Below are 57390 nucleotides of genomic sequence, written 5' to 3'. Positions count from 1 at the left end.
CGGACATATGATTCTGGTTCACATGGTCCCAGCCATGATAATACAGATTCGTATCCGGGTCCTGCAGAAATTCCTCGTGGCCGTGATACTGCTTCAGGCCGTCGTCGAAGTATTCCTTATTGTCCAGCAAATGACCGATTCTAAGCAGGTAATACCCGGCCATAAACATCGTATCCACCCACGCCTGCTGCGGAAACACATCATGCAGCGAATTGACCGTATGCTGGAAAATGCCATCCGCGAACCGCTCCGCCTTGTGGGCCAAAAATTCGGCCATTTCCTTGGCAATATTCAGATACGTCTCGTCATTGGTCGCCTGATACAGCGTCAGCAGGCAGTGTCCAATGGACACCCCGTTCACCGACAGCTTCGGCAGACCGTCCTCGATATTTTCATCCACCCAAGCCTTCAGCTTGTGCAGGTATTCCTCCTTCCCCGTGGCATCATATGCTTCGCACACCCCGTAAAATGCCACCCCGCCGGGCCAGTCCCAGCTGAAATCCATATTAAAGGTTCTTTCTACCACCCGATCAATGACCTGTCTTACATGCTCCTCTTCAAAAACAAGTGCCGGCATTTCCAACAGCTCCTTCCGTTCATTAATCTGCATCAGTGTATAACTCCCTGTTATCTCAAATACATCAGCAAAGGCTGAAGACGAAGCTCGCGCACGGCCTCTGCCACCAGCACCGCAATCCTGGCCGCACCCGTCTCCTGAAAATGGGTGTTATCCTCTGTCCCGGCGGGAAAATTCAAATATTCCCCCGGCAGCGTCCACATAAACAGCTCCTTGCTGCCCTCCGGCCCGGCTTGCTCCAGCAGGGCGCGTGTTTTCTCCGCCAGATCGATCAGCGGCACGCCGCATTCCCCGGCCAATTCCCGCACGGCAGGTATGTACTCCCCATGCGTGTCCAGCAGACGTCCCTCTTCGTCAAAATATCTCCGCTGCACCGGTGTAATCAGAATCGGGTGAGCCTGCACCGCCCGGGCAGCATCAATATATCTGCGCAAATATTCCTTATACGTCGTATGCGCATCCGTGCTCCGCTGCGGATCGGCCTTCTCATCGTTATGCCCGAACTGGATCAGCAGAAAATCGCCCGCCTTCAAGCGGGTCAGCAGCGCATCCAGCCGGCCTTCTTCAATAAAGCTGCGCGAGCTCCTGCCTGAAACCGCGTGATTGTCCACACATACATCATGCTTGAACAGAGCGGGCAGCATCTGTCCCCAGCCTGCGTACGGATAACCGGAAGCAGGCTGATCCGTGACGGTGGAGTCGCCCGCCAGAAAGAGGGTCAGCGTCTGTGGAGCGGGCACGATTTCCAGCGCATTCACACGCGGCGCCTTGCCCAAAAAGGCCAGCCGCAGCATGCCCCCATATACCGGAACGGAGAAGCGATGCTCCACGAACTGCCCTGCAACCGTCCGGACGGGCGGAAGCATGCGTTTGCTGCCCCCCGCTTTGACCACCGTATGCGTATCTGCCAGCTCATCTCCGGCCAGCAGGGTCACCATATAGGTGCCATCTGGCAGATCAACACGGAAAACGGCGCCAAGAGGGATACAGAAGCTGGCCCGGAGACGTGTCCCCACCGCATCCCCTTCGGGGGCGGCCATACTGCCAGCCTCAGCTGTCATTCCCCAGTCATCCTGCAAACGCCGGTCTCGTCCGTAAACGCTTCCACCGGCTTCAAAGCCATACCCTTTATCTGCATTATACCTGCAGTCAGGCGTAACAGACCTATAACCCTCTGCCGCATCACCCGGCCCGAAGTCGAACCTCCAGCCTTCCGCCAGGCTTAGCTCCTGATCCCTATCCGCCTGCTTCCCAACCTGCTGCGCCTGCCCGCTGTCCAATGTCGGCAGGCCTGCCGCTTCCGCATTTTTCATTTCTGCTCTCCTTTCTTCACCCATATTCCTTCCAGGTTCAGCCGTTTACCTATTACCCCTTCAACCCGCTGGTGCTCATTCCTTCAACAATCTGCTTTTGGAATAAGAAAAATACGACAATGACCGGAACCAGACTCACGATGGACATGGCGAACATCCCGCCCCAGTTGGAGGCCGCTTCACTGTCGAGGAACATTTTCAGCGCCATGGATACCGTATATTTTTCCGGAGAGTTCAGATAGAGCACCGGTCCCAGCAGATCCTCCCATCTCCAGTAGAAGGAAAAGATAGCCGCTGTGGCAAGCGATGATTTCAGCAGAGGCAAAATAATTTGCGCATACAGCCGGAATTTGCCGCATCCGTCAATTGTGGCCGCCTCATCCAGTTCGCTTGGAATCGTGCGGATAAACTGGATCATCAGGAAGATGAAGAACGGCATCCCGAAAAAGGCGGGCACGACGATGGGCAGGATCGTATTCAGCCAGCCCAGCTTGGAAAAGATGACATACTGCGGCACAAGCACCACGTCATGCGGCAGCATCAGCGTCACCATCATGAGCGCAAACCAGAAGTTTCGCCCCCGGAAGCGTAGACGGGCAAAACCGAATGCGATCAGTGAAGAGGATATGACCGCCCCGATGGTCGAAATGACAACAAGCACAAGCGAGTTATAAATATACTTGCCGAAGCTGTAACCGGAGACACCCTGCCAGCCAATCGGGTAATTCTCCCACTTCCATTCTGCGGGCCACAGCGTGCCTGCCGTAACGAAAATGGTGCGGCTTTCCTTGAACGAACTGAACAGCATCCAGATCACCGGATAGAGCATCGCTATGGCCAGCGCGGCTACAAGCACATGGTAAAGAGGCCATTTGACCGTTTTCCAGACCATAATTCAGCGCCCCCTTTCCGTTTCGTAGAACACCCAATATTTAGAGGTTATGAACAGGACCGCCGTCAAAATCCCGATGATGATCAGCATCACCCACGCCATGGCGGAGGCATAACCCATGTTGTTAAACATGAACGCCTGGCGGAACAGATACAGCGAATAAAGCATCGTCCCGTCCAGCGGACCGCCTTCGCCTTTGGAAATGATATATGCCGGCACAAAGGTCATGAAAGCGCTGATCGTCTGCATGATCAGGTTGAAGAGTATGATCGGGCTGAGCAAGGGCAGTGTGATGCTGAAAAATTTGCGCACCGGACTGGCGCCGTCCACACTGGAGGCCTCGTACATCTCGTGAGGAATGTTTTTCAGTCCTGCCAGAAAAATAAGCATGGAGGACCCGAACTGCCATACAGACAGCGCGATCAGCATGACCAGGGCGGCGTCAGGATCCCCGAACCAGCGCACAGGACCTGCACCGAACAGCCCCAGCAGCTTGTTGATAATACCCTCGTTGCTGAAAATATTACGCCACATAATGGACACGGCCACGCTGCCCCCGATAATGGAAGGCAGATAATACATGGTCCGATAGGCCCCTACCATACGGGATTTTGTATTCAGAATCATGGCGATGAACAAAGCAAATATCAGTCTTAAAGGCACCCCGAGGAATACGTAAGTAAAAGTAACTCTAATAGAAGTCCAATATTTCGGATCGCCTGTAAACATTTTTTCGTAATTGCCCAGCCCTATCCAACGGGGCGAAGTGAACAGATTGTAGCTCGTAAAGGAAAGATACAGTGAAATGAGCATGGGAATGAACGTAAAAGCCAGAAAGCCGATGATGAACGGGCTAATAAAAGCATACCCTGTCAAATCTGCCCTGAGCATAGACTTGCGCGTCAAAAGCATCAACCTCCTTAAATGCGTCCGGCTCCCCGCGAGAGCCGGGCACACGGTATATCACGTTGTTTCGTACGGCGCATAAGGGACAGGCAGCGGACGTCTGTCCCCAAAGCCTGCCCTTCATGCGGAGCCGTGCTGTTGTTTATCCGTCAGACTACATATTGTTGGCCAGGATGCCATTCGCATCGGCGCGGAACTTGGCTGCCGCATCCTCAGGCGTCATTTGACCGAAACTGACCTGTTCCACATAGTCCGCCAGGGCTGCGATCACTTCAGGTGAACCAACCGGAGGCGGAGGGCTCATCGGCGAAGCCTTCGGCTCCATAGCGGCGACAAAGTCAAATACCTGCTGTGTCGGTTCACTCAGCTCAGATGCGATCGCTTCCTTGATCTTGCTGGAGATCGGCACGCCCCGCTCCCCCTTGATCAGCTTGTTGGCTTCCACATCATTGATGAAGAATTCGATAAACTTGGCCGCCTCTTCCTTCACTTTGGAGCTTGAGGCAATGGACCAGTACATCGAGGGCTGCATGTAGATTCCTTTTTCCATATCCGGACCGAACATCGGAGCCAGTTCCATCGGTTTGTCGGCTACCTGCTGCAATGCCACATATTGATTGGACCACTGCCATTCGCCGATGCCTTTGCCCTTTACAATCTGGTTCTCTTCCAGAATGCCTTTGGTCTGGCTAGTAATTTCCGGTGATGGTGTGCCGCCGTTCTTAATGTTCTCAGCCATCGCACCGAAGAAATCTACGAACAGCTTGTCGTCATCGTATCCCAGCGCGTTGCCTTCCGCATTGTACAGCGACAGGCCTTTGGTACGGAGGAAGTAATTGAAGAAAATATCCGGCTGCATGCCGCTATCGAAATATACACCTTTTGCCCCTGCCTGTTTGTTCAGCTCTTTGTACTGATCCCAGGTCCAGTTCTCCGGAATTTCCAGCCCGGTCTCCTTCAACTTGGCAGGATCATAATGATATCCCAACACATTGACCCCGGTAGGAATTCCATACTGCTTGCCTTCAACGATCCCCGTTTGCAAAACGTTTTCAGCCACATCTCCAAGCTGAATCGATTGGTTTACATAAGGCCCCAGATCCTCAAGCTGCCCGTTTTTCGCATACTGGGTGATATAAGACACGTCCATCTGGATGATGTCAGGCAGTTGATTGGCCGCCGCCTGTGGCGCGAGCTTTTTCCAGTAGTCGTCGAACAAGGCGTATTCCACGTCGATTTTCACGTTTGGATGCTTTTGCTTGTACAAATCGATAACCTTCTGCGTGTACTCATTGCGCTTATCCGACCCCCACCAGGCAATGCGCAGTGTAACCTGTCCATCACCTGAACTTTGCCCGGAATTATTGCCGCTTCCTCCCCCGCCACCGCAGGCTGCAGTCAGCATGAGCATGAGAACCATGACCGCCAAGAGACTCTTTTTCTTCATGTAGCTCTCCCCTTTTCGCCATAATTGTGGAGCCCAACCGATGTATCCCATAGTTATTTGTTAACGCTTTCATTTGCTCCTGGATGTATTGTCTCAAATCGTCCCGCTGTTTTGAATACACAAATCCGGCCTCGAACCTTCAAAAAACAGAGGGGCCTGCTCACACCCTGAGCCTGCCCCTCTGTATTCTAATCATGAGCTTTAATATACTCGGACGGTGTCATGCCGGTCCACTTCTTGAACACCTGGCTGAAATACTGCGCATTGCCGCCAAACCCGAACATTTCAGCCAGCTCGAACACCTTCACATCTCCGCTGCTGCGGATGTACTCGGCTGCCCGTTCAATCCGGAAGCGGTTCACGTAGTGTGAGAAGGTTTCTCCCGTGACTTTTTTGAATATTTTGCCGAGATAATCGGAATTCATATACAGCATCTGGCTGGCGACGCCGTTGAGCGAAAGTTCGGAATTGGCATAGTTCTCCTCGATAATGAGGAGCATCTTCTCCACCGTGGAGGATTGGCGGTAAATATTCCGCTTGTAGTACATGGACGTTAATCGCTCCACCGCGTCTTTCACAAAAGCCTGCAAAGCGGGCAGCGTCCCGATCTCCGCCAGCTCCGCCATTCGCGCCGTAAATAGCGGACGTTCCTCCTGCGGACAGACGCGGATCATCGCAGCGTACAGCTGCAGCACATAGGAACGGGTGACTGTGATTTCATACCTCTGCTGTGCCATGATGGTGAACAGGCGCTGCACCTCGGCCGCCGCTTCCTCGACATTGCCCGCCTTGACCAGCAGGCAAAATTTGTCTTCATCCATTTCAAAGTCCGCGTTCTCCCTGGCCTCCGCCGGGGCGATATCCTCCTTGGTAATCAGGCTGCCTTTGCCCGTATAAAAACGGTGATTCATGCAATGCAGCGTCTCCCTATACAATCGCCTTGCATGCAGCATCCGGTCGCCTTCGCTGACCGCAGCCGTCACCTCCAGCTTGTAAAACCTGCTGAATGTGGCCCTGACCGTCTCAATATCCCTGATGAGCCCTGCCGAGTCGCCCGGATTCTCCACGACAATTAGCAGCTGACCTTCAATCGTTGTGCTGAAAAGCACGTTCTGCAGCAGATCAGAGGCAATATTCTGCAGCGCAAACAAATGCTCAGGCTCATGCGCTTCCTCCAGCCGCAGCAGCAGCATTCTGACATCCTGCCCGCGCAGCTCAAGGCCGAACAACTGCTGGTAATATTCGAGTTCACGGCTGCCATAGGTTTTGTTGGTGACAAGCTCCCTGAGAAACTGCTCTTTGACGTGAGGCAGCATTTTGCGGAAATCCTGCTTCATGCGATTGACGAAGGTTTCCCGCTCATGCTGTTCCTTTCGCTCTGTCAGCAGCTCCGCCAGCGCCTCCTGAATTTGCTGCTCATTGCATGGCTTCAGCAGATAATGTTTCACACCGTACTGCATTGCCCGGCAGGCATAATCAAAATCCTTGTAGCCGGACAGCATGATAAACCGGATATCCGGGAATTGCTCATGTGTCTTGGCGACAAGACCGATGCCGTCCAGGCCGGGCATGGAAATATCGCTGATCACAATATCGGGCTGAACTGTACGGATCTGGTCAAAGGCCTCGATGCCGTTGCGGGCCGTTCCGACCAGCCGGGTGCCGGCGCCGCTCCAGTCCACAACCTGTGAAATGCCGTCCAGAATGACTCGCTCATCATCAACCAGCAGCACTTTGTACAAGCTTTTCTCCCCCTTCGAGTAAAGGAATCCTTATCGTGACCGTCGTTCCTTCATCCGGCCCGCTGTCCAGCTCTAGCCCCCATTGCGGTCCAAAGGTCAGTTGGATCCGTTCCTGAATATTGTTCAGACCGATGCCCTGTCCGCGTGTGCGGATCTGTCCGCTGCGCAGCCTGGCAAGGAATTCGCCGCTCATGCCGGGACCGTCATCCTGCACCCTGACGAGCAGCACGCCATTTTCCTCATACGCAGTAATTGTAATGGTGCATGGATCAATATTCGGCTCAAGCGCATAGTGAATGGCATTCTCCACCAGGGGCTGCAGTGTCAGCTTGGGGATAAGGGCTTTATCCAGCCCTTCCGCAATATCCAGGTTGAACCGGAGACGTTCTTCAAACCGGGTCGTTTGGATCGTGACATAACTGCGGACAATGTCCAGCTCCTTTGCAAGCGGGATCAGCTGCTCCCGGAAGCTTACGGCGCTGCGCAGCAGAAAGCCGAGCGCCTCCACCATTTCCGATATTTTATGCTGCTTGTTCACCTTGGCCAGCCAATTGACCGATTCAAGTGTGTTGTATAAAAAATGAGGGTTGATCTGTGCCTGAAGCGCTTTCAATTCTGTTTCACGCAGCAGCAGCTGTTTGGCATAATTCTCGTTAATCAACTCGCGGATACGCCTGATCATCTTCCTGTAGGTCCGGTGCAGCAGCCGCACTTCGCCGTGAGAGGTTGAAGGAATCAGTCCGAGGGCTTCTTCCTCAAGCCTGTCCAGGTCGCCTTTCTCGATATTGCGCATTTGCCCGATCAGCTGGTGAATCGGCCTCGTAATGCTGCCTGACAGCCTTGCGGCCAAAGCCAGTGCAATAAGAAGCAATAGAATAAAAATGACGGTAATCAACTGCTTAATGATTGAGATACTGCGAAACATATCGTCAAACGGGGTTGTATGCAGGTAAGTCCAATCTGTGTAGGAAGAGCGTGCCTGTGCTGTAAAATACGTTCCTTCCGCATAAGTGCCGATTCCGTACGGCTGCTCCCTCCCCAGCTCGGCTTTGAGCTCATCCGGGTGAAGCAGGGGTTTTTCCGGGTAAATGATTTGTGTCCCGTCCGTGATGATGAGCTGACCGGTATCCTCATCATGCACACGGTCGTTGACGATCCGGTCAATCCGGATGCGCACAACCAAAGTCCCCAGACCTTCCAGAGAAAAAGAGGAGTCCGTGAAGGATTTGATCTGCCGGACCGCGAACAGCGAAGATTGCCCGCTGGCATACCAGGTGTTGGAGCCGCTTTTTCCCTCCGCCAGCCTGATCAGGTCTGACTGCAGCCCTTCGGACATATCCTCCCGATTGCCTGCGGACATGACATAACGCTGATTGTCGATGAGCATCATGGAATATACATATTTCTCCGATCCTGCGAACGCAATCAGCCGGTTCGTTATCTTCTTGCGCAGCACCAGCTTCTCATAAGGAGACGTCTCTCTCTTCAGCTGCCGGAGATATTCCTGCAGAGGCTCATCGGACACCACCTTGAAGGTGAGCTGCTCCATGTCCTTGAGCTGATTTTCTATCCCGATGGAGGACATATTGAGCACTTCAGACGTCTTGAGATACATTTGTTCATCATAAATCCGAAACACATAACCCAACACCGCCGCAAAAATAATAAAGCTGACGAGCATCAGCATCGAAATGAGCAGCATCATCTTGCGATGAATCCCAGCATGTATGAAAGCGTTTTTAAATATATGCGCCATCATATCTCCTCCTTCACGTTTCGTGCGGTGCGGGGATAGGAGCTCCGGATAACTTGATAAATCCTGATCTTAAAAAAATACCCCATGCCCTGGACTTCGGCAAGAGGTATTTTCACAAAATGTACCATATCTTTCATTTTTGTTCCCGCTCATCCGCGGGCTTCGAGCGCTGCGCTCGTTTCATGTAATCATCGTAGCGGCCGTCCAGTTCCTTGGCCATGCTGCGGTACTTCAGCGTATGCTCAACAATCGGGTCAAGCCGGGTCTGAATGCGGACTTCGTACTTGGGCGAGAGATTCGCACGTTCCCGCTCTTTCTCATCCTCCGTTTGCATCTCGCCTTCCGTCAGCATATCGCGCAGTCTGCGTTCAAGCTCCTCCGGGTGTTCCATAACTTCATTCCTCCTTCTGCCGTACCATGCGGCCGTGAATTCAGTATGAGCAGTTATTGCCGCAGCCATGTATCCGCCAGGCCGGATTACTCCTGCCCGGTTGCACCCGCTTCCTTCAGGACGGCAGCCAGCTCCTGATGGATCGCGCCATTGCTGGCGATCACATGCCGAACGCCGAGGTCATAAGGCCGGCCAAGCGTATCGGTGACGGTGCCGCCCGCTTCCTGCACCAGCAGCGCGCCCGCGGCCAGATCCCAGGCGTTCAGGCCGACCTCCGTATACGCGCTGAGTCTTCCCGCCGCCACATAAGCCAAATGCAGTGCGGCGGACCCAACAGCGCGCAGGCTTCTGACCTGCGGAGCCAAGGCCTGGACAGCCCGCATGTTGACAGGCATGGCAAAGCCAGGGTCCGGCGGAAAGCCGATAGCCACCAGACTGTCAGAGAGGCGGTCTTCACCGGATACGGTCATGGGATTGCCATGAACATAGACGCCCTTGCCTTTCTCGGCCACAAACATCTCATCCCGCGAAGGGTCATAAATAACGCCCACGATGACCTCGCCCTTATGTGCAAGGGCGATGGATACGGAATAGAAGGGAAGTCCGTGCACAAAATTGGTAGTCCCGTCCACCGGATCGACAATCCAGAGATACTCCTCTTCAAGCGCGGCGGCAAGCGCTTTGGCAGACGCCTCTGCTCCAGGCTTCACACCTTCTTCACCAAGGATGGCATGATCCGGAAAATGGGTCAGGATCAGCCGGCGAATCATCTGCTCGGCCCCTTTATCCACCTCGGTTACAAGATCCTGCGGCGAATGCTTCGTGCTCAGCTGCTTGACCGTGCCCAGCCTGCTCTTGATCCATTCTCCCGCCTTGGAAGCGGCGTTGACCGCCACTGCGGTATAGCTTTTGCTTGATACGACATAGGGAACCTTTTCTTCACCATTCTCCATCAAAACGCTCACTCTACTTTCTATATCATTCTATCGAGCAATACTCTGATGCTTTAACAGGATACGCCATGCCCGATGCAAAGTTTCGCCTAAATCCGAATCCGATGTTCTGCGTCTATGGTTCAATGTCGACGGCTGCGCCACCCGCCATGGTAACGCCGTCCCCTTCATGCCTGGATAGCTCTCTCACCAGATTAAAGAGCGCTTCGTCCTTGCGCTTGGCCTCAATCATGACATCCAGGCAGGGGGTTGAACCGGCGACAGCCCGTAAAAACTCCAGCACCGGTCCGGGCTCCACGTCATCGGCATGTCCCCGCGGGTCACGCTCGCTTTTGGGGCTGGAGATGTGAATTTTGGGAGGCAGCGGCTGGTCAGCGGGAGATCCCGCCTGGGCAAGAGGAGATCTCCATGTCTTCTGAATAGCCGGCCACAGCTCCCACGGCCGTTCTCCGTCATTGTTCACCCATTGATGATGGAGATCGAGCACCATCGGCAGCCCTGTATGCCTGCATACCTCCAGCGTTTCGACCGCATTAAAGGTTTTATCGTCGTTCTCGAGGGTGAGCCGTTCCTGCAAAGCCCGCTCCAGTCCGGCAAAATGCTCCTCAAATCGCGCTGCTGAAGCACGCTTGTCCCCATATGCACCGCCAATATGAATGTTGTTCTTCGCCGCAGAGCCAAGCCCCATGGCATCCAGCATTCTGCCGTGATGTTGAAGATCGCGGACCGAGCTGGCCAGCACCTCCGGGCGTGGGGTACTCAGAACGGTAAAATGATCCGGATGAAATGATACCCTCATATGATGAGCCTTAACATAATCCCCCACCTCGGCGAATGCCGCACGGAGGGCCGTGAACGGGTCCCAGTCCTGCAGATCGGCATGCGTAGCCAGCGGGATCAGCTTGGAGGAAAACCGGTATACCTCAATGCCATTCGCCCTGTTATGCCTTAGCAGCCTGAGCGTGTTATGCAGATTCTCTTCCGCAATGCGCTCCAGCTTGCGGATGGCAGCTTCCCTGTCCGCAAGCTTGTTAAAACTCGTCAATGTCATCGTTCTCGACGGCGAGGCATTTTTAATCACCATGGACATCGCCACATATCCGAACCGGACCCTCATGCTGCTTCCTCCCGCTGTAGCTTTTAGCCGTGACTGGCTTCCTTACCAATCTTACCCGGAAAAAGCTTCAGCGATTCAACCCGTCAGGAGGATGCCTGCTCCCCGAAAAACATTTCATAAGCCAGGGCAGTCTGTACCCGCGACTCTTCTTCGTTCAGCTTGCGGACGAGCACCATCTCAACCTCCGTGACTTCCTCTCCCTGAAAATTGATCTCCGCGATGCAGCCCATAATTTTGACGATCGCCACCGCCGTATTATCCGGGCTGTACGCAATCACCTTCTGGCCGGTCGGAAATACGCGCAGACCGCTTTTCACCATTTTGCCGCGGCCGTATTCCAGCAGTTCGTACAGCTCCTGCTCGCTTTTAAACTTGCATACAGAATTAAATTCAGTCTGGAAGCCCATGGGCGGCACCTCTTTTCCATAAAATGAACCTCTAAAAATAATTCAGGAAGCGGAAAAAGGGAGCCTACACTCCCTTCATCCGGCATATTCCTGCAGTTAAACGTTCTCGTAATTCAGTTCCGCTCTGCGTTCATAACGCTCCAGCCCCAGGCTGATCATCCGGTCCAGAAGCTCCGCGTAGGACAGCCCGGTCTCTCGCCACAAAAGCGGGTACATACTGTACGGCGTGAAGCCCGGCATCGTATTGACCTCATTGATCAGAATCTTGCCGTCAGACCTGCGCAGGAAAAAGTCGGCGCGGGTTATTCCGCAGCCTTCAATGGCGCGGTAAGCAAGCAGTGCCGCCTCGCGGAGCTGCTCCGCCTTCTCCGCGTCGATCGGCGCGGGAATCAGCATCTCGGACTGGCCGTCCGTATATTTGGCCGTATAATCGTAATACTCCGCCGAAGATACGATCTCGCCCGGCACTGACGCGACCGGCTCTTCGTTGCCGAGCACGCTGACCTCGATCTCGCGCGCATCGACAAACTCCTCGACGATCACCTTCAAGTCGTAGCGGAACGCATATTCAACGGCCTGCTCCAGCTCTTCTCTGTTGCGCGCTTTGGAAATGCCGACGCTGGAGCCCAGGTTCGCAGGCTTAACAAAGCTCGGATAACCCAGTTGATCCTCCATTTCCTGCACGAGACCGTGGCGGCCGTTTTTCCATTGTGCATGGCTGAAATAACAGTATTTCACCTGCGGAAGCCCCGCCTGGGCAAACAGCTTCTTCATGACGCCTTTATCCATCCCGGCAGCCGAAGCAAGGACACCAGCGCCCACATAAGGCATATCAGCCATCTCAAACAGCCCCTGGATCGTCCCGTCTTCGCCAAAGGTGCCGTGCAGCAGCGGAAACATGATATCCGGTCCCGCCGGCCCGCCGTAAAGTCTGGAGAATAGGGAATCCATGGCCGCCTTCGTGCCGCCAAAGGCACTCTCCAGCTTAAGCTCCCCGACCTCCGCAAACGGCCCGTCCATCTCCTCTCCCTTTCTCCACTCGCCCTGCTTCGTAATATAAAAAGGAATAATTTTATATTTACTGAAGTCAAATGCATTCATAACGGCAAATGCGGTCTGCAGCGAGACCTCGTGTTCGCCCGACTTCCCCCCGTATACCAAGCCTACGGTCAAAACCTTCTCAACCATGTGTACCTCCGCTTTCCTTCTTCAACTTTAAAACAGGCCGATAATGGGCCAGCTGGTTAAAACTGGTCCGCTATATGGTAGAAGCGATAGACCGTATTCTCCGTCCACGCATAGGAATCCCGATAATCCCAGTATCGGTGGCGCGCGCTAACCGTTTGGGCATTCACGAGCGGCATGCCGCCCGCATCAAAAGCCGTCACAATCGTGCTGTGCTGAAATCTGCCCGTTCCGTCCCAGTCATACAGAATCACATCTCCAAGCGTCAGCTGATCGGGCCTTGCTACTTCACTGGCGGTAAGCCCCCATGTACTGGAACGCAGATACAGTCCCAGACTGTTCGCCACGGCCCAGCTGTAGCTCCACAATTCGCGTCCGTTCGCCATTCCTTTATACCACCAGCCCGATTCTCTTTTACCAGTATAGTGGATCGGCGCTCCCCCTGCAAAGAGACATTGGGAGACAAAATTGGTACAATTCACTTCAAAATTTTCAAACTCGGGGTTGGCTCCGTTCCACCACCGGTCCGCGTAGGCGGCAGCTTCCTCGCGGCGGTATCTGCTCGGTCTTGCCGCAGTGCCAAAGCCGAGCACATTGTGATTGAGCAGCGGCATGTTCTCGGCGTGAACGTACACCGCAGGCTCAAACGGCGCTTCCGCGCCGGACAGCCGCCGCTCACCGTCCGCTCTCTCAACCTGCCTGACCTTCCATTCCGTTCCTTCCCGTCCGAAGGTCAGGCGCTCGCGCTCCACCCGCTCCTCCCGGTGAGTCATGCCGGCCTTGTCATAAAAAAGGCGGACATAGAGAAGGACGTCGGCCACAACCTCCGCATCCGTCTCCCGGATCATGCGCTCCGGCTTGACCCGCGTCTCGGCGTGAAGCGGAGTGGTGCCGCGTTCCTGATGCCAATCCTTCATTCTGGCCATGCGCTCTCCTCTCTTCATCAGAAAGTGCAGGTCCGTAACCACATTCTCCTCCTTGAGCGGACCGTATTCGACCTCGCATCTGTTGAACTGGTTGACATATGTGAATAATGCCTGCTTCCAATCCGGGTGCAGCATGCCCTCTCCTCCTTTTCTGACCTGGCTCGCCCGACACACGGGACAATATTCCTATACTATCTGTATGAAGGCAGAAGGAATCCTATGAAAGGGGGGTTTAAAACCCTTTACGAACAGGCATGAAAACGGTATACTTATAACAAAAGCACTGATTTTGAAATAGAGTTTCATCAAGTGAAACAACTCTGCTGAGGAGGTACTTTAATGTCAGGAAAAGACCAGTTTTCAATTGCCCGCAGCCTGGATGTCAACGGCAAGTCTTACCGTTACTACAGCCTGAAGGCTCTGGAAGAGCAAGGTGAGGCGGGGGTAGCAAAGCTTCCTTTCTCCATCAAGGTATTGCTGGAAGCCGCGCTGCGCCAGTTCGACGGACGCGCCATTACGGAAGAGCATGTCAAGCAGCTGACGAAGTGGGCGGAAGATCGTGACGCCAATAAAGAAATTCCATTCATCCCTGCACGCATCGTGCTGCAGGATTTCACCGGGGTTCCGGTTGTCGTCGATTTGGCGGCCATGCGGGACACCGTGAAGAAAGCCGGCGGAGATCCGAAGCAAATCAACCCGCTCGTTCCGGTTGACCTGGTTATCGACCACTCCGTTATGGTCGATGCCTTCGGTTCCAAGGATGCGCTGGATTACAACATCAGCGTTGAGTTTGAGCGCAACGAGGAGCGCTACCGCTTCCTGCGCTGGGCACAGACGGCATTCGATAATTTCCGCGCCGTTCCTCCTTCCACCGGTATCGTGCATCAGGTGAACCTGGAGTATCTGGCTTCCGTGGCCGCGACCAAAACCGTGGACGGCGAGACGGTTGTGTTCCCGGATTCCCTGGTCGGAACAGACTCCCATACCACCATGATCAACGGTCTTGGCGTTGTAGGCTGGGGTGTCGGCGGTATCGAAGCTGAAGCGGGTATGCTTGGCCAGCCGCTCTATTTCGTAACGCCTGATGTCATTGGCTTCAAGCTGACAGGCAGCCTTGCGGAAGGCTCCACCGCAACAGACCTTGCGCTTACCGTTACGGAAATGCTGCGCAAGAAGGGCGTAGTCGGCAAATTCGTGGAATTTTACGGACCTGGCCTGGCGAACATCAGCCTCGCAGACCGCGCGACAGTTGCCAACATGGCTCCGGAATACGGCGCAACGATCGGCTTCTTCCCTGTAGACGCTGAGACTCTGGCTTATCTGCGCAGCACCGGCCGCAGCGATGAGCAGGTTGCGCTTGTTGAAGAGTATTACAAAGCTCAAGGCATGTTCCGTACGGCGGACACTCCTGATCCGGTGTTCAGCGACACGATCGAGCTGGATCTCGCGTCCGTGGTGCCGAGCCTTGCCGGACCAAAACGTCCGCAGGACCGGATTGAGCTTACTCATATGAAAGAAAACTTTAACGGCGTCATTCGCACGCCGGTTGATAAAGGCGGTTACGGCCTGAGCGACGAGAAAATCGCGCAGAAGGTTCCCGTTACGCATAAAGACGGCTCCACAAGCGAGCTGGCTACAGGCGCGGTTGTCATTGCAGCCATCACCAGCTGCACCAACACCTCCAACCCGAGCGTTATGCTGGGCGCAGGCCTGCTTGCCAAGAAAGCCGTACAGCGCGGCCTCACGAAGCCTGGCTATGTGAAGAGCAGCTTGACTCCAGGATCGCTTGTCGTCACCGAGTATCTGCAAAAGGCCGGTCTGATCGAGCCGCTTGAGGCGCTTGGTTTCCACGTAGCAGGCTACGGCTGCGCAACATGTATCGGCAACTCCGGTCCGCTGCCTGATGAAGTCAGCCAGGCTATCGCCGATAACGATATGACGGTTGCAGCCGTTCTGTCCGGCAACCGGAACTTCGAAGGGCGTGTCCATGCACAGGTTAAAGCCAACTATCTGGCTTCTCCTCCGCTGGTTGTCGCATACGCTCTGGCAGGAACGGTCAACATCGACCTGCAGAACGATCCGATCGGTTATGACCAGGAGAACCAGCCGGTGTACCTGAAGGATATCTGGCCATCCTCCGAGGAAATCAAGGAAGCGATCAGCCTGTCCCTCAGCCCGGATATGTTCCGCAAGAAATATGAGAATGTGTTTACAGCCAATGAGAAATGGAACGCGATTGACGTTCCGGAAGGCGAGCTGTATGAGTGGGATTCGAACTCCACCTACATCCAGAACCCTCCATTCTTCGAAGGGCTGCAGGACGGCGTGAAGGATATTCAGGAAATCCGCAACGCACGCGTGCTCGCGCTGCTGGGCGATTCCGTAACGACTGACCATATTTCCCCGGCGGGCAATATCGCCGTGAACAGCCCGGCAGGCAAATACCTGACGGAGCATGGCGTGGAGCGCAAGGACTTCAACTCCTACGGTTCCCGCCGCGGCAACCACGAGGTCATGATGCGCGGCACGTTCGCGAATATCCGTATCCGCAACCAGGTAGCTCCTGGCACGGAAGGCGGAGTGACCAAATATCTGCCTACGGATGAAGTCATTTCGATCTACGACGCTTCCATGAAATATCAGGAAGCAGGACAGAATCTGGTGGTCATTGCCGGCAAGGAATACGGCACAGGCAGCTCCCGCGACTGGGCAGCCAAAGGTACCTTCCTGCTTGGTGTGAAGGCCGTCATCGCGGAAAGCTTTGAACGCATTCACCGCAGCAACCTCGTCGGCATGGGCGTGCTGCCGCTGCAGTTCCAGGAAGGCAACGGCTGGTCCAGTCTCGGACTGAACGGTCAAGAGACCTTCGATATTCTGGGTCTCGACAACGAAGTGAAACCGGGTCAGACTCTTACTGTAATCGCCAAGCGCGAGGATGGCACGAAATTCGAGTTCCCGGTAACGGCTCGTCTCGACAGCATGGTGGATATCGATTACTACCACAACGGAGGCATTCTGCAAACCGTACTGCGTCAGATGATTCAGAGCAGCAAGTAATTTTTATCCGTTATCCCAAGCTCTTCAGGACAATACATGTCCTGGAGGGCTTTTTGCCGTGCTTCCAAGGCTTTATAATCATGTACAAGCATTTGAGACCTGAGGAGCGGATAAATCGTGAAAATAGATCGACTGCTGGCCATTGTCATCCTTTTACTGAACCGGCGTATGATTCAAGCCAAGGAGCTCGCGGAGCGGTTTGAAGTATCCGTGCGGACCATTTACCGCGACATTGACGCGCTTGCCCGTGCAGGCATCCCTGTAGTGACCTATCAGGGTGCGGGCGGAGGAATCGGCCTGAGCGAAGGCTACCGTCTTGACCGGGCTTTGCTTAACGATGAAGAGTTGGCCGCTATCGTCACCGCCCTGCGCAGCCTGGCAACCTCCGATCCGGAGGCGGACCGTTCCTCCCTGCTGCTGGAGAAAATACAGCAAATTATCCCCGTATCCAGAGCGGAGCATTTTCGTTTCCGTACCGAGCAATTTATCGTGGACTATTCCGATTGGGGCGGTCGCGGGGAATTGCAAGAGCTCCTCACTCTGCTCAAGCAAGCCATCAGCGGGCTTCACCCTGTCCACTTTCGCTACAAGGACGCTGAGGGACGGATAAGCTCGCGCAGCTTTGAGCCTTATACGCTGGTGCTGAAGCATCATCAATGGTACGTGTACGGCCGCTGTATGGAACGCGAGCAGTTCAGGATGTTCAAGCTGATTCGGATGCGTGAGGTCAGTATGGCCGAGGACTTTACATTTGCCCGTGAGCCGATTGTGCTTGAGGAGCTGCCCTGGCAGCAAAGCTGGAACAAACCGGATAACCGGATAAGGCTGGTGCTGCGTTTCAGTCCTGACGGAGCCCACCTTGCCGAAGAATGGTTTGGTCACGAGACTTTGGAGGAGCATGTTGACGGGAGAACCATCGTAACATGCCACTTCCCGGAAAATGACTGGCTGTACAGGTTTATCCTCAGCTTTGGCGTAAATGTGGAAGTGCTAGAGCCACCGCACGTACGGGACGGCATTCGCGCTATGGTGCAGCAGATGCAGCATCATTACGGTGACGCCACCTGAACATGACAGTAGGCTGTCATGTTCGCCTCTATATACTGTAGGAGAATATACAGTCCCAAGGAGGCAAATGAAATGATAACTAATGAACAATGTCAAAGCTGCGGTATGCCTATTCACAGTGAAGAGCTGGCAGGTACCGCTGCAAACGGGAGCCTGGTCTATGAATACTGCAAATACTGCTATCAGAACGGGAGCTTTACCCAGCCTGACATTACGATGGAGGACATGATCCGGCTGAGCATCCCTTTTCTGCGGCAGGAAGGCTGGGAAGAGGAAGCTGCGAGAAGCATGCTGTCCAACTCACTCCCTTTATTAAAGCGCTGGGCCGCTCAAGAAGCGGAAGCACACTCTTCGTCAGTACAGCCTCTTAAATTTATTGAAAAAGAAGCCTTTATTCTGGTCGGGAAAGCGGTCCGTACAACCAACGCCGCAGAAATGTCCGGACAAGGCCTCATTCCTGGCCTGTGGACTTCCTTCTTTCAGGAAAGCACGGAGGTTAGGCCTGCGGGTCCCATTTACGGATGCTACACCGACTACGAAAATGGGGTATTCGGACAGTATACCTTTCTGCTGGGAAGCGCCGTGTCTCATGATGAAGAAATTCCGGATGGGCTGTCTTCAGTTACCCTCCCTGCCGCCAGATATGCTGTCTTCCGGACCGAATACGGACCGCTTTATCAGGTTGTAGCCGAAGCGTGGCAGCACATATGGCAGTGGTCTGCGTCTGTGCAGGGGCTGGAACGAACCTTTTCCGGTGACTTCGAGCTGTACAATGAATTCGCCAGAGAGGACGAGAGTGGACAAGTGGACATTTATATTGCAGTAAGAGAAAGCACCATTCGACAGCACTAAAAAACGTTGCATAAATCTGATAAATCCGATCCATCCAACGGGGCCTGCAGGCCCCGTTTTTTTATAGGCACTTTTGCATGCATTAAGCCGTTTTTACCACCATGATGATCTTGAACACAAGACCTTACTACTGTTTTCGGCAATTATGGTTTTAAACCCTGTAACCTTCGGGTAATATTGAACATCTAATAGATAACCAGCCCCAAACGTTCTCTGAATTAGGCTCAAATACCTGCATACCTACTGTACCTGAAGAGGAGGAAGCGAAAATGAACTATAATGTGACGATACATACACTGATGCCGTTTAACCCCCAATACCCGAGAACCGCGACACCCTCCAGTAAAAAAGAAGACAGCAACGAGAAAAAAATCAGCTTTCAGGATGTTTTAAAAGAGAAAATGATGCAAAAATAGGCGCCCCTTTAAAGGGCGCCCTTTGCTTTTACAGCAAAGCTTTCATCTTTTCATTATGATATTAGCTGCTCCGTCCTTCGCGATATTCCAGCGCTTTTTCTTCCAGCCCTGCGACAATGGCTTCCTCCTCGCTGAGTCCCTTCTCTGCTGCAAACGCCCGGATGTCCTGTGTAATACGCATGCTGCAAAATTTAGGACCGCACATGGAGCAGAAATGCGCATTCTTCGCCCCCTCGGCAGGCAGCGTCTCATCATGATACTCAAGCGCGCGCTCCGGATCCAGGGACAGATTGAACTGGTCGCGCCAACGGAATTCGAAGCGGGCTTTGGATAGGGCATCATCCCGCTGCTGCGCCCTTGGGTGGCCTTTGGCAAGGTCCGCGGCATGGGCGGCGATCTTGTAGGCAATCACCCCTTCACGCACATCGTCCTTGTTCGGCAGGCCAAGATGCTCCTTCGGTGTGACATAACAGAGCATGGAGGTGCCGAACCAGCCGATCATGGCAGCGCCGATGGCCGAGGTAATATGGTCGTATCCGGGAGCAATATCCGTCGTAAGCGGACCCAGCGTATAAAATGGCGCTTCTTTGCAGATTTCCATCTGCAGATCCACGTTCTCCTTGATTTTATGCATAGGCACGTGACCCGGCCCCTCGATCATCACCTGCACATCATGCTTCCAGGCAATCTGCGTCAGCTCGCCCAGCGTCGCCAGTTCAGCCATCTGAGCTTCATCGTTGGCATCGTAAATGCTGCCCGGACGCAGACCATCCCCGAGCGAAAAGGCAATATCATAGGTCTTCATGATTTCACAGATCTCTTCGAAGTGTGTATACAGAAAGTTCTCCTGGTGATGGGCCAGGCACCACGCTGCCATGATGGACCCGCCCCGCGATACGATGCCCGTCATCCGTTTGGCGGTCAGCGGAATATAACGGAGCAGCACGCCGGCATGAATCGTAAAATAATCCACTCCCTGCTCCGCCTGCTCAATCAACGTATCCCGGTACACTTCCCAGGTCAGCGCTTCGGCCTCCCCATTGACCTTCTCCAGCGCCTGATACAGCGGCACCGTTCCGATTGGCACAGGAGAGTTGCGGATGATCCACTCGCGAGTCGTATGGATGTTGCGGCCTGTTGACAGGTCCATCACCGTATCTGCTCCCCATCTTACAGCCCAGGTCATCTTCTCCACCTCCTCCTCTATGGAGGAGGTTACCGCCGAGTTGCCGATATTGGCGTTGATTTTAACATGAAAATGGCGGCCGATCAGCATTGGCTCACTCTCCGGGTGGTTGATGTTCGAGGGCAGTATGGCCCTTCCGCTGGCCAGCTCCTGGCGTACAAATTCCGGATCAACCCCCTCCCGGATCGCCGCAAATTCCATCTCCGGTGTTATCATTCCCCGGCGGGCATAATGCATCTGGGTGACATTGCCCCCCGGCTGCGCGCGCAGCGGCTGGCTGACAGCACCCGGAAACTCCTCCGCAGGGCGGGTCCCTGCCCGAAGTCCGTTATCCTCAGGCTTCACAGCCCTGCCTTCGTAACGCATGACATCCCCTCTCTCCTCAACCCACGCCCGGCGCAGCTTGGGCAGTCCCTTGCGGATATCCGCCTGATACGACGGGTCGGTCATGGGACCGCTGGTGTCGTATACACGCAGCGGGGCATTATGCTCAATCCCCTGCGGTGTATGGGTGTCATGCAGTGCTATCTCTCTTTCAGGCACGAGGATATCCGGTCTTGAACCCTGGATATAGACCTTAGTGCTGGCAGGAAAGGTCCCGATTACCGTATTTGTGCTGCCCTCCGCTGCTGTTTTCCGCTTGCTCTCTGTCATTTGCTTATTCCTCCCGAGTCGCCAAATTCCTCATCGGGATCATACCGGAGAAAAAATGATGCTGTCGGCCGGCTGCAAAATACGGACCAGCACGCTGCCTTGTCCTTGCGGGTAGCGGCGGTACGATGTACATTTTGCAGCAAATGAAAAAGCCGGTTCCCGAGGGAACCGGCTGTATACAAACAGGCTCCGTGCACAGCCCGGGTCATTCCCTGACTGCAGCACATACTGCCCATCCATTTGATTTCATTGGCCGGTTACTTCCCTACGCTGGTATGATCCAGATCAGGTGCAAAGGGTCCGGAACCTGGAACGGTTCCATCTCAGCCCGGTACTACGGGCCCCCCCAGTAACTTCGGCAGCTTCATGCCGCCGATCAAAACTATGCTGTTCACAGGCGGATGGCTCCGCCTTCCAATTCAGGTTAGCCTAAAAGGGACGGTTTGGCAACCCCTTAAGGAAGCAGCATGCCCATTTCCTTGCCTGCCTCCACGATAACAGGGGCAAATTCATGCAGGGTCTCGGGCGACAGCCTGCTCACCGGACCGGAGACGGAGAGAGCCGCTGTAATCTCCCCTCGATGATTCATAATCGGGGCGGATACGGCCGCGGCTCCGGGCTCGCGCTCTTCATAGCTTGTGGCATAACCCTTGGCCCGTATTTCCTCAAGCTGCTTCCAGTATGCTTCATCTCCGGCCAAAGTCTGCAGCTCGGGGCCCTTCTTCAGCTGCTCCAGCTCCTCCGGCGAAGCGAATGCCACCAGCACCTTGCTTGACGCGCCTACGGACAGAGGCATGCGGGCTCCGACGGTCGCCACACGGCGTATGGCCTGTGTACTCTGTACAGCCTGGATACGGATACGTTCATCTCCATCCCGTATATACAGGCTCACCGTTTCCCCCAAACGGTCGCGCAGCTTCTCCATCAATGGCAGCAGCAGCACCGCCGGGTCCTCATTGCGTGACATATGGGTCGACAGCTCCCAGATCCGAATGCCCAGCCGATATTTTTCCGTAGCTGTATTGCGGATGACAAAACCTCTTTCCTCCAGCGTCGTGAGCAGACGGTGAACCGTGCTTTTGTGCAGCCCGATTTTTGCCGCAATTTCCGTCAGCCCCAAATCGGTGGCTTCCGTAAAACACATCAAAATGTCCAGGGCCCGTTCGACAGCACGAACGGTCAGCTTCCGGTCCTCCATGGCGCCCCCCCTCTCTCCCTTGAATTTAGCGATATGTTCAACAGACCACTAATGGCTGCAGACAGTCAATTTTTCAGCCTATTCGTTTCACTTAATGAAACCGGGTTACATAAATTATATATAATATCAGGATACACTGTAAACTGTTTTAGCGGCAGCGCGGTATATATGAAAGAGGCAAATATTATCATTTGCTGTCGAATTGACTTTGGTGCTGCGGCCTTTTACGATTAAGTATGTGGTGCTGATACAGCACGCCCAAACGAACTTTATTAATGATCAAGGAGGCTCTCCGATGATTGCGACACCCCAGGGCGGCACATCCGTGCAGCCTGCTGTCAACGAGCCGCCCGCCCAGCTGTCACCCCGGTTAATCCGGTTCAAGCATATCATCATTGCGCTTGTATTGTCGGTTGTATTCTTTTTTATGTTTTGTTTTATCGCGCTGCATGCGTATATCGTCTGGTTTTTGTCCAATCCGACTGTAGCCCCCCTGTACTCCAATCCGCTGCTGGCCAAGGACATGGCATATGAGGAAGTGACCTTTCCCGCCAAGGACGGCAGCCGCATGATGCAGGGCTGGTATATCCCTGCGCCGAATTCCAATAAAACGATTGTCTTCAGCCACGGTTATGGCGCAAACCGCGAGGAAAGCTGGATTCCCATGTATGATCTGGCCCATTATGCGCACAGACAAGGGTTTAATGTCGTAATGTTCGATTACGGCTTTGCCTCCCAGACCAACAGGGAGGTTGCTACGGGAGGCCGGGCTGAATCTCAGCAGCTGCTCGGCGCCATTCAGCTTGCCAAGCAGCGAGGAGCCCAGGAAATTATCGTCTGGGGCTTTTCCATGGGGGCAGGCACTGCTCTTCAGGCTGGCCTGCAGACCAAAGACGTGAATGCCATGATCCTGGACAGCGCGTTCCTGCTGGAGCCGGATACGCTGTATCATAACATTCATAATCAGATTGATCTTCCCCGACATCCTTCACTTGAAATTCTGGAGCTGCTGTTCCCCGTTCTGAACGGAACAGGTCTGCAGCAAATTCCTTACCAGCAGGTGAAGGCGGAGGATTACCCTTTCCCGATCTTCTTCATCCACGGCACCAAGGATGAGAAAGCCCCGTATCCGATTGCGGAAGCGCTGGCTGCGAATCAGACTAATTCCGCGTCGGACGTCTGGATTGTGGAGAATGGGCTGCATGAGCTGATTTTCCGGGAGCACCCGCGCGAATATTTACGCAGAGTGTCCACATTTCTGAGTAATGTACAGCAGCAGCTGCAGCATTCCAAAGAGAACAAATCATAAGCTTTTCAAGGCGAACCTTTACGATCCCCTCACGGCGGACAGTGACTTGAGCACATGGAAAATGGCTCAAACACTGGACGCCTGAGGGGATTTTTCAATGTTCAGAATGAATCTTGCATGTTTTTTTCATATGGACAAAACATCACGCGATGAACATGAGATCCAAAGGATTATGGTGCCTCCACTATGACCGTAAATTAAGTGCGGTTAGTTCCTTTCTTTCCCGAATAAGGCAGGCCTCCTTCCGAATATAATACGCTGTCACATCCTTGGGAGGAAAGGATGCCTGAAGGGAGGTCCTGCATAATGTCAGATCCATTCAATTCGCTGCCGTCTGTCCGGATACTGGAACAAATCGATAGCTGGAAGAGCAGCGAGAAGAGCTATATAAGCGCATTACAGGAATCCGTGCCTGGCCTGGAACCAGCCTACGCCGGATTGCTGGAAGACTGGGGGCGGGTATTTGATGCAACCCGGAAAATTGCCGCCGAAGCGCTTGACGAGATCTGGGAACGGTCAGGATTGCAGTCTGAAGATGATCCGGAAGATCCCGGTGAAGATCCCGAGATGGACCGTACACTGCAGTATTTGCTGCGTGAGTCCGCCAGACAGTCCCGCGAGTTCCGGCGCCAGATGTCCCTGCTGCAATCCGCCAGCACCGTGCTGCGCGACTCTCCAGCCGCAGCAGAGCTGCTGCAGCGGGCGGAAGATGACAGCACTTATTATCAGATGGCTGCAGAGGGCTTCCATGCGCCGGGAGAGCTGGCCCGTTCGGCGGAGGAGGACGCAGAACGCAAAACGTCCAAGGCCAGGCCCGTGCCCATCGGCGGCCATACCCTGCCCCCGCTCCCCTATCCTTATGACGCGCTTGAACCCCACATCGATGAAGCAACGATGCGGCTTCATCATGACAAGCATCACAAGAGCTATGTAGACGGGCTGAATCAGGCGGAAAAAAAGCTGGAGGAAGCTCGCAAAACGAATGATTTCGCACTGGTCAAGCACTGGGAACGGGAGCTCGCTTTCCACGGGGCTGGACACTATCTGCACACCCTCTTCTGGACCACCATGAGCCCCCGCGGCGGCGGAATGCCGGGTGGAGGCATCGCCGGGCAAATCCAGCGTGATTTTGGCAGCTTCGATGCCTTCAAAAGGCATTTCAGCGAAGCAGCCGACAAGGTGGAAGGCTCTGGCTGGGCTATCTTGGTGTGGGCTCCACGGGCCGGACACCTGGAAATATTGCAGGCCGAGAAACACCAAAATCTCTCGCAATGGGATGTGATCCCTCTGCTGCCGCTTGATGTATGGGAGCACGCCTATTATTTAAAACACCAGAACGAACGGAGAAAATACATAGACGACTGGTGGAACGTGGTCAACTGGCCTGCGGTCGACAGACGATTCGCATATGCTTCACAGCTCAGATGGACGCCTTACTGAGCCTAGCAAGCGTGCTGCTCTTCAGGGGCACCTGCTGTCCATCAGTAGCTTTCTCAGCTAGCTTCTGATCTCACGGTCATAACGCAATCGGAGCCCCTCTGCCTCCCGCTCCAGCTCTGCGGGAGATACGACATGCGGAGCGGCGGAATCCAGCAACAGATTCCGCCGTTTCAGCATCCCGTGTAAGGAGTCGGCATAAGCCTCCACAGACGGCACCCCGGCCAGCTCCTGCAGGCTGCCCATCGTTCCCTGTCTGACTTCAGGATAGCCTGTGTCCGTACCCTGTACAGCCATGCTGTAATAACGCCTTACCTCATCGGCGCGCGCCTCACCGCTGCCTTCCACAATAATAAAAGCGGTAATGATATAGGCCTTGGCCTGCCTCCGCTGGGCGATCCCGCAAAACTTTCGCCCTCCAATAGCGATATCATAGTCACCCGGGCAGAAGGAGCCGGCGATTTCTCCCGCTGCCGCCGCTGTGGACCACGGAGCCAGAGCATCGTTTATGAGCTCCGCCATCAGGCGAAAATCGTCATGGATGTTGATGGAATGCTGCGGATTCGGAAGAATAAGCGACAGATTCAGCACGCCTTCATCCAGCAGCACGGCCGCCCCTCCCGATGGTCGCACACACACGGGAATGCCTTCTCCGCGCAATTCAGCCATCGCTTCTTCGGCAGCAGACAGCCTGCGGTCGCGATGGCCAATGACGAGCGCCTTGGAGCAGCGCCACATATGGAGCACAGGCGCCGCCCCCCGTCCCACCTGCCGGCAGGCGAGCTCCTCCCAGGCGAATGGCCGCCATATATCTCCCTGCAGGTCCCAGACGCCTCTGTCCACGATATGTAATCCGGTCAGGCCATCGCCCGGTTTCCGGTCTGTAGTCTGTTCAGCCATACCTATCCCTCCTTGAGACGGACGTCTCAGCAAGTCTTCGTTATATCGATGAAGTTTATTGATTCCGCCCCCGTATTGTATCATGTCAGCCATCGGTGCCGCACCGTAAAAAACACTGCGGAGTACCCGCATGATTGGAAAGACCAACGCAAAAAAGAGCGAGTATGGATGGTAACCTGGACCACCAAATACTCGCTCTTTTTAATCAAACAGCCAGGTCTTATTCCTTGACCAGCGACAGAAATTCGGCGCGCTGTGCCGCGTTCTCGCGGAACGAGCCGCGAACGGCCGAAGTGACTGTCTTGCTGCCCGGCTTCTTCACGCCCCGTGCGCACATACACAGATGTTCTCCTTCCACGACCACCATCACGCCATGAGGTTCAACCGCTTCCATGAGCGTGTCGGCAATTTGGGAAGTAATGCGCTCCTGCACCTGCAGGCGGCGTGATACAGCCTCTACGAGGCGGGCAAGCTTGCTCAAACCTACAATTTTGCCGCTCGGCACATATCCAATGTGCACTTTCCCGAAGAATGGGGCCATATGATGCTCGCACTGGCTGTAATACACGATGTCTTTAACGATGACCAGCTCTTCATGGTTCTCGTCAAACGTCACACCCAGTACTTCGCGAGGATCGACCTCATAGCCGGCAAAAATCTCTTCATACATGCGAGTTACGCGGGCCGGGGTTTCGAGTAGCCCCTCACGGTCCGGATCCTCGCCAATCAGCTTCAGAATCTCGCCGATATGGTACTCAATTTTATCGCGGTTATCCGCCACTTTGCGGTTTGTGTAATCTTTGACTCCAGCCACATTAACCCTCCTACGCAGCATCAGGTAGCACTGCTGTCTGTATGCTCGTTATTTTCTGCGCCCCTGATTTCTGCGGTTGCCGGGTTGATTTCTGTTGAACTGCTGGCTTTTCATCATCTGCTGTGCTTTCTGCATCTGTTTGCTGTTCAGGTTGTAGCCCATCTGCTTGGCCATTTTTTGCAGTTGCTCAGGATCACTCTGCATTTTCTCAAGCTGCTTGCGCAGGTAGAAAGCCCCGATGAAAAATCCCCCGACCAATCCGAGAATCAGAGTAACAATTGGAATAACAATATTCCACCATTCCACGAAGACGTCACCTCTGTATAATTTGCTGTCTTTTGATAGAAAATATGCTGATTTAAAGCACTAGCATATAATAGCATTTTCACAAGCCGCGGGCAAACGAAACTTTACGGGAGATCAGGCCATTACCGCATCGATGAAAACGGTGGTATGCCGGGCCAAATCCACTTCCTTCACATCAAGATCACGCCCGCTTTCCTTTACCAGTCTCACGACCGGCCTGCCGGGAAGTCCGCGGTGCTGACGCACGACAACCCCCGTTTCCTTTGTAGACAATCTCACGGCCGTCCCGTTCGGATACACCGAAATGATACGGTTGAACTCAACCAGCACCTCATGGTCCAGCTCCGTCCCCGACATGGCCATCATTTTCTCACAGGCTTCATGCGGAAGCATCCGCGCCCCGTTAAAATCATTCACCAGATTGTCGTACGTATTGGCGACGGCCACAATTTTGGCATATAGATGAATTTCCTCTGCAGACAGGCTGCGGGGCATGCCCGTCCCATTGACCCGCTCGTGGTGCTGCAGGGCGACATGGGCGACCATGAGGCTGAATTCCCGTTTGTTTTTAAGAATTTCAAAGCCGGCCCAGGTATGATGGGATTTCAGGATATCCTGCTGCCTGGAAGTATCCGCCGTGCTGATTTTGCCTATATCATGCAGAAGCGCACCGATCGCCAGATCCTTCAGCTGCCCGTAATTCAACCCCATATTGATGCCAATCAGCGTCGACATCAGACACACATTGACCGCATGCACATACTGGGCATTATCGCCTGTGCGGATATCCGTCAGCTGCACAAGCGTTTCCTTGCCGTTCATGACATCCTCAAGAATGCGGTCCACGCTGACATTGACCTTCTTGGTGCTCCACTCCTTGCCGGAGCGGATGGCTGAAAAGGCGTCGTTCATTTCCTGAATCACCGCCTGCTTGGTGGCCTCCGACAAAATGTCCTCTGGTTCCACGTCCTCAAAGTCCGGGTCCTGTATATACAGCATCGTAACGCCGATACGATTCAGCGTGTTAATCATGAAAACCGTCAGCTGTACTCCGGCGGACAGCATCACCGTACCGTTGGATGAATAGACTGTTTTGCCAAGATACTGGCCTGGCTCCACGTTTTCAATACTCACGTATTTCATCAGAATCCCCCCGACGGTTGACGCCTGAAAGCGGGAGCCTGGGTGGCATCCGTCTTTACTCTCGCGCCTGCAATATTTTAGAGGTAGTTCAAAAAGTCAAAAAGTCACCTTATGATCACGAAGGAAATCATGAAGCGGACTCGACATCGAATCTTGAATTCAGCCGGGCCTAAGCGGATGCTTGACTTTTTGAACACTCACTTTTAGGGAGTCTTCCGTTCGATGGACAGCAAATGCGCCTTTGCCTGCAGACCGCCGGCATAACCCACAAGACTTCCGTCCTTGCCGGAAACGCGGTGGCACGGTATAACAATCGGCAGCGGATTCTTGTTGTTGGCGCCTCCGACGGCCCGCACGGCCATCGGTCTGCCGATCGCTTCCGCAATCGTTTGGTAGGAAACAACATCCCCATAGGGTATATCGGCAAGTGCGCCCCATACTTGTAATTGGAAAGGCGTTCCCCGCAAATCCAACTGCAGATCAAAGCTCGTCCGTGTGCCTGCAAAATATTCGCGCAGCTGCCCTATGGCTTCGGCCAGGCGTTCGGGATCGCGGGCAAATCCATACTCGCCTACCCACGTCCGGGCCCATTGCTGCAGTACGGCTTGTTTCACTTCAAAAGCTCCGAATTCAATCAGGCAGATCCCCTGCTCCGTACTGCAGACGGTCAGAACGCCTATGGGTGAATCGAGCTCGTCATAATAGATCGTCTTCTGGCCCGGCCGGACCTCATGGGGAAAAACCGTCCCCTGCAGCTCGCGCGGACCTGATAAAGCCTGCTGTTCATTCTTATCTTCTTTTACATTCGCCAAAAGCGCGGAAGCCGCCTGTCCGATCATCTCCTTCACTTTCTCATGCTGTTCTTTCTCAGATGCTTCGTTGATCGCTTTCATCGCGTCTTCCCCTCCAATTCGGCTTAATGCCCATGCGGCCGTTCCGCGCAGTTCAGGGCGAGGGTCTTCAAGCAAAACCTCCGCCAGCTTGGGAACGGCTGTAACGTCTTTAAAGTTGCCGAGCGCGATAACCGCATTGCGCTGAATCGGCTTTTTTCCCCTCCAGGCTGCTGCACTGCTGCCAAAACGCTCCTTGAATTCACGATTGCTCATATCCAGCAGCGGCAGCAGCAGCGGTTTGACAATTTCCGGATCCGGCGTTAATTCGGGATGCAACTCCCAATTGAGCCCCCGGTTCTTCGGACATACAATTTGACAGGTATCGCAGCCGTACAGCCTGTTGCCGATTTTCAGCATAAACTCCTCATCCAGAAAACCCTTGGTCTGGGTCAGGAAGGAGATGCAGCGCTGGGCATTCAGTTGACCCGGCCCCACAAGTGCTCCTGTCGGACAAGCGTCAATGCATTTGGTGCATTCTCCGCAGCCGTCGGTCACCGGCTCATCAGGCTGAAACGGTATGTTCGTCACCAGCTCCCCCAGATAAATCCAGGAGCCGAGCTCCGGAGAGATGATGGCGCAGTTTTTCCCGCTGAAGCCGATTCCCGCGCGCTCCGATACAGCCCTGTCCACCAATTCGCCGGTGTCTACCATGTTTTTGATGATTGCTTCCGGCACACGTTCCCGAATAAACGCTTCCAGACGCTCCATTGCCTCGCGCAGCACCAGATGGTAATCCCGCCCCCATGCAGAGCGCGCTAAAATACCGCGGTAACGGCCAGGCTCCGATTTGGGCGGGTTCTTCATCTTGGACGGGTAAGCAACGGCTATCGCAATCAGCGATGCGGGCTTGGCCCCATCCAGCGCAGGGTGTATTCGTTTCTCGATGTCAGGCTCCTCAAAGCCGGATTCATAACCTTTGGCCCTGTGCTCCTCAAGAATAGACTTCAATGATAAAAAGGGGTCTGCGCTCGCAAAGCCGATGGAATCGATTCCGAGCGACGGCGCAGCCTCCTGAATTTCCTTTTTGAGTGTGTCCCAATACGAAGCGGTCCCGGAAACACAAGTTTGTTCGTGCATCTTTCCGAGTCACCTCTCCTGATTCATGAATACTAGTGAAACCTAATAGAGGTAGTTCAAAAAGTCATCTTTTGATCACGAAGGAGGTCAGGAAGCAGACTCGACATCGAAATCAGCCGGGACTAAGCAGATGCTTTCGAAGCATGTTTCCTGCGGAAACATTTCAGGTGCTCTCGTACCCCAAGTACGCTCCGCTCCTCAGTCCCTATCTTCATTCAACTCAAGCGTTTTGAAAAAACGCACTTCGGAAGAATACGCTTCGGTGCTGAAAACCTGACTTTTTGAACTCGCACTAATAAGCTGTTTGCCCGTACAATTAGAAAAGCATATCTCCCACCGGATTGCAATGGTTGGGAAGATATGCTTCAATGGTAAATTTCACAAGCTGCAGCGTGTTTACGTTATGTGTACGTTATTAATTGAATTAGTTCGGAGCCAATATACTCAGTTTTTGGAAAGCCTGCAGAATCTGGCTCGCGCCATAACCCATCGCTTCATAAAGCGGCATGGCAGCCTTGTTATGCTCATCACCTGCTACCCAAATCCGGCTAACCTTGCGTTGATGGAAGCGCTGCTCCATCAGTTCGATCAGTGCCTTGCCGATGCCTTTACGACGATGGTCCGGATGGATGGCAATACGGTAATAGCAGCCGTGATTTTTGTCGATTGTTCCGATCAGAGTGCCTACCAGCTCCCCATCTTCTTCAGCCACAAGAATCAAGTCGGAATCCCAAGACAACTGGCGGGCAAATGCCTCAATGGTCTCTTTGTAACACTCTTCCGACAAGGAAATTTGCATCAGTTCAGTTACCTGGCTTGCATCACCCAACTGAAAAGTACGAACACGCATACTACTATCCCCTTCATGTTAGCATTGAAATCACAGAAAAACTGCAAAGACACCGGTTAAGCCGGCGCAATTCCAGTTGATGGCCGCTCCAAAGGGCCATTTTACACAAATCATGAAGATAATTATCATGAAGATAATAACGGCCGCGTACAATACATATGATATGCTGCAGCTTTATATTTCTCTATCTGTTCTCTCTCTAATTTTCGAAAATGTGCCTTGCATCCAAAACGACAAATAAGAACACAAATAAGCCGAGTTAACCGCTCCTTGACCATTAAACCACAATTTACTCCGTTTTTCACCCATTTTCTTTTGTAAACGCTTCATTTTAAACGCTTACATCCGTTCTTTCCTACGAACAGGTATAAACAGATTGGAACAGGATAGGCTAAATTTAGCCGATTTTTTCAAGCTTTTTGCAGCTTTAAAATTTTAATGGAGCTTACCAATTTTATCACCGCAGAGTAAAAGCTCGTCAAGAGCAAATTACTTCTTGGCAGTGGTGATGATCGAAACTTTTCACGCTGCCGATTTTCTAAACAAAAAAGTTGATTAAATAGGCAAAAAGCGTTTAATATAGTGGTTGGGGGTTATGTAATATACATACAATATCAACCACTAATTTCAGGAGGGATTTTATCATGGCATTTACATTACCAGCACTTCCTTATTCCAACGATGCGCTTGAGCCTCACATCGACGCGCTTACGATGGAAATTCACCACGACCGTCACCACAACACTTATGTGACTAACCTGAATGCTGCACTGGAGAGCGCTCCTGAGCTGCAAAACAAGAGCCTTGAAGAGCTGATTTCCGATCTGAACAGCGTACCTGAAGGCATCCGCACTGCTGTCCGCAACAACGGCGGTGGACATGCTAATCACTCCCTGTTCTGGGAAGTCATCGGACCAAACGGCGGCGGTGAGCCTACAGGCGCAATCGCTGAAGCGATCAACAATGAGCTGGGCGGTTACGACAAGTTCAAAGAAGACTTCACCAAAGCGGCTACTACCCGTTTCGGCAGCGGCTGGGCATGGCTCGTTGTTGGCAAAGACGGCAAATTGGCAATCACAAGCACTCCTAACCAGGACAACCCGATCATGGAAGGCCAGACACCTGTCCTCGGTCTTGACGTATGGGAGCATGCTTACTACCTGAAATATCAAAACAAACGTCCTGACTATATCGGAGCATTCTTCAACGTGATTAACTGGGATGAAGTGAACAAGCGTTACGCTGCAGCGAAGTAAGACCTGCTCAGCGGCAATAATCGCATTAGAAAAAAGCTGGCCCCCGGCACAATGCCGGAAGCCAGCTTTTTCTTCGGTTCAGACACCGTATAAGCACCGATTACTTGTCCTTGTCGCCCCCGTCAGCTCCTGATTTGGACATGGAACGAAGCGCCTCGCGGTAGCTTAGATCGGCGCTCCGCCTTTCTTTTTGTGTGGACTCCTCATGACGTGCCACCTCTTCTCCCTGCTCCGCAAAGCTCCGAATAGCTTCCCGGTAGGCCTTGTCCTCTCCCGTTACCTTAATCCGTTCAGCGTTTATCGCAGTGTCCTTTACAGGGGCGGGGCTTTCTTGTTCCTTCTCAAGCCTGGAAGATTCCTGCAGCTGCTTCCGTGCTTCCTTATTGCGTCTTGGCTTGTCAGGCTCCGCTTTCTTTCCGGAATTTCTTGCGGCAGTCCGGGCATTGCGGGTGTTGTACACAAACAAAAATATCAATGCCGCCACAGCCAGCACCAAAAAAGCGATAAACATGCCGAACCTCCTATTCTGCGCGCCGCCCGGAATATTTCATGGCCGTTTCCGCGATTCGCTTTCCGAATGCCCGGCCAAGAGCCAAGTCGGCTGCGCTTGGCAGATTGGGCGGGTCCTCCGGCGAGGCTTCCACAGGGCATGTAACCCCGACACCGTAGTATGAGCCATACAGCGCGTTCTCGGGAGTGTTGGACGGCATGCCGACAATAATCATGCCTTGATGGAGCATCGGTGTAATCAGGTTGAGAAGCGTGGATTCCAAGCCTCCGTGAACGGTTGCCGTAGTACAGAAAACACCGCCTATTTTATTTACCAGCTTGCCTTGTGCCCATAATAAACCCAACTGGTCAATCCATGCCTTCATACCGCTGCTAATGGTTCCGAAGTGGCCCGGGCACCCCCAAATAATCGCGTCCGCATCCACCAATTCCTCTACCCTGGCTGAGCGGACATGCTCCAGGCGCACATCGGAACCATTGATTCTGGCTCCCTCCGCAATGGAAGTGGCCAAAGCCTCCGTATGACCATTTTCGCTGTCGTATACCACCGCTATTTTTATCAAATGTCCTCATCCTTTATATATATCATTTCGTATCACTTTGCTTTTACTATCCCCAATACATAAAAAAACATGATTATAAATTTCAGGCATAGTTACACCTTCATCAGGGAAACTTAGTAACAGCATCAATACGGAAGCCCTTGCAGAATCGGGGTTGGACACCATTAAGATTCAACTAATATGGAGGGGACAGTTCATGTATCCACGCGCAATACTTGTCAATCTGCTGGTGATCATCATCATTCTGGCTGGAGTAGCAGCAGCAGCTTATTACTACTATCAGACGGCAAACTACATAAAAACCGACAATGCGCAGGTATCGGGCCAGCAAATTTCAATCGCGCCCCCGGTGGCGGGAAAGCTGGTAGACTGGAAGGCCAACGTCGGGGACAGCTTTAATGCCGGAGATACCCTGGGAAGTGTTGTGTCGGGGGGAACGCGGACCAGCATTACGATTCCGACGAACGGAACCATTGTTCAGGAAACAGCCGTCAATAATTCCATTGTCGGAGCGGGTACACCCGTTGCCAGAGCGTATGATATGCGCAATTTATGGATTACGGCGAACATGGAAGAAACGTTAATCCGTGATCTGCAGGTCGGACAGTCGGTGGATGTGTATATTGACGCTTTCCCGGACACAGTGATCTCGGGCAAGGTTAACCGCATTGGTCTGGCGACAGCGGGTACCTTCTCCCTGCTGCCGTCGAGCAATACGACCGCCAATTACACCAAAGTTACGCAGGTTATTCCCGTGGAGATTACCATTCAGGGGTATGAAGGGCTCGGCATCGTTCCCGGAATGAGCGCCACTGTCCAGGTTCATAAATAGGAGGCGGCCCATGGCGGAAAATATGTCCCTCGGAAGGCTGCTGACCGTCCTGCTCCTAGGCGCTTTTATTGCGATACTTAACCAAACCCTGTTAAATGTAGCGATCCCGCATCTGATGAATGATTTCAACGTGTCGGCCACCACGATCCAGTGGCTGTCCACCGGATATATGCTGACAAACGGCATTTTGATTCCGGTAACGGCATTTCTGATTGAATCCTTTGGCACACGGGTTCTATTCATTACAGCCATGGGACTATTCACAGTTGGGGCATTCATTTGTGCCATCAGTACAGGCTTCACGCTCATGCTTGTCGGCCGGATTATCCAGGCCAGCGGGGCCGGCATTATCATGCCTGTCGTCATGAACGTATTTCTGACCGTCTTCCCTCCGGAACGACGTGGGGCAGCAATGGGCATGATGGGCATTGCCATGATGTTCGCACCAGCCGTCGGCCCTACATTGTCAGGCTGGATTGTGGAAGAATATACGTGGCGGCTTTTGTTCATCATTGTCATTCCCCTTGCTGTGATCGATATTCTGTTTGCGCTCCGCTGGCTAAGAGACGTCTCGAAGCTGACCTATCCCAAATTTGATTTGCCTGGTACAGTTTTCTCTACGATCGGCTTCGGGACCCTGCTGTACGGATTCAGCTCTGCGGGGGATAAAGGCTGGGGCAGCACGACTGTCATTTTGGGCCTGGCCATCGGAATCCTGTTCATTTTGTTTTTTATCCTGCGTGAATTAACGATGGATCAGCCAATGCTGGAATTCAGGGTTTTCAAATATGATATTTTTGCGGTATCCACGCTTGTCGGATCTGCCGTGAACATGACTTTGTTTGGCGGTATGCTGCTGCTTCCCATGTATTTGCAAAATATCCGGGGCTTCACCCCGCTTCAATCAGGACTGCTGCTGCTTCCCGGCGCACTGCTTATGGGCGTCATGTCCCCCATCTCCGGGGCGATCTTCGACAAGATCGGAGCACGTCCGCTGGCCATTATCGGCCTGCTGGTGACCGCTGTGACGACATTCGAATTCAGCTCGTTGACCGATGCCACGCCGTACAGCCATATTCTTCTGATTTATACGATCCGCAGCTTCGGCATTTCCCTGCTCATGATGTCCGTACAGACCGAAGGGCTTAATCAGCTCCCCGCCCATTTGGGCAGCCATGGGACGGCCATGTCGAACACGATACGGCAGATCGCCGGTTCCATCGGTACGGCTTGGCTGATCACCGTGATGAGCAGCCGGTCCGCGCTTCACCTGGCCGATTATGCCAATACCGCCTCCGCGATGAGCGGCTCCGCCGCCGACTTGGAGCAGCTGGGCCAGGGAATTGCCGCTTCCGCTGGAGTGCCGGCCCAGACGGGCCAGTCTCTCGCTCTGATGCAGGTCTATCAGACCGCCGTTACGGAATCCACAATAAAGGGCATTAACGACTCGTTTATTGTCGCAGCAGGCATCGCCGTGGCCGGGCTGGTATTTTCCCTGTTTCTGCGCAGAGCCACCCCGCGCAAAAAAAACGGTCATTAGCCGGTCATTAAGATGTACAAAAGGCTGTTCCCCGGCAAGATACTGCTGGAGAACAGCCTTTTTTCAGATTCCGTTCGACAATCTTCCATACACCTTTAAAGCCCATCTGGTTGATTATAACGGTTGTGAGCGACGCTATTTGGGTAAAAACGGGAGGTTACAAGATGTAACGGTTACCAATGAGCTTATTTCCCGTTTTCCCCGCGTAAACAAGCTTTTTCCCATAAATAAGCGTGCACACACCCGTTAGAAAAGAAGCCATGCCCTTCTCGGCCGAATAACCGATACAGCGTCCGTTAGCAAAGAAATGTACCGGATAGATCATTCAAGACAAACCCATGGGTCAAGCACCGATTTTCAGATTAAAAATGTATAAGTTTTCAGACACCCTATTTACTGTCAAAATAACCCCGCAGAATATCAAGAAACACCTTCGGAAAGGCCAGAGTCTCCATATCGCTGCGATTAATCCAGCGCACAGCTGCTTCTCCTGATGCCTCTTGCGCGGATGCAGCCTCCGCTCTGTAGTCGGCCTGGGATTCTGCCGCCAGGCCCTGCTTCAACACGGCGTCAGGCCCCCCTTCCAGACAGCGGAATACCCGCAGATTCCAATGGATATGACTGAACGTATGCTCTGCTTCGCGCAGGAAGCCGACCGGGGAGACCGATATGCCCTCATCCAGCAGCGCCCCGGCCAGCCGGTCCATCGCAGGCCCATCGGGCACAGGACCTTCCATTCCGGGCGGGGACGATGTTACGTGCGGCAGCTCCCACATCCGCGCAAGCAAGCCCGTGGCCGGACGCTGGCGAACCAGTACCCGTCCCGCATGGGCGCCCTGCCCTTCAATCAGAGCGACGGAACGCTGCTCCAGACGGGGCTTCTTGGCCTTGGTTTTGACCGGCAGCGTCTCTTCCCTGCCGGCCAGCCTGCCTGCGCAATGCTCCATGACCGGGCAGGTCAGACAATGCGGTGATTTCGGTGTGCATACGAGCGCACCGAGCTCCATCAGCGCCTGGTTGAAGTCCGATGCTCTGCCCTCGGGAATCAGATCCCGCACCAGCTCCTCCATACCAGCACGCGTGCTCCCCTTCATAATGTCCTCTTCGATCAGAAAATATCTGGAGAGCACCCGCATCACATTCCCGTCCACAGCCGGCTCCGGGCGGTTAAATGCGATGCTCATAATCGCGCCGGTTGTATAAGGCCCGACTCCCTTCAAGGCTGCGACAGCGCCGCGGTCATCCGGAATACGGCCGCCATGCAGCTCCACTACCTGTTTGGCCGCCTGCTGTAAATTACGTGCTCTTGAATAATAGCCCAGGCCTTCCCAGTGCTTCAGCACATCCTCCTCGGGAGCTTCCGCCAAAGCCTGCAGTGTGGGGAAGCGATCTATAAAACGGTTGAAATATGGAATAACCGTATCCACTCTTGTTTGCTGCAGCATAATCTCCGACACCCAGATAAAATAGGGGTCCCTGTGTCTGCGCCATGGCAGATCGCGCCGGTTCCGCATATACCATGCCAGCAGTTCTCTGCTAAAAAAGCGTCTTTGCTCCAAATTATTCATTGCGCTGAATTCTCCTGTACAGCTATTTATTTCGACAAGCGTTCCACCACAGTAAAGGCGGAGGCAAGCTCTGTCTGATGAGTAATGCTTAAATGAATGTTATACACTCCGTTGTCCGGCAGCGCGAGCCTTTCCCATGCCGCCTCCGTAAGCTGTACGGCAGGGCGTCCGCCCGGCTGCGGCAGAATGGTCATATCCTGAAAGCCGATCAGCTTTCCTATGCCGCAGCCGAAGGCCTTGGATACGGCTTCCTTCGCGGCAAACCGTCCGGCGAGAAATTCGCTCAGCCTGCCTGCACGCTCTTGTGCAAAGGCCTGCTCGTCCGAAGTGAGGATACGCTGCAAAAACGCTTCCCGGTGGCTTCCCTCTATAATCCGGTTAATCCTTTTTATTTCCACCACATCATGTCCGATTCCATAGATCACAGCACTTCACCTTCCTCACTCAGCGACTTCTGACCTCCATAAGAAAAACGTCTATCGGCGTACATTCAAAGAAGCCAGACCGCGTTTAGCAGTAGTTTTTCTTGCGATTTCAGGAATCTTATACCAAGAAGTTTATACTTTCTGAAATCTTAAACCAGGCTTTCACGCCCATGGCATAAAACTTATTGTAACAGGTGACCTGGACCATTGCGAGCGCTGAGAGAAAGCTGACAGCAAAAAAAGCAGCGGCCTCCGCCGCTGCTCGTTCATGACCATATATCAGATGCCCGGAATCGCATTCCGTTTGTGGGCCGTCTTTTTGTAGAAGCTTTCCAGCCGCTCGCGGACAGCAGGATCGATTTCCTTGCCTTCGAGATAGTCACTGTTGTCCTCATAGGAGATTCCCAGTTCCTTCTCATCTGTCTGTCCTTCCCATAATCCCGCGGTTGGAGCTTTATCCAGAATCTCCTGCGGTACCCCGAGATAGCTGGCAAGCTGGCGTACCTGTCGCTTATTGAGACTGGACAGCGGCGTAATGTCCACGGCTCCGTCACCCCACTTGGTGTAAAAGCCCGTAATCGCCTCCGAAGCGTGGTCGGTTCCGACCACCAGCAGATTCAGCTCATTGGCCATTGCGTACTGGACAACCATACGGGTTCTCGCCTTCACATTGCCCTTGCCCTGCGGCGTCATCGTGCGGGAAATATTCATGGCTGCGAAGCTCTTGTCCACCTCGGCCGCAATGTCGTCTACCGGAGTTTGAATGTTGGTCTCCGCCGTATACTTTAACTCAAAAGCCTTGGCCACCGCATAGCTGTGCTCAATATCCGGCTGGGTTCCATAAGGCTGGAACACCCCCAGGGTCATGTATTCCTCTCCATGCTCCTGCGTAAGCTCGTCCGTCGCGCGTTTGCAAAGTCCTGCGGCCACCGCGCTGTCAATTCCGCCGCTGATAGCGATCAGCAGCCCTTTCGCCTTGGCTTTCACCACATATTCCTTCAGAAAATCCACGCGCTTACGGACCTCAACCTCTGCATCAATAGCGGGTTTGACATTCAATTCGGCAATGATCTGCTCCTGCAATGTCATCAGATATACACCTCTTCTACTGGAGTTTGTCACAAATACTTTTAAACTATATATTGCTGTTAGAACATCCCGGGCCGCAAAAAAATGAGGACAAACGAAACGCCCCGGCACTTCGCGGAAACCGAAAGATGCGGGGCGCTATCCTGTATTAACGGCAGAAGCGGTCAAATGCGCTGATTAAATCCTCCGCAATCTCCTCGGCGGAACGGTTCTCCACCTGATGGCGTTCAATAAAATGAACCAGCTCTCCATCCTTCATCAAAGCAATGGAAGGGGAAGACGGCGGATACGGAGCAAAGTATTCACGCGCCTTGGCAGTGGCTTCCTTGTCCTGTCCGGCAAAAACGGTAAACAAATGATCAGGGGTTATATCATGCTGCAGCGATTTAGCAACACCTGGACGGGCTTGACCGGCCGCACAGCCGCATACGGAATTGATAACCACAAGCGCTGTTCCCTTAGCCTCCGGCAAATTGGCTTCAACCTCTTCCGGCGTACGAAGCTCCCGGATACCGATGGATGTAAGCTCGTCTCTCATCGGTTGAACCATATCCCTCATATATTGGTCAAAAGACATTGACATTACCTGTTCACTCCTTTATGGATCATTCTTAACTTGAATAGAGGTTGTTCAAAAAGTCATCTTTTGAACACGAACATATAGAATTCAGTCTGCATTATTACCTTATGTGAACTGAACGATATTTAATATTATACAATCATCAAGCGCGAAAGCAAAGCTGTCATCATCAATGAATGCAGGTTACGGAGAGGCTACGCCTCTTTCGAGTTCTTCATATCTGGCAGGGCTGCGGGATAGTCCGCTAGCCTGCTCAGCTTTATGATGAAGGAGGTGCCTTCACCTTCGACCGAATGGACCGAGATCATGCCATGGTGACGCTCAACGATTCTCTTGCACAGCGAAAGCCCGAGTCCCGTGCCCTTCGCCTTGGTGGTGAAGAATGGCTCGAACAGCTTCCCGATTCGCTCTGCAGGAATGCCCTGCCCCGTATCTCTCACCTCCAGCTCGACATACTCCCCATCGGCCCGGGTAAGAATGGTCAGTACGCCTTTCTCGCTCATAGCCTCCATTCCGTTACGGGCCAGGTTCAGGATCAGCTGCTTGATCTCTTTTGGATTCAGATACAGATTGGGGACGCGGTCATCCAGCTTCAGCTCGATGCTTTGTCCGCGCAAATTGGCGTCGGCCCACAGCAAAGGCTCAAGCTCCTCTACAAGGCTGTGCAAATGGCTCTCTTCCTTCTCGACAATCCGGTTCTGGGCGAGCGAGAGGAAGTCGTTAATAATGCCGTTGGCCCGGTCCAGCTCTTCCATAACAATCCGGTAATAATGATCAAGCGATACCGGGGATTTCTCCCGCATCAGCTGAAGAAAACCGCGAACAACCGCCATCGGATTACGTATTTCATGCGTAATTCCCGCCGCCATTTGTCCAACAAGGCTCAAGCGCTCCACATTCCCCATCTCGCTCCGCAGCATTTCCAGCTCCGTCATATCCTGCACTACGTACAGAGCCTCCGAAATCTCGCCATTAAGCTCATAAATAGGTGAAATACTGGACGTATAGACATAAGGCCCTGATTTGAAAAGTCTCGTATCCCGCTCGCCTTGCAAGGCTTTATCAAAGCTTGAAGCCATCTCCTGAAGGCGGTCAGACTCGACAAACATTGAAAAATGCATACCAACGATATTTTCTTTGTAAAGATCGGGTATCCTAAGCCTATAATATTCCAGCATGGTTGTGTTAATATGTATAATGCTGCCCTGCCTGTCCAGGATGGCTGCCGCCAGCGGCATATATTCCAGATACGCCTTGAGTTTGCCGGATTCCAGCTGAAGGCGGGCAGTGGCCTGCTTCAGGTCTGAACGCATTTTCCTGTTGTTCAACACCCTTTCGATCATAAGAGATATCATGCATGCAGTCAGCACGGAGAGCAAGGCCAAACCCAGATATAACGGCACTTCCGATAGCGCGAAGCTGTCAGGCGTACCTCCCGCCATCAGCACAGTTATGTAATGAAGTGCAAATTGGGCCAGGACCAAAACCGATATGACTGTAAGCTTGAAGGGCTGCTTCCCGCGTTTATAACGTGAAGATAGCACCACGGCAGCCGGAGCAAGCAAAATGCCCGAATCAATCAGCAGCGCCATCCAATCCGAATCGGGCGCAAACAGGATACTCCCGATTGCAGTAAGCAAAGCAAGCATAAAAGCGGTGGAAACCTTGGCATACAATAAGGCTGCCGTCAGCGGTATGAAGCCTGAATGCGGAATTAGCGGGGCCCGGGCTGATTGGAACAGCAAACAAAGGAGTATAACAGGAATGCAGGAGCCTATCAAAACCCACTCATGTCTCCGCTCTTCAGAAGCAAGCAGCCCTTTGGTCAAGTCGTCAACCCTGTCCGCGAGCAGTGAAAAGAGGCCCGCCATCATTCCGGCCAAAAGCAGCTGCAGCACTTGTTCCCTAATCTCGGTCAAAATGGCTCTCCCCCTTTTCTCATCTGTCGCCTGATAGTTCGATTAAAACATAGGCAACAATATATTACAATATATGTGTTAGTTCCCGGAATATGACCCCGGACGCCAAAAGTTGTCGAGGACGATTACAGGAACATGAAACTATAAATACCGGAACATGAAACTATAAATAAAGGAAGAAAATAAATGAAATATGACATTATCGTGATTGGAGGCGGTTCCGCAGGACTGATGGCAGCATCGGCTGCCGGTGAAGCGGGCGCAAAAGTGCTTTTGATTGAAAAAGGAGCCAAGCTCGGGCGAAAGCTTGGTATTTCCGGCGGCGGCCGCTGCAACGTTACCAACGCCAAGGAGTTGGACGATCTGATCCGGCATATTCCAGGCAACGGGCGTTTTCTGTACAGCGCTTTGACCGCCTTCAGCAACAAAGACATCGCTGCCTATTTCGAAAATCTCGGTATCCGGCTGAAGGAAGAGGATAATGGGCGCATGTTTCCCGTTACGGACAAGGCGAAAACCGTCGTGGACGCTCTTGTCAAAAAAGTACGTTCTGAGGGCGTGGAAATCAATCTGAATTCCCCGGTGGCAGAGGTGCTGTATGATGAAGGGCATGCATGTGGAGTCAAACTTCGGTCCGGAAGCATAATCCGCAGCCGCAAGGTGATTATTGCCGTCGGCGGCAAATCAGTGCCTCATACCGGCTCCGAAGGAGACGGCTACGCATGGGCGGAAAAAGCCGGGCATACAATCACAGAACTCTACCCTACCGAGGTTCCTCTGGTATCCAATGAACCTTTTATACAGGATAAAAGCCTGCAGGGCCTCTCTCTGCGCGGCGTCGGTCTTACCGTCTGGAATCCGAAGCACAAAAAAGTCATAACCCATGAGGGGGACATGATCTTCACCCATTTCGGAATTTCTGGTCCTGCGGCCCTGCGCTGCAGCCAATTTGTTGTGAAAGAGCTGAAGAAACACGGAACCGGAAAGGTTCCTCTTACACTGGACCTGTTTCCCCATAAGCATGAAGATGAAATATACACCGAGACGTGGAGGCTTGCAGAGGAAGATCCCCGAAAGGCGGTCAAAAATACGCTTAAGGGCTATCTGCCGGAAAGGCTGATTCCGCTTCTGCTTGATAAGTCCGGCCTGCGGGAGGATCTGACCTTTGATCATATTCCGAAGCAGCAATGGAGAGAGCTGGCCAGACTGATCAAAGCGTTCCCTGTCTCCATCAGCGGCACTCTCTCCATCAAAGAAGCCTTTGTTACTGGAGGCGGGGTTAACCTGAAGGAAATCGACCCCAGAACGATGGAATCCAAGCTGATGCCCGGATTGTACTTCTGCGGCGAAATTATGGATATTCACGGCTATACCGGGGGATATAACATCACCGCCGCCTTCACCACCGGCTATAACGCCGGCCGGAACGCAGCGCTGTAACTCCAAGGAAGGTGCTTTCATGTGAAAGCACCTTCTTCCTCACCCCTCCTGCGCACCCATAGGGCGGGTTAGCCGGCATATTGAAATTTCGTTGCTCTATGCCTTGACACTGCCCGGGAACCCGTCCATATCCGCTGCGGCCGGGGCGTCTTCCGACACATTATGCAGGGCATCCCCGGCATTAAAATCATTGCTTGCCCCCGTCAGATAGCTCTCATTCCAGTCCTCATTTATAATATGGGCCGGTATGACTACTTCGTCCAATCCATAGTCGCTCAGCCCGCTTCCCTGCTGATATCTGCCGTCGCTCATGTTAAGGCGGCCCCCATGCACCTGGCAAATCTCCAGCGCTGATTCCACATCCTGGTTTTCAATCCGGACATACAGGTCCCCGTCTCCGGAACGCACCGCATCATAACCGATTTCCTGCAGTGTGCTGCAGGCCGAATCGGCTGCAAAGGCTTCGCTGAATTCAAACTTTAGTGGCGCATTTCCCATATTCATAATCTATGTACCTCCTTGTCTATTAGCTCATGTAGAGCTGCTTAATAGTTAATATGCCCAATTCCTTCCGGTTTTAAGAACAGAACTTAAGGCCTGATTCACCCCAGCCTTGTGCGCATACGTGAATACATCCGAGCGTTTTTATAAAAATTAAGTAATTAAAAATGCAATTACTGTGACAAACGTCATATAACACAAGACCCATGTACTGTAAACTGTTCCCATGGGAATAGCCGCCCGTTCGACGCACGGGCCTTCAACCCCAAATCCATAACATAAAGGCGGTATGAATATGCTGGATTCAACCTCGCTTCTTACCAAAAAATCTATGCATCTTCACAGCGTTCTCTCCAAAGCGTTCAAAAGTATAAGCGATCATTCTGTCGCAGGCATCAAAGCTGCAGGCTTCAATCCCACAGCCTTCGCTGTCATGGAGGTGCTGTACCACAGAGGGCCGCAGCCGATTCAGCAGATCGGAGCCAAATTGCTGCTGCAAAGCGGAAATGTTACCTATGTCATCGACAAGCTGGAAAGCAAAGGCTATTTGTTTCGTCATCCCTGCCCGCAGGACCGGCGCATCATCCATGCAGAGCTGACTACGGAGGGGCGCAAAGTCATGGATTCCATTTATCCTTCCTATACGCAGCAGATCGACAGAGCCTACAGCGGAATAAGCAGTGAAGAAATGGATCAGTTGATCATGCTGCTGAAAAAGCTGGGCCGGAGCGCGGAAGGCTTATCGTCCTCTACACATAAATAACGTATTTTTGCTCCCTATGAAACGGAGGAAACGAAATTTGTACGCCAACTCCAGATTTCAAATGCACGCCGAAGAGACCATTTCCGGCAATAAACCCGTAAATGGCCTCTTTAACTAAATTTGCTTTGCAATTATTTTATTTCACAGCTTTTACCGAGCTAGGCTCTTGCTTGTCCACCATGTCCGGCCGAAGCGGCCTTCTCTCCTTCAGGCGCAGGCGGCTGATTGCGCAGCCCCCACACCACGATCCAGCTGATCACCGCAATTACTGTCATAATCACGAACAAGGAATGCAGACCGCCTTCCAGCACCTGTCTGAGCAGCTGCGCTGTATCCGCGCTTATCTGTCGCCCGGAATGTGCAGCTAACAGGCCGTTGATTTCCTCCTGTGTCACTCCCTGTTCCAGCAGATGATTAGCAGCAGACTGCTCTGTTATCCTGTAATTCAGCCAGGATCCAAAGGCCGCCACGCCGACGGTCTGACCCAGTGTACGCAAAAATGTATTGAGCGCAGTTGAAGCTCCGCGCTGCCTGAAGCCGACTGAAGACTGCGCAATAATCGTAAACGCGGTCATGGAAAAGCCGAAGCCCAGTCCGTACATAAAGGTTCCGGCGAGCATCAGCCATAGAGGCGACAGCTCGCTGATCAGCAGCATCACCACCGCAGCCACCGTAATAAAGCTCAGGCCGAGGACAGAGGTAAAGCGCGAGCCGAGCCGCACAATCATTCGCCCTCCCCACACCGAACCAAGCAGCCAGCCAACCGCCATGGGAGATAGCGCAAGCCCGGATGAAGCCGCATCCCCGCCAAGGACTCCCTGAACCCAGAGCGGCAGATAGCTCGTCAGGCCGATCAGCAGCGAGCTGACCAGCAGGGAGGCTGCGCAGGATACCGCAATATCGCGGATGCCGAACAGCTTAAGCGGGACCATTGGCTCCTGCACCCGCTGTTCAATGACCAGAAACAGCACCAGAAATATGACTGCACCGGAAGCAAGACCGAGAAGCCCCCCAGAGGACCAGCTCATGTATTGTCCGCCCAGTGTAAGGACGAGCAAAAGGGCGGCCATGCCGATGGTGAAGGTAACGGCCCCTGCAATGTCAATCCTGGCTGTCCGTTTGGCAACCTGCTCATGCAGGTAACGGGCGATAAAGAACATGGACAATATACCAAAAGGCACATTGAAGACAAAAATCCATTCCCAGCCAAAGTAGGAGGAAACGTATCCGCCCAGCAGAGGCCCCAGCAGGGAGGAAATTCCCCAGACGGAGCTGATCATCCCCTGCACCCTGCCGCGTTCTTCAATGGTATAAATGTCTCCGATAATCGTAAAGGTGACCGGAATGACCGCTCCTGCACCGATTCCTTGAATGGCCCTGTATACGATCAATTGATTCATATTCCCGGCCAATCCGCACAGCAGCGAGCCGATGACGAACAGGGAGCAGCCGATCAGAAAAACAGGCTTGCGGCCATACAAGTCGGTGAGCTTGCCGAAGATCGGCGTTGTAACCGCCATCGTCAGCAAATACGAAGTAAAGATCCAGCTCAGCAGAGATACGCTGCCCAGTTCACTCACAATCGTCGGCCCGGCTGGGCCGATGACCGTGCCTTCGATGGCTGCCAGAAAGGTGGCGAGCAGGACCCCGACCAAAACTAGGCCGCGTTTCATTGGTTGCCGTGTATCCACGATGTGCCTCAAATCCTCTCTATATTTTATATTCCGAAACCAGAGTTTTCTTATCCGGCAGGCAAAGAACAGGCGGACCTGAAGGCCCGCCTGTTCTAGTCATGTTATATTTTGGAGGCTCAGCGCGGTTTTGTCAACCGGAGCGTACGGTCGGGAAGCGTACCGGCCAGCTCGGAATCATGCGTAATCACAAGCAGGGCAGCGCCAGCCTCCGCCTGTTCCCGGCACAGCTCCAGGAAAGCCGCCGTCCCTTTATAATCCGTTCCGGCTGTCGGCTCGTCCAGAATGTACAGCTTGCGCGGGAGCACAAATTGGGCTGCCGTGCTGAGCAGCCTTTTCTCGCCGCCGCTTAGCAGATAAGGCGAGGCCTGCAGCTTGTCCTGCAGGCTGATCCGGCGCAGCAGCTCATGTGCCCGCCGTTCGTATTCGGCGGGTACCTCATCATGGCTGCGCAGGCCCAGGAATGCCCGGACACTGTAGAGGCATTCTTCCCATACGGTCGCGGCGGCAAACTGGTGTTCAGGCTGCTGGAACACATAACCGATCTCCGCGGCCAGCTTCCAGGCAGGGAGCTTCGCCATGTCGGCTCCCTGCCAGAACATGCGCCTGCGCGGCACGGGCAGCAGGCCCATCAGCAGCTTGCCGAGCGTCGTTTTGCCCGCCCCGTTCTCGCCCAGCAGAACGACGCGCTCACCCGCGGCAAGCGCAAGGCTTGTGCCGGCCAGCGCCGGCCGGCTGCTCCCCGGATAGGTGAAGGACAGCTCCTTCACCTCCAGCAGGGGAGCTTGCGAGGCCCGCCGCGCTGCCGGCGCTTTGGCGCTGCCCCCTTGCGCGGGGGGCAGCAGCCCGAGGGCGGCCAGCTGCGCCCCATGAGAGCGCAGCAGCGCCTCAGGCGGGCCGTCGAGCAGCACGGCCCCGCCCGCCAAGACGATGACGCGCTGGGCAGCCAGCGCCGTCTCGTCCATGCGGCCGGACGCGGTGACGACCGTCCGGCCCGCGCCCTGGAGCCGCCGGCAGAGGCGCATGAAATCGTGCCGGGCCGGCGGGTCCAGGTTCGCCGCAGCGTCGTCGAAGACGACAAGCTGCGGCTGCAGCGCGAGCACCGCCGCGATGCCGGTGCGCTGGCGCTGCCCGCCTGAGAGGCGGCGCACCCGGGAGTCGCGCTCGGCAGCGAGGCCGACCGTCTCCAGCGCATCCGCAAGGCGGCGCCCGATCTCGTCCGGAGACACACACAGGTTCTCCGGACCAAAGGCCACCTCATCCTCCACCGTCTCGCGGATGAGCTGCGCATCGGGGTCCTGCAGCACGACGCCCGTGGTGGAGGCGATGGCGGCGATATCCGCCTCCGCCGGGTCCTGCCCGAACACGGACAGGCTTCCTGTCCGTTCCCCCAGGCCGGCCCGGGACAGCGTGCCGTTAAGAAGCTGGCAGAGGGTCGACTTCCCGCTGCCGCTGGCCCCGACGATGGCGGTATGCTCACCGCCAGTGATCGATAGCGTCACTTCGCTCAAGGCAGGTGCCTTCTCCCCATTGTAACGGTAACTCAACTGTTCCATGACAATGACGGGGAGCCTGCCTTCACCGCCGGCAGGCTCCCCGTTCCTATCTATCTTTCTCGCCTCAAGCACGCTCGTCACGGCTCCAGGCATACCGGCGCAGAAGACCAGTACGGCCGAGGGCGTCTCCAAGCCATTTGGTCAGCATTCCGCACAGCAGCACTCCACTGGCCACACGAACGACAAGAGCAATTAGAAGTACCGGCCATCCCCAGCTCGTATAACCAAACATATAAGCAGCCACGATGAACCACAGCGGAACCATCGCCCCGCCGGCGAGCATAAGCGCTCCCATATTCCAGGCTTTGTGGCGCAGCAGGGCAAAGACCAGCTCGGCTGCAATCATATAGCAGAGCGCTGCCGCAATCGCCGACATAAAGCCGTAAGCCGTGCCCATGAACGACTGTACCAGCGCGCCGAACGCATACGTGATCACGGCCGTGCCGGGTTTGCGGATAATATAGTAGGCCAGCAGACCATAGACCATATACAGACCGACAATGGTCGAGGTGGCGATCGGCCCGCCAAGGCTGTTCAGGGTCTTGTTGACCACGGACAGATAAAAGGTCATCGCTCCGTTCGCGGTGGCAAGCATGGCCATCAGGACAATGTCAAAGGTGGTAAATGCGGAAAAACGAAATTTTTTCACAATCGGCACTCCTTATTCTCCCATTTCTGAATCACTCTCTTTCACATGTTATGACAGGCATGTTCTATTGTCAACCGATTTTATTTGTGTAAGGTTGACAATCAGGGCGCAGTAACCCCTATTCCTCGTCGGCTTGAGGACGGGACTGACCGGGGCTAAGTCAAATGGTCCATATCAGCAGAAACACGACGACCACTAGCAGGGAAGCCCACCATGGCCCGGCAGAAGAAGCCTCGACCGGCCGCAAATAAGTCCTGTCTGGATAAGCGCCGAACCCCCGTCCTTCCATAGCCGATGCCGTCTGCTGCACGCGTCGGATCGCGTTAACCAGGACGGCCAAAGCATAGCCCCCCCACCAGCGGACCTTGTCCGCCAAACCGCGGGGCGGCCTGCTTCCACGCACACGCCGCGCCGCTGCGATCACCTTGCCTTCCTCCTCCAACAAAGGAAGGAAAGTCAATGCGATGGACAAACCGAAGGCGAATCTGTACGGGATCTTCAGCTTCTGATGAACGGCCTGCACGAAATCGCGCGGAGCCGTGGTAGCGATATAGATGAATGAAGCCAGCAACAGCACGAACATGCGCAGAGTCAACGCCCCAGCCGTATTCCAGCCTTCATTTGTGATGACCAGCGGTCCCCATTCCCGCCACACGCTGCCGGTGCGGACAGCCAGCAGGGTAAGTATGAAATAGGGAATGCCCATCCATACGAGAAAGGACATCGCCTTGAGCTGCCTTGAGAAGGAAATGCCCGCCAGCAGTCTGGCCGCCAGAATCAGTGCCGCGAGCAGCGCCCCCTGCAGCAGCACCGTATTCCAGATCATGCCGAGCAGGCTGACGCAGAACAGCATGACGAGCTTACTGAGCGGACCTGCTGCATGCAGTGGGGAGACGAGTCTTGCTTTACCGGCAATTTGCATGGGTACCATTTCTTTTCCACTCCTCGTATAACAGTGAATACATAAGCATATCCTTGTAGCCAGTCGATGTGTACTGAACCTGACGAAGCAGCCCTTCCCTGCTCCAGCCGAAGGATTCCAGCAGCCGCTGTGAAGGCTCGTTGCGCGGATCAATCATGGCCTCCAGCCGATTCAGCCTCATTGTCTCAAACCCGAAGGCATGCAGCAAACCCAGAGCTTCGGACATATAGCCCTTCCTCCAGTGCAAACGGGACAGCTCATAGCCGATTTCCCCCTTGAAGGCCCCTTGCAGCTGCCAGTGATTAAAACCGCAGCTTCCGATCAATTCGCCGTTCTCCTTCAGTTCAATGCCCCAGCGGATTGCATCCTCCGAACAGGACAGGCGATTGAGCAGTTCAATCATATCCTCCGCATCCTCCGGCGAGGACATGGATTCTATATTCATATATCGGGTTACCTCACTGTCCGACCAGAATGTGAATACCCGGCGCGCATCCTGCGCTTCCATTTTGCGCAGCCGAATGCGGCTGCTTTCCAATACGGGAATATTCCCCTTGCACTCATACATGTTCTTTCTTCCTCCCACTTCCGGTGCACCGCTGCCTGCTTTCTAACATTGAAGCACAGGACGTATGCAAATACAACCGCCCTCCGAAAAATGCAAAAGCACATCCTTGGTGCGTGCAGTTAAAGCTCGACTCGCACTTGTAGGATGTGCTTTTATCCTAATTGGGAGAAAGATCACATTTTCCCCTTCCAATTAAGCGAACATACGTGCTATAATCCCTGTGTCACACATTAACTATTGAATATATCGGATATCAGGTCTAAATGCGGTCTGGCTTCTTTGCTTGTGCGTCGATAGACGTTTTTCTTTAGATATCGGAAAGCATAAGCTTCATAGAACTGCTTCCTGATATCGCAAGAAAAACTTCAGATACATGCGGTCTGGCTTCTTTGCTTGTGCGTCGATAGACGTTTTTCTTATGAAGATGCCCCTGACATCTGTTTCCCTGCACCTTCTACAACTTCGCTGCACATGATGCCCAGTACGTGCTGAATCTCTTTTAGCTCTTCGATTCCCGTGCCGGTAATACTGAATTGGTCTTCATGGGCGGTCAGGAAATTTTCCTGGGTCAAATGCTCAAGCTCCTGCTTGACTTCACGCTCGGCCACACGATATCCCCGTTCCTCCAGAACAGGCTGGATGTCCCTGACGGTCAAATCCTGCTGCTGTGCGAAATATAACATATGGATGCGTATAAAGAGATTTTGAACCTCTGCATGCATGGTTGTATCTCCTCTCCGGCTTCAGGCCCGTTATTTACAGTTACTTACCCTTCAGGCGGAGGCCAGAAACAAATCCTGTTTTACGGGAATTTTCAGTTTCTTTCCTCTTGACGCCAAAGGGCAAAGCATTATATCTTAAATTAATTAACCGCTGGTAGACAGTTCATGCATTCCCCGGTAATTCACAGCCTCCAAGGAATTGAACAAGAGGCCTCCAGCCAATATGAATGTCCAGCCATGGGAAGACAGGAGTGAGAAAATCATGTTTCAAGCAATGCCCTCCGAAGGGACACGCGCTGAACAGTACGCCTCGGTATTGACTCAGCTCAAAGGACTGATCCATGACGAACCCAACAATATAGCCAACCTGGCTAATGCATCATCGCTGCTTTCGCACTTTCTGCAGGATGTCAACTGGACAGGCTTTTATCTGTTTGACGGAAAGGAACTGGTGCTCGGACCGTTTCAGGGCCTTCCGGCTTGTATCCGGATTCCGCTGGGTCGGGGTGTATGCGGTACAGCGGCAGCGGAGCGCCGTACCATCGTTGTGGAAGATGTTCACAAGTTTCCAGGCCATATCGCCTGTGACGCAGCCTCCAACAGCGAAATCGTCGTTCCTCTCGTCAAGGACGGAGAGCTGATTGGCGTAATGGATATCGACAGCCCGCTCAAAAGCAGATTTGACAGCGAGGACCAGGCGTTTCTGGAGCAGTTTGCGGAAATCCTGACAGCTCAGCTGCAGAATCCAGTGAAATAAGAAAACTGTCAATCAGCAGCCCGGGATTGCGGATTAAAACAAAGTGGCTGCCCAAAAGCATCGTAATGCTTATGGGCAGCCACTTTTCTGTTATGCAGATATGAAACGGACTGAGCAGTTTTTATTACATAATCCCGCTCGCGATAGTTCCTGCAATTTTACTGCCGGTTGATGACGATCAGCTTGGTCTCAAGCATTTCCTCCACCGCATATTTCACGCCCTCGCGTCCGATGCCGCTTTGCTTGACGCCGCCGTATGGCATATGATCAACGCGGAAGGTTGGAATGTCATTGATCATCACGCCGCCGACATGCAATTTGTCTGCTGCGTCCAGAGCGGTAGCAATATCCTTCGTATAAATTCCGGCCTGCAGCCCGTAAATGGAAGCATTGACTTTGCCCACGGCTTCATCTACGGAAGCTACGCGCTCAATCACGACAAGCGGCGCAAATGCCTCGCGGCAGGAGACACTGGCCTGCGGATCTACCTGCAGCAGTACCGTTGGCTTCAAGACAGGGCCGTCAGTTTCCCCGCCAAGAGCCACTACCGCCCCCATGCCGACCGCCTCAGCGATCCACTCCTGAACGCGCTGCACATCCTTGGCGGAAATCAGGGCGGATACATCGGTGTCCGGGTCGAGCGGGTCGCCGATACGCAGCTTCTGTGCCGCCTTAGTAAATTTGTCCGTGAACTCCTCATAGCAGTCTTCCAGCACGTAAATCCGCTGCAGGGAAATACAAACCTGCCCCTGATTGGTGAACGCTCCGCTCACACAACGGGACACAATGGCATCCATGTCCGTGCCGCTGTCGATAATGACAGCCGAGTTGGAGCCAAGCTCAAGCGTTACACGCTTCAGCCCCGCTTTGGCACGGATCTCCGTTCCTACGGCAGGACTGCCTGTAAAGGTGATAAAATTAACACGCGGGTCCGTAACCAGCCGGTCTCCGGCAACTTTCCCGTCTCCGCTCACCACGTTCAGCGCCCCGGCGGGCAGCCCGGCTTCTTCCAGCAGCTCGGCCAGCAGATAAGCGGACAACGGCGTCTGCTCCGCCGGCTTGAGCACGATCGTATTACCTGCCGCAATGGCAGGACCGACCTTATGGGCAACCAGGTTCATGGGAAAATTAAACGGCGTAATGGCTCCCACCACTCCAACGGGCTCCTTCACCGTATAAGCCAGGCGGCCTTCCCCGCCAGGAGCGGCATCCATCGGAACCGTCTCGCCATGGATGCGTTTCGCTTCCTCGGCCGCGAACTTATAGGTTTGTACCGTCCGGTCAATTTCGGCCAGAGCCGTCTTGATTGGCTTGGCCGCTTCCAGCGCAATCAGACGCGCAGCTTCGTCCTTGCGCTCGTCCAGCAGCACAGCCAGCTTCTCCAGAATGGCGGCACGGCGGTGAGCCGGCAGCGCACGCATGGCCGATTTCGCTTCGGCCGCAGCCTGAACAGCCGCATCAACATCCTCGGCGGCAGCCTCCGCAACCTCGGCGATGACCTCGCCGCTGTACGGTGAGCGCAGCGTTCTGTATTCCTTCGTCTCTACCTGCCGGCCGTTAATATATAAATGTCTTCTCATAGAATGTTCTCCCCTCCCTGTCCAGAGTCCGGATCAGTGACTTGATTCCATTCGGATCTGATTGACATGATGGCGGCGAATCAGCAATACCGCTACGCCGATCAGAACCATTAAAGCTCCGAAATAAAACGGTGCCTCTGCAGTGTACCACTCGGACAGCTTTGTAGCCAGCCATGGCGAAATGGCTCCCCCCATGAAGCGCAGGAAGCTGTAGGCAGCCGATGCTGTTGAACGTTCAACAGGTGCTGACTGCATCACGGCTGTTGTAATCAGTGTATTGTTAATGCCGAGGAAAATACCGGCTATGATCACCGCGATAATAACCGTAACAGGCGAGCCCAGCACGGTGCCGACAGCCATTGCGATCAAATCGAGGGCGAACAGCGTCAGCATGATGCTGATGGAGGATACCGTACTCATACGGGACTGCAATCTTGGGGCTACAAACACCGATGTAATTGCCAGCATAATCCCCCAGCCGAAAAATACGTATCCCAGCCCCCTCTCATCCAGATCCATCACATAAGGCGAATAAGCCATCAATGTGAAAAATCCGAAATTATACAGCAAGGCCACAATGCCCAGCGTCAGCAGCGCCGGATAGGAAAGCGCCTTGAACGGATCGGCGATCGAGCCGCGCCGCGCCGGCTTCGGAATCTTGGGCAGCATAATCATGATAAATAAAAAAGCGATCACCATCAATGCCGATACGCCGAAAAAAGGCCCCCGCCATGAAATGGATCCCAGCACTCCGCCAAGCAGCGGTCCTACCGAGATGCCAAGACCCAGCGCGGCCTCATAGAGAATAATGGCTTTGCCCGTTCCCGAGGTGGACAAACCGACGATGGCCGACAGTGCCGTAGCGATGAACAAGGCGTTGCCCAGCCCCCAGCCCGCACGGTAGCCCACTATACCGTTCACCGTATCAGCCGTTCCGCCGAGTCCGGAAAAGACGACAATAAACAAAATTCCCGTTAACAGCGTCCATTTCACGCCCAGCCGGCTTGATACAAATCCTGTAATGAGCATCGCGACCCCGGTCACCAGATTGTAGCTGGTGAACAGCAGCGAGACCTGGCTTTTGCTGGCATGCAGCTGCTCTGCAATGGCCGGCAAAATCGGATCCACGAGCCCCAGTCCCATAAAAGATATCACGCAAGCAAATGCTACAGCCCATACTGCCTTCGGCTGTGCGAGCAATCCCGAGCGTTCGCGTATTTCATCCGCACCGGCAGCCTTTGTATTATTCATAATTACTTCCTCCCTGAAATTGTAGAACATTGTTAAATCACTCCTGCTGTGGCATACCAGAATTATTCTTTCCCGAGCTGCTCCAGCCTCGTTCTCACTCTGGTGCGCACTTCTTCAAGCTCCTCCTGCAGCACCCGAATGCTCCCGATTTTCCGTTCCATGAGCTCCAGCTGTTCATTGAGCGTCCGTTCCATGTCCGTAAGCATTCTGCGCCGTTCCTCCGGCTCCAGCTGATCGGTACGGCTGCGGTAATCTTCCCGCTGATCTTTCAGCAGCTCGGCGGACTGAACATACCTTTGAAGCTCCTGAAGCGAAAAACCAAGCACCTCCTTGGCGCTGACGATTTTCTTAAGCAGGTCGATATCCTCCTGCGTATACAGGCGCATATTGCCGCTGCTCCGCTGCGGTGACGGGAGCAGACCGATTTCTTCATAATAACGGATGGTCCGCTTCGTCAAACCGCACTCCTTCGCAACTTCATCAATTTTGAACAAATTCTCACCCTCCTTTATGTAACATTTTATATACAAATAATTCTATAACTCTATAACGTTAACGTCAACGTAAACTTTAAAACAAAAAAAATCCAGCCTGAAGTCTTCTGCTGCTCAACCATGAGAAAAAGCCCCAACGCCGGCTGCGTCAGAGCTTATCTTTTACAATTCTAAATTATAGAATGTATGAAAAATCATACAGGGATTCTTAGATGAAGAACGTGCGGGAGATGATCACCAACAGGATGAAGAGAACCAGAATTACACCTGTGGAAGTCCAGGCACCACCAAAACCACCGCCGAAGCCTCCGCCGTAACCTACGCCTTTGCATGCGCTCATTTGCTCGACCTCCCTTCCAAAGCTGTTTGCCAAATTAGATCAAGAAGGCTCTAGTAATGATTACCAGCAAAATGAAAAGCACCAGGATTGCGCCAGTGGAAGTAAAGCCTCCGTATCCCAAACCTCCGTAAACACCCGACATGTCAATTCCTCCTCTCTTCCGTTTACATAGGCATCATATGCGCTTGGGTAGACAAACGTATGGGGCAAATAGCCCTGCTTGCCGCCTATTTTTTAAACGAAAGACCAGATTGCATGTCTACATCCCGGACAGGGTAAGGCTACCCGTCGTTTGCCAGCAGCCCGTCGAACAGGAGCAGGCGCGTCTGCTCAGCCAAATGAACAGGATCGTCCCTCCCCGGAAGCAGCCTGGTCAAGGTCAGCCGTTCAATGATGCCGATCAGCGCCTCGGCCGCAAAACCGAGATCCGCATCGGTGCGCAAATAACCAGCCGCCCGCTCCAGCGCCATCTTCTCTTTTAACATGTCGGCCAGCCTGGCCTTGAAATGAACGGATTCCCTGGAATGAAAAAAGCCAACCTTCGTTAGCGCAGGATTTCCGGACAAGAAGCGGAACCAGCTGACAAGGGCAGCCTGCACTTCACTTTTTACCTCATGCACCGCTTTACCGGGCTTAATCCGGCTGTTCTCCACCAATTCGCTCAATTGTGACTGGAAAACGTCCACAAGCTCGGCGAAAATCGCATCCTTGCTTTCGAAATGCAGGTAGAAAGCGGGCTGCGTCATGCCGGCACGGGCTACAATGGAGCTGATCTTCGTCTGGTAAAAACCGTACAGGGCAAATTCTTCAGCTGCCGCATCAAGCAGGCGCTGCCGACTCTTATTTCCGTTCGCGCCTTTTCTATGCAAGTGAGCTCTCTCCTTTTTTCAACAAATTCAACGTATTATACGGCGATCGGCGGCAGAGTTCAAGACAGCAAGCATGGGGATCGAAGCGCAAATGACGCTATTGCCTGAAAAAAATCCCCGCCTGATGCGCTGCATCGACGAGGATCCGTCATCCTGCTCAGCGGAGCTCCTTCATAACCTCGCTGATAATTTCATATGATCTTAAACGGTCCTTATGGTCGTAAAGCATCGAATTAATAATTAGTTCGTCCGCGCCGGTGTCCGCTATAAAAGCCTCCAGCTGTTCGCGTACCTTCTGCGGACCGCCCTTCATGGTGGATTTCAGCTGCTTCTCCACGGCGGCTCTTTCATACTCGGTCCATTGTCCTTCCATGTCGGCAGGCGGCTGAACCTTTCCGGTTCTGCCCCGGATGATGTTCAGAAACTGCTGCTGCATGGTCGTGCCCAGCCATTCGGCCTGCTCATCCGTATCGGCAGCCACCGCATTGACACCTACCATCACATAGGGCTCCTTGAGCACATCGGACGGCCGGAAGCTGCTCCGGTAAGCCTGCAGCGCGCGCTGGGTATAGTCGGGCGAGAAATGGCCGGCGAACGCAAACGGCAGCCCCTTCCTGCCCGCAAGCTGTGCGCTGAAGTCGCTGGAGCCAAGCAGCCAGATCGGAATATGCAGCCCTTCACCGGGAACCGCCCGGACCGGGGCATGATATGAGGTGGCCGACGGGTCAAAATAAGCCATCAGCTCATCCAGCAGCTCAGGAAAATCCTCCCCGCTGTCCAACTCCCGGCGCAAAGCCAGCGTCGTCCTTCTGTCACTCCCCGGCGCTCTGCCCAGTCCCAAATCGATGCGTCCCGGATGGAGCGACTCCAGCGTGCCGAACTGCTCGGCGATGACCAGCGGCGCATGGTTGGGCAGCATAATGCCTCCGGAGCCGACCCGGATCGTGGATGTGCCTCCTGCAATATGAGCGATCACAACCGAGGTGGCCGAGCTGGCAATTCCAGGCATGTTATGGTGCTCTGCCACCCAATAGCGGTGATAACCCCATCGTTCGGTATGCTGTGCCAGATCCAGGCTGTTGCGCAAGGCATCCGCTGCTGTTCCGTCTTCTACGATTGGCGCCAGATCCAGTACGGATATTTTGACATTCTGCAGTGAATTTCCCTTGGGGGATCTATGTTCAGACATCGTTTAAACCCTCCGTATCTCCTTTGGATTCAAAATGATTTTACAAAATTAAATTTCCTATACCATCATATCCTCTTTTCACCTCATAACGCAACAAGGATGCCCGAACAAAATAAAAAATAACACACATTTACATGGGAAATGATGAAAAATAGTATATACTAATCTGATATACTCTAGTATACTCATAAGTGTCATAACTTTTTTTTCTTCTCCGGGTACATGCGTATCTGGAGTTTTTTTGCGTTCTGTTCCACGAAACGCCAAGAGGAGCCTGTTCTCAGCCAAAAGCTGAGGATAAGCTCCTTTATTAGACAAGTATCATTCGCGCATTCTGTTTAATTTATCAATGCTCTACCATCCAGCAACTGTTCCGTCCGTGCGCCATTCCGTCCCGCCGACCAGCACGCCGCTGGCCTGATCGCGCAAAATGATCTGGCCGCGTCCAAAGCCGCCGGGACCGCTTGCACGCTTGATCTGATGGCCTTTGCGCATCAGGCTTTGGGCTAGATGCTCGGGGAATGACGGCTCGATCTCGATCGTCTTGCCCTCAATCCACTGCCAGCGCGGCGCATCCAGCGCAGCCTGCGGATTCAGCCCGAAATCCACCAGATTCATGACCACCTGCATATGGCCCTGCGGCTGCATAAATCCGCCCATGACGCCAAATGGACCCAACGCTTTACCGTCCTTCGTAAGAAAACCGGGAATAATCGTATGATACGTTTTTTTGCCCGGCTCCAGACGGTTATCGTGGGTCGGATCAAGCGAAAAGGAATGGCCGCGATTCTGCAGACCGATGCCCGTTCCGGGAATGACGATGCCCGACCCGAAGCCCATATAGTTGCTCTGGATATAGGAAATCATGTTGCCTTCCCCGTCTGCGGCTGCCAGATAAACCGTTCCGCTCCGGACGGGCTCGCCCGGCTCCGGCATCAACGCTTCTTCGCCGATCAGGGCCCGTCGTGTCTCGGCGTAAGCCGAGGAAAGCAAATCCTCCACACTTACACTCATCTTGTCGCGCTGTGTGATGTATTTAAGCCC

At 53.6% G+C, this 57390-nt stretch carries 57 protein-coding genes and 1 riboswitch (2 of these 58 running past the window's edge); of the genes, 12 read left to right on the top strand and 45 right to left on the bottom strand.

Going from position 1 to position 57390, the window contains the following annotated elements:
- The 13 genes from ACE5KN_RS17740 to ACE5KN_RS17680 all read right to left on the bottom strand — a co-directional run.
- Window positions 1-577 carry the 5' portion of a glycoside hydrolase family 88/105 protein gene (locus tag ACE5KN_RS17740; RefSeq protein WP_375526808.1) on the bottom strand. 458 nt of this gene lie to the left of the window's left edge, so only the first 577 of its 1035 coding nucleotides appear in the window; the start codon lies at window positions 575-577; the stop codon falls past the left edge of the window.
- A 50-nt stretch (window positions 578-627) separates the two neighbouring features.
- The gene (locus ACE5KN_RS17735; RefSeq protein WP_375526723.1) at window positions 628-1890 is read right to left on the bottom strand and encodes a rhamnogalacturonan acetylesterase; all 1263 of its coding nucleotides are present in this window, start codon (window positions 1888-1890) and stop codon (window positions 628-630) included.
- Window positions 1891-1942: 52 nt separating this feature from the next.
- A complete protein-coding gene (locus ACE5KN_RS17730; RefSeq protein WP_375526724.1) occupies window positions 1943-2782 on the bottom strand; it encodes a carbohydrate ABC transporter permease in 840 nt (279 codons plus the stop codon).
- A 3-nt stretch (window positions 2783-2785) separates the two neighbouring features.
- Window positions 2786-3694 (bottom strand): carbohydrate ABC transporter permease, encoded by a 909-nt coding sequence (locus ACE5KN_RS17725; RefSeq protein ID WP_375526809.1) that lies wholly within the window; start codon window positions 3692-3694, stop codon window positions 2786-2788.
- 148 nt (window positions 3695-3842) lie between these two features.
- Window positions 3843-5135: an ABC transporter substrate-binding protein gene (locus ACE5KN_RS17720; RefSeq protein WP_375526725.1), complete on the bottom strand. Its 1293-nt coding sequence runs from the start codon at window positions 5133-5135 to the stop codon at window positions 3843-3845.
- 188 nt (window positions 5136-5323) lie between these two features.
- Window positions 5324-6877 (bottom strand): response regulator transcription factor, encoded by a 1554-nt coding sequence (locus ACE5KN_RS17715; RefSeq protein ID WP_375526726.1) that lies wholly within the window; start codon window positions 6875-6877, stop codon window positions 5324-5326.
- Window positions 6855-8633 carry a sensor histidine kinase gene (locus ACE5KN_RS17710; RefSeq protein WP_375526727.1) on the bottom strand — a complete coding sequence of 593 codons (1779 nt, stop codon included), beginning with the start codon at window positions 8631-8633 and terminating at the stop codon, window positions 6855-6857. The genes ACE5KN_RS17715 and ACE5KN_RS17710 overlap by 23 nt, the downstream gene beginning before the upstream one ends.
- A 133-nt stretch (window positions 8634-8766) precedes the next feature.
- Window positions 8767-9024 (bottom strand): hypothetical protein, encoded by a 258-nt coding sequence (locus tag ACE5KN_RS17705; RefSeq protein ID WP_375526728.1) that lies wholly within the window; start codon window positions 9022-9024, stop codon window positions 8767-8769.
- 86 nt (window positions 9025-9110) lie between these two features.
- Complete coding sequence (locus ACE5KN_RS17700) at window positions 9111-9977, bottom strand: inositol monophosphatase family protein (RefSeq protein ID WP_375526810.1); 867 nt, start codon at window positions 9975-9977, stop codon at window positions 9111-9113.
- A 115-nt stretch (window positions 9978-10092) separates the two neighbouring features.
- Window positions 10093-11094: a UV DNA damage repair endonuclease UvsE gene (gene uvsE, locus ACE5KN_RS17695; protein ID WP_375526729.1), complete on the bottom strand. Its 1002-nt coding sequence runs from the start codon at window positions 11092-11094 to the stop codon at window positions 10093-10095.
- Window positions 11095-11177: 83 nt separating this feature from the next.
- Entirely contained in the window at window positions 11178-11501 is a 324-nt protein-coding gene (locus tag ACE5KN_RS17690; RefSeq protein ID WP_355325252.1) for a hypothetical protein, read from the bottom strand.
- A 96-nt stretch (window positions 11502-11597) separates the two neighbouring features.
- Window positions 11598-12689: a D-alanine--D-alanine ligase gene (locus tag ACE5KN_RS17685; protein ID WP_375526730.1), complete on the bottom strand. Its 1092-nt coding sequence runs from the start codon at window positions 12687-12689 to the stop codon at window positions 11598-11600.
- A gap of 56 nt (window positions 12690-12745) precedes the next feature.
- On the bottom strand, window positions 12746-13747 hold the full coding sequence (locus ACE5KN_RS17680) for an amidase domain-containing protein (protein WP_375526731.1): 1002 nt from the start codon (window positions 13745-13747) through the stop codon (window positions 12746-12748).
- A gap of 204 nt (window positions 13748-13951) precedes the next feature.
- On the opposite strand from ACE5KN_RS17680, the gene acnA reads away from it, so the two are divergent.
- From acnA to ACE5KN_RS17660, 4 genes are all read left to right on the top strand, one after another.
- Window positions 13952-16669 carry an aconitate hydratase AcnA gene (gene acnA, locus ACE5KN_RS17675; protein ID WP_375526732.1) on the top strand — a complete coding sequence of 906 codons (2718 nt, stop codon included), beginning with the start codon at window positions 13952-13954 and terminating at the stop codon, window positions 16667-16669.
- Window positions 16670-16786: 117 nt separating this feature from the next.
- Window positions 16787-17737: a helix-turn-helix transcriptional regulator gene (locus ACE5KN_RS17670; protein WP_375526733.1), complete on the top strand. Its 951-nt coding sequence runs from the start codon at window positions 16787-16789 to the stop codon at window positions 17735-17737.
- Window positions 17738-17809: 72 nt separating this feature from the next.
- Window positions 17810-18589 carry a zinc ribbon domain-containing protein gene (locus ACE5KN_RS17665; protein WP_375526734.1) on the top strand — a complete coding sequence of 260 codons (780 nt, stop codon included), beginning with the start codon at window positions 17810-17812 and terminating at the stop codon, window positions 18587-18589.
- 269 nt (window positions 18590-18858) lie between these two features.
- Window positions 18859-19005 (top strand): hypothetical protein, encoded by a 147-nt coding sequence (locus ACE5KN_RS17660; protein WP_375526735.1) that lies wholly within the window; start codon window positions 18859-18861, stop codon window positions 19003-19005.
- 61 nt (window positions 19006-19066) lie between these two features.
- Here ACE5KN_RS17660 and thiC read toward each other — a convergent pair whose 3' ends face one another.
- The 3 genes from thiC to ACE5KN_RS17645 all read right to left on the bottom strand — a co-directional run bounded on the left by thiC (window position 19067) and on the right by ACE5KN_RS17645 (window position 22043).
- Window positions 19067-20845, bottom strand: a complete 1779-nt coding sequence (gene thiC / locus ACE5KN_RS17655) for a phosphomethylpyrimidine synthase ThiC (RefSeq protein WP_375526736.1) — start codon at window positions 20843-20845, stop codon at window positions 19067-19069.
- Between the two features lie 39 nt (window positions 20846-20884).
- Complete coding sequence (locus tag ACE5KN_RS17650; protein ID WP_375526737.1) at window positions 20885-21085, bottom strand: hypothetical protein; 201 nt, start codon at window positions 21083-21085, stop codon at window positions 20885-20887.
- A 5-nt stretch (window positions 21086-21090) separates the two neighbouring features.
- A riboswitch (TPP riboswitch) is annotated at window positions 21091-21203 on the bottom strand.
- A gap of 96 nt (window positions 21204-21299) precedes the next feature.
- Window positions 21300-22043 (bottom strand): IclR family transcriptional regulator, encoded by a 744-nt coding sequence (locus ACE5KN_RS17645; protein ID WP_375526738.1) that lies wholly within the window; start codon window positions 22041-22043, stop codon window positions 21300-21302.
- 295 nt (window positions 22044-22338) lie between these two features.
- On the opposite strand from ACE5KN_RS17645, the gene ACE5KN_RS17640 reads away from it, so the two are divergent.
- A complete protein-coding gene (locus ACE5KN_RS17640; RefSeq protein WP_375526739.1) occupies window positions 22339-23352 on the top strand; it encodes an alpha/beta hydrolase in 1014 nt (337 codons plus the stop codon).
- A gap of 306 nt (window positions 23353-23658) precedes the next feature.
- Window positions 23659-24792, top strand: a complete 1134-nt coding sequence (locus tag ACE5KN_RS17635; RefSeq protein ID WP_375526740.1) for a superoxide dismutase — start codon at window positions 23659-23661, stop codon at window positions 24790-24792.
- 57 nt (window positions 24793-24849) lie between these two features.
- On the opposite strand, the gene ACE5KN_RS17630 is transcribed toward ACE5KN_RS17635, so the two are convergent.
- From ACE5KN_RS17630 to ACE5KN_RS17600, 7 genes are all read right to left on the bottom strand, one after another.
- The gene (locus ACE5KN_RS17630; RefSeq protein WP_375526741.1) at window positions 24850-25689 is read right to left on the bottom strand and encodes a lipoate--protein ligase family protein; all 840 of its coding nucleotides are present in this window, start codon (window positions 25687-25689) and stop codon (window positions 24850-24852) included.
- A gap of 220 nt (window positions 25690-25909) precedes the next feature.
- Window positions 25910-26503 carry a GTP cyclohydrolase I FolE gene (folE, locus tag ACE5KN_RS17625; protein ID WP_375526742.1) on the bottom strand — a complete coding sequence of 198 codons (594 nt, stop codon included), beginning with the start codon at window positions 26501-26503 and terminating at the stop codon, window positions 25910-25912.
- 48 nt (window positions 26504-26551) lie between these two features.
- On the bottom strand, window positions 26552-26809 hold the full coding sequence (locus ACE5KN_RS17620) for a YneF family protein (RefSeq protein WP_375526743.1): 258 nt from the start codon (window positions 26807-26809) through the stop codon (window positions 26552-26554).
- Window positions 26810-26923: 114 nt separating this feature from the next.
- Window positions 26924-27952, bottom strand: coding sequence for an HD-GYP domain-containing protein (locus ACE5KN_RS17615; protein ID WP_375526744.1), 1029 nt, complete (start codon window positions 27950-27952; stop codon window positions 26924-26926).
- 203 nt (window positions 27953-28155) lie between these two features.
- Window positions 28156-29922, bottom strand: a complete 1767-nt coding sequence (queG, locus tag ACE5KN_RS17610; protein ID WP_375526745.1) for a tRNA epoxyqueuosine(34) reductase QueG — start codon at window positions 29920-29922, stop codon at window positions 28156-28158.
- A 424-nt stretch (window positions 29923-30346) separates the two neighbouring features.
- A complete protein-coding gene (locus tag ACE5KN_RS17605) occupies window positions 30347-30772 on the bottom strand; it encodes a GNAT family N-acetyltransferase (protein WP_375526746.1) in 426 nt (141 codons plus the stop codon).
- A gap of 174 nt (window positions 30773-30946) precedes the next feature.
- Window positions 30947-31102 (bottom strand): hypothetical protein, encoded by a 156-nt coding sequence (locus tag ACE5KN_RS17600; RefSeq protein ID WP_375526747.1) that lies wholly within the window; start codon window positions 31100-31102, stop codon window positions 30947-30949.
- 314 nt (window positions 31103-31416) lie between these two features.
- Here ACE5KN_RS17600 and ACE5KN_RS17595 point away from each other — a divergent pair, with 314 nt between their 5' ends.
- Window positions 31417-32028 (top strand): superoxide dismutase, encoded by a 612-nt coding sequence (locus ACE5KN_RS17595; protein WP_375526748.1) that lies wholly within the window; start codon window positions 31417-31419, stop codon window positions 32026-32028.
- A gap of 100 nt (window positions 32029-32128) precedes the next feature.
- On the opposite strand, the gene ACE5KN_RS17590 is transcribed toward ACE5KN_RS17595, so the two are convergent.
- Together ACE5KN_RS17590 and ACE5KN_RS17585 are read right to left on the bottom strand one after the other, a co-directional pair.
- A complete protein-coding gene (locus ACE5KN_RS17590; protein ID WP_375526749.1) occupies window positions 32129-32539 on the bottom strand; it encodes a hypothetical protein in 411 nt (136 codons plus the stop codon).
- Window positions 32540-32549: 10 nt separating this feature from the next.
- Window positions 32550-33098, bottom strand: a complete 549-nt coding sequence (locus tag ACE5KN_RS17585) for an NAD(P)H-dependent oxidoreductase (protein ID WP_375526811.1) — start codon at window positions 33096-33098, stop codon at window positions 32550-32552.
- Between the two features lie 199 nt (window positions 33099-33297).
- Here ACE5KN_RS17585 and ACE5KN_RS17580 point away from each other — a divergent pair, with 199 nt between their 5' ends.
- Window positions 33298-33933, top strand: coding sequence for an HlyD family efflux transporter periplasmic adaptor subunit (locus ACE5KN_RS17580; protein ID WP_375526750.1), 636 nt, complete (start codon window positions 33298-33300; stop codon window positions 33931-33933).
- Between the two features lie 10 nt (window positions 33934-33943).
- A complete protein-coding gene (locus tag ACE5KN_RS17575; RefSeq protein ID WP_375526751.1) occupies window positions 33944-35473 on the top strand; it encodes a DHA2 family efflux MFS transporter permease subunit in 1530 nt (509 codons plus the stop codon).
- Window positions 35474-35862: 389 nt separating this feature from the next.
- Here the strand turns inward: ACE5KN_RS17575 and mutY are convergent, their stop codons facing one another.
- From mutY to ACE5KN_RS17550, 5 genes are all read right to left on the bottom strand, one after another.
- On the bottom strand, window positions 35863-37041 hold the full coding sequence (gene mutY / locus ACE5KN_RS17570; RefSeq protein ID WP_375526752.1) for an A/G-specific adenine glycosylase: 1179 nt from the start codon (window positions 37039-37041) through the stop codon (window positions 35863-35865).
- Window positions 37042-37067: 26 nt separating this feature from the next.
- Complete coding sequence (gene acpS, locus ACE5KN_RS17565; protein WP_375526753.1) at window positions 37068-37466, bottom strand: holo-ACP synthase; 399 nt, start codon at window positions 37464-37466, stop codon at window positions 37068-37070.
- A gap of 279 nt (window positions 37467-37745) precedes the next feature.
- Window positions 37746-38555, bottom strand: a complete 810-nt coding sequence (gene nadE, locus ACE5KN_RS17560; RefSeq protein WP_375526754.1) for an NAD(+) synthase — start codon at window positions 38553-38555, stop codon at window positions 37746-37748.
- A gap of 148 nt (window positions 38556-38703) precedes the next feature.
- Entirely contained in the window at window positions 38704-39138 is a 435-nt protein-coding gene (locus ACE5KN_RS17555; RefSeq protein WP_375526755.1) for a BrxA/BrxB family bacilliredoxin, read from the bottom strand.
- Between the two features lie 191 nt (window positions 39139-39329).
- Window positions 39330-41054 (bottom strand): ATP-binding protein, encoded by a 1725-nt coding sequence (locus ACE5KN_RS17550; protein ID WP_375526756.1) that lies wholly within the window; start codon window positions 41052-41054, stop codon window positions 39330-39332.
- A 186-nt stretch (window positions 41055-41240) separates the two neighbouring features.
- Between ACE5KN_RS17550 and ACE5KN_RS17545 the strand changes: the two genes are divergently transcribed.
- Entirely contained in the window at window positions 41241-42494 is a 1254-nt protein-coding gene (locus ACE5KN_RS17545) for a BaiN/RdsA family NAD(P)/FAD-dependent oxidoreductase (RefSeq protein ID WP_375526757.1), read from the top strand.
- Between the two features lie 96 nt (window positions 42495-42590).
- On the opposite strand, the gene ACE5KN_RS17540 is transcribed toward ACE5KN_RS17545, so the two are convergent.
- On the bottom strand, window positions 42591-42998 hold the full coding sequence (locus tag ACE5KN_RS17540) for a hypothetical protein (RefSeq protein ID WP_375526758.1): 408 nt from the start codon (window positions 42996-42998) through the stop codon (window positions 42591-42593).
- A 292-nt stretch (window positions 42999-43290) separates the two neighbouring features.
- On the opposite strand from ACE5KN_RS17540, the gene ACE5KN_RS17535 reads away from it, so the two are divergent.
- Complete coding sequence (locus ACE5KN_RS17535; RefSeq protein ID WP_375526759.1) at window positions 43291-43758, top strand: MarR family winged helix-turn-helix transcriptional regulator; 468 nt, start codon at window positions 43291-43293, stop codon at window positions 43756-43758.
- 158 nt (window positions 43759-43916) lie between these two features.
- Here ACE5KN_RS17535 and ACE5KN_RS17530 read toward each other — a convergent pair whose 3' ends face one another.
- From ACE5KN_RS17530 to ACE5KN_RS17500, 6 genes are all read right to left on the bottom strand, one after another.
- Window positions 43917-45431, bottom strand: a complete 1515-nt coding sequence (locus ACE5KN_RS17530; protein ID WP_375526760.1) for a DHA2 family efflux MFS transporter permease subunit — start codon at window positions 45429-45431, stop codon at window positions 43917-43919.
- A gap of 137 nt (window positions 45432-45568) precedes the next feature.
- The gene (locus ACE5KN_RS31170) at window positions 45569-47005 is read right to left on the bottom strand and encodes an ABC transporter ATP-binding protein (RefSeq protein WP_511215701.1); all 1437 of its coding nucleotides are present in this window, start codon (window positions 47003-47005) and stop codon (window positions 45569-45571) included.
- Window positions 47006-47069: 64 nt separating this feature from the next.
- Window positions 47070-47606, bottom strand: coding sequence for an ECF transporter S component (locus tag ACE5KN_RS17515; protein WP_375526813.1), 537 nt, complete (start codon window positions 47604-47606; stop codon window positions 47070-47072).
- 208 nt (window positions 47607-47814) lie between these two features.
- Window positions 47815-48585, bottom strand: coding sequence for an energy-coupling factor transporter transmembrane component T family protein (locus ACE5KN_RS17510; RefSeq protein ID WP_375526761.1), 771 nt, complete (start codon window positions 48583-48585; stop codon window positions 47815-47817).
- Entirely contained in the window at window positions 48560-49144 is a 585-nt protein-coding gene (locus tag ACE5KN_RS17505; RefSeq protein ID WP_375526762.1) for a GNAT family N-acetyltransferase, read from the bottom strand. Before ACE5KN_RS17505 ends, ACE5KN_RS17510 begins: the two co-directional genes overlap by 26 nt.
- A gap of 416 nt (window positions 49145-49560) precedes the next feature.
- Window positions 49561-49866, bottom strand: coding sequence for a hypothetical protein (locus tag ACE5KN_RS17500; protein ID WP_375526763.1), 306 nt, complete (start codon window positions 49864-49866; stop codon window positions 49561-49563).
- Between the two features lie 262 nt (window positions 49867-50128).
- Between ACE5KN_RS17500 and msrC the strand changes: the two genes are divergently transcribed.
- Window positions 50129-50623, top strand: coding sequence for a free L-methionine (R)-S-oxide reductase MsrC (msrC, locus tag ACE5KN_RS17495; RefSeq protein WP_375526764.1), 495 nt, complete (start codon window positions 50129-50131; stop codon window positions 50621-50623).
- A gap of 158 nt (window positions 50624-50781) precedes the next feature.
- Here the strand turns inward: msrC and ACE5KN_RS17490 are convergent, their stop codons facing one another.
- From ACE5KN_RS17490 to ACE5KN_RS17455, 8 genes are all read right to left on the bottom strand, one after another.
- Window positions 50782-52203: an aldehyde dehydrogenase family protein gene (locus ACE5KN_RS17490; RefSeq protein WP_375526765.1), complete on the bottom strand. Its 1422-nt coding sequence runs from the start codon at window positions 52201-52203 to the stop codon at window positions 50782-50784.
- A gap of 33 nt (window positions 52204-52236) precedes the next feature.
- Window positions 52237-53454 (bottom strand): MFS transporter, encoded by a 1218-nt coding sequence (locus tag ACE5KN_RS17485; protein ID WP_375526766.1) that lies wholly within the window; start codon window positions 53452-53454, stop codon window positions 52237-52239.
- A gap of 62 nt (window positions 53455-53516) precedes the next feature.
- Entirely contained in the window at window positions 53517-53948 is a 432-nt protein-coding gene (locus tag ACE5KN_RS17480) for a MerR family transcriptional regulator (RefSeq protein WP_375526767.1), read from the bottom strand.
- 208 nt (window positions 53949-54156) lie between these two features.
- A complete protein-coding gene (locus ACE5KN_RS17475; protein ID WP_375526768.1) occupies window positions 54157-54288 on the bottom strand; it encodes a hypothetical protein in 132 nt (43 codons plus the stop codon).
- Window positions 54289-54322: 34 nt separating this feature from the next.
- The gene (locus ACE5KN_RS17470; RefSeq protein WP_375526769.1) at window positions 54323-54430 is read right to left on the bottom strand and encodes a YjcZ family sporulation protein; all 108 of its coding nucleotides are present in this window, start codon (window positions 54428-54430) and stop codon (window positions 54323-54325) included.
- A gap of 139 nt (window positions 54431-54569) precedes the next feature.
- Complete coding sequence (locus tag ACE5KN_RS17465) at window positions 54570-55157, bottom strand: TetR family transcriptional regulator (RefSeq protein WP_375526770.1); 588 nt, start codon at window positions 55155-55157, stop codon at window positions 54570-54572.
- A 157-nt stretch (window positions 55158-55314) separates the two neighbouring features.
- Window positions 55315-56346, bottom strand: a complete 1032-nt coding sequence (locus ACE5KN_RS17460) for an LLM class flavin-dependent oxidoreductase (RefSeq protein WP_375526771.1) — start codon at window positions 56344-56346, stop codon at window positions 55315-55317.
- A 354-nt stretch (window positions 56347-56700) separates the two neighbouring features.
- A protein-coding gene (locus ACE5KN_RS17455; RefSeq protein WP_375526814.1) for a gamma-glutamyltransferase family protein crosses the window boundary here: on the bottom strand, window positions 56701-57390 show its final stretch. Its footprint extends 927 nt past the window's final position; 690 of the gene's 1617 nt are visible here — the last part of the coding sequence; its start codon lies off the right edge, out of view; its stop codon occupies window positions 56701-56703.

This window comes from Paenibacillus terreus, assembly GCF_042138595.1.
Taxonomy (GTDB): domain Bacteria; phylum Bacillota; class Bacilli; order Paenibacillales; family Paenibacillaceae; genus Paenibacillus; species Paenibacillus terreus.
The sequence above is the reverse complement of the archived record's forward strand: the minus strand, read 5'-3'. Positions and strand labels throughout refer to the sequence as shown.

What these genes read in the sequence shown, in the direction of transcription:
- ACE5KN_RS17735 (WP_375526723.1), bottom strand. Translation starts at nt 1,890, where the DNA reads ATGAAAAATGCGGAAGCGGCAGGCCTGCCGACATTGGACAGCGGGCAG.
- ACE5KN_RS17730 (WP_375526724.1), bottom strand. Translation starts at nt 2,782, where the DNA reads ATGGTCTGGAAAACGGTCAAATGGCCTCTTTACCATGTGCTTGTAGCC.
- ACE5KN_RS17725 (WP_375526809.1), bottom strand. Translation starts at nt 3,694, where the DNA reads ATGCTTTTGACGCGCAAGTCTATGCTCAGGGCAGATTTGACAGGGTAT.
- ACE5KN_RS17720 (WP_375526725.1), bottom strand. Translation starts at nt 5,135, where the DNA reads ATGAAGAAAAAGAGTCTCTTGGCGGTCATGGTTCTCATGCTCATGCTG.
- ACE5KN_RS17710 (WP_375526727.1), bottom strand. Translation starts at nt 8,633, where the DNA reads ATGGCGCATATATTTAAAAACGCTTTCATACATGCTGGGATTCATCGC.
- ACE5KN_RS17705 (WP_375526728.1), bottom strand. Translation starts at nt 9,024, where the DNA reads ATGGAACACCCGGAGGAGCTTGAACGCAGACTGCGCGATATGCTGACG.
- ACE5KN_RS17700 (WP_375526810.1), bottom strand. Translation starts at nt 9,977, where the DNA reads ATGGAGAATGGTGAAGAAAAGGTTCCCTATGTCGTATCAAGCAAAAGC.
- uvsE (WP_375526729.1), bottom strand. Translation starts at nt 11,094, where the DNA reads ATGAGGGTCCGGTTCGGATATGTGGCGATGTCCATGGTGATTAAAAAT.
- ACE5KN_RS17690 (WP_355325252.1), bottom strand. Translation starts at nt 11,501, where the DNA reads ATGGGCTTCCAGACTGAATTTAATTCTGTATGCAAGTTTAAAAGCGAG.
- ACE5KN_RS17685 (WP_375526730.1), bottom strand. Translation starts at nt 12,689, where the DNA reads ATGGTTGAGAAGGTTTTGACCGTAGGCTTGGTATACGGGGGGAAGTCG.
- ACE5KN_RS17680 (WP_375526731.1), bottom strand. Translation starts at nt 13,747, where the DNA reads ATGCTGCACCCGGATTGGAAGCAGGCATTATTCACATATGTCAACCAG.
- acnA (WP_375526732.1), top strand. Translation starts at nt 13,952, where the DNA reads ATGTCAGGAAAAGACCAGTTTTCAATTGCCCGCAGCCTGGATGTCAAC.
- ACE5KN_RS17665 (WP_375526734.1), top strand. Translation starts at nt 17,810, where the DNA reads ATGATAACTAATGAACAATGTCAAAGCTGCGGTATGCCTATTCACAGT.
- ACE5KN_RS17660 (WP_375526735.1), top strand. Translation starts at nt 18,859, where the DNA reads ATGAACTATAATGTGACGATACATACACTGATGCCGTTTAACCCCCAA.
- thiC (WP_375526736.1), bottom strand. Translation starts at nt 20,845, where the DNA reads ATGACAGAGAGCAAGCGGAAAACAGCAGCGGAGGGCAGCACAAATACG.
- ACE5KN_RS17650 (WP_375526737.1), bottom strand. Translation starts at nt 21,085, where the DNA reads ATGGATGGGCAGTATGTGCTGCAGTCAGGGAATGACCCGGGCTGTGCA.
- ACE5KN_RS17645 (WP_375526738.1), bottom strand. Translation starts at nt 22,043, where the DNA reads ATGGAGGACCGGAAGCTGACCGTTCGTGCTGTCGAACGGGCCCTGGAC.
- ACE5KN_RS17640 (WP_375526739.1), top strand. Translation starts at nt 22,339, where the DNA reads ATGATTGCGACACCCCAGGGCGGCACATCCGTGCAGCCTGCTGTCAAC.
- ACE5KN_RS17635 (WP_375526740.1), top strand. Translation starts at nt 23,659, where the DNA reads ATGTCAGATCCATTCAATTCGCTGCCGTCTGTCCGGATACTGGAACAA.
- ACE5KN_RS17630 (WP_375526741.1), bottom strand. Translation starts at nt 25,689, where the DNA reads ATGGCTGAACAGACTACAGACCGGAAACCGGGCGATGGCCTGACCGGA.
- ACE5KN_RS17615 (WP_375526744.1), bottom strand. Translation starts at nt 27,952, where the DNA reads ATGAAATACGTGAGTATTGAAAACGTGGAGCCAGGCCAGTATCTTGGC.
- queG (WP_375526745.1), bottom strand. Translation starts at nt 29,922, where the DNA reads ATGCACGAACAAACTTGTGTTTCCGGGACCGCTTCGTATTGGGACACA.
- ACE5KN_RS17605 (WP_375526746.1), bottom strand. Translation starts at nt 30,772, where the DNA reads ATGCGTGTTCGTACTTTTCAGTTGGGTGATGCAAGCCAGGTAACTGAA.
- ACE5KN_RS17600 (WP_375526747.1), bottom strand. Translation starts at nt 31,102, where the DNA reads ATGAAGCGTTTACAAAAGAAAATGGGTGAAAAACGGAGTAAATTGTGG.
- ACE5KN_RS17595 (WP_375526748.1), top strand. Translation starts at nt 31,417, where the DNA reads ATGGCATTTACATTACCAGCACTTCCTTATTCCAACGATGCGCTTGAG.
- ACE5KN_RS17590 (WP_375526749.1), bottom strand. Translation starts at nt 32,539, where the DNA reads ATGTTTATCGCTTTTTTGGTGCTGGCTGTGGCGGCATTGATATTTTTG.
- ACE5KN_RS17580 (WP_375526750.1), top strand. Translation starts at nt 33,298, where the DNA reads ATGTATCCACGCGCAATACTTGTCAATCTGCTGGTGATCATCATCATT.
- ACE5KN_RS17575 (WP_375526751.1), top strand. Translation starts at nt 33,944, where the DNA reads ATGGCGGAAAATATGTCCCTCGGAAGGCTGCTGACCGTCCTGCTCCTA.
- mutY (WP_375526752.1), bottom strand. Translation starts at nt 37,041, where the DNA reads ATGAATAATTTGGAGCAAAGACGCTTTTTTAGCAGAGAACTGCTGGCA.
- nadE (WP_375526754.1), bottom strand. Translation starts at nt 38,555, where the DNA reads ATGACATTGCAGGAGCAGATCATTGCCGAATTGAATGTCAAACCCGCT.
- ACE5KN_RS17555 (WP_375526755.1), bottom strand. Translation starts at nt 39,138, where the DNA reads ATGTCAATGTCTTTTGACCAATATATGAGGGATATGGTTCAACCGATG.
- ACE5KN_RS17545 (WP_375526757.1), top strand. Translation starts at nt 41,241, where the DNA reads ATGAAATATGACATTATCGTGATTGGAGGCGGTTCCGCAGGACTGATG.
- ACE5KN_RS17540 (WP_375526758.1), bottom strand. Translation starts at nt 42,998, where the DNA reads ATGAATATGGGAAATGCGCCACTAAAGTTTGAATTCAGCGAAGCCTTT.
- ACE5KN_RS17535 (WP_375526759.1), top strand. Translation starts at nt 43,291, where the DNA reads ATGCTGGATTCAACCTCGCTTCTTACCAAAAAATCTATGCATCTTCAC.
- ACE5KN_RS17530 (WP_375526760.1), bottom strand. Translation starts at nt 45,431, where the DNA reads ATGAAACGCGGCCTAGTTTTGGTCGGGGTCCTGCTCGCCACCTTTCTG.
- ACE5KN_RS31170 (WP_511215701.1), bottom strand. Translation starts at nt 47,005, where the DNA reads ATGGAACAGTTGAGTTACCGTTACAATGGGGAGAAGGCACCTGCCTTG.
- ACE5KN_RS17515 (WP_375526813.1), bottom strand. Translation starts at nt 47,606, where the DNA reads ATGGCCATGCTTGCCACCGCGAACGGAGCGATGACCTTTTATCTGTCC.
- ACE5KN_RS17510 (WP_375526761.1), bottom strand. Translation starts at nt 48,585, where the DNA reads ATGGTACCCATGCAAATTGCCGGTAAAGCAAGACTCGTCTCCCCACTG.
- ACE5KN_RS17505 (WP_375526762.1), bottom strand. Translation starts at nt 49,144, where the DNA reads ATGTATGAGTGCAAGGGGAATATTCCCGTATTGGAAAGCAGCCGCATT.
- ACE5KN_RS17500 (WP_375526763.1), bottom strand. Translation starts at nt 49,866, where the DNA reads ATGCATGCAGAGGTTCAAAATCTCTTTATACGCATCCATATGTTATAT.
- msrC (WP_375526764.1), top strand. Translation starts at nt 50,129, where the DNA reads ATGTTTCAAGCAATGCCCTCCGAAGGGACACGCGCTGAACAGTACGCC.
- ACE5KN_RS17490 (WP_375526765.1), bottom strand. Translation starts at nt 52,203, where the DNA reads ATGAGAAGACATTTATATATTAACGGCCGGCAGGTAGAGACGAAGGAA.
- ACE5KN_RS17485 (WP_375526766.1), bottom strand. Translation starts at nt 53,454, where the DNA reads ATGAATAATACAAAGGCTGCCGGTGCGGATGAAATACGCGAACGCTCG.
- ACE5KN_RS17475 (WP_375526768.1), bottom strand. Translation starts at nt 54,288, where the DNA reads ATGAGCGCATGCAAAGGCGTAGGTTACGGCGGAGGCTTCGGCGGTGGT.
- ACE5KN_RS17470 (WP_375526769.1), bottom strand. Translation starts at nt 54,430, where the DNA reads ATGTCGGGTGTTTACGGAGGTTTGGGATACGGAGGCTTTACTTCCACT.
- ACE5KN_RS17460 (WP_375526771.1), bottom strand. Translation starts at nt 56,346, where the DNA reads ATGTCTGAACATAGATCCCCCAAGGGAAATTCACTGCAGAATGTCAAA.